The sequence below is a fragment of the Effusibacillus lacus genome (genome assembly GCF_002335525.1).
GTDB lineage: Bacteria > Bacillota > Bacilli > Tumebacillales > Effusibacillaceae > Effusibacillus > Effusibacillus lacus.
Genome location: NZ_BDUF01000018.1, coordinates 34,984 through 80,455, shown reverse-complemented (window position 1 = coordinate 80,455; position 45,472 = coordinate 34,984). Strand labels below are relative to the sequence as shown.

The 45,472-nt window shown below is 48.8% G+C and carries 45 protein-coding genes; 41 read left to right on the top strand and 4 right to left on the bottom strand.

Annotated features, from left to right (window positions below; genetic code table 11):
- Window positions 1-246 precede the first annotated feature (246 nt).
- The 8 genes from EFBL_RS04675 (at window position 247) to EFBL_RS04640 (ending at window position 6,103) form a co-directional block, all read left to right on the top strand.
- A complete protein-coding gene (locus EFBL_RS04675; protein WP_096180974.1) occupies window positions 247-546 on the top strand; it encodes an EthD family reductase in 300 nt (99 codons plus the stop codon).
- Window positions 547-579: 33 nt separating this feature from the next.
- Window positions 580-1,011, top strand: a complete 432-nt coding sequence (locus EFBL_RS04670; RefSeq protein ID WP_096180983.1) for a hotdog fold thioesterase — start codon at window positions 580-582, stop codon at window positions 1,009-1,011.
- Between the two features lie 62 nt (window positions 1,012-1,073).
- Window positions 1,074-1,463: a PaaI family thioesterase gene (locus EFBL_RS04665; protein WP_096180982.1), complete on the top strand. Its 390-nt coding sequence runs from the start codon at window positions 1,074-1,076 to the stop codon at window positions 1,461-1,463.
- A 32-nt stretch (window positions 1,464-1,495) separates the two neighbouring features.
- Entirely contained in the window at window positions 1,496-2,833 is a 1,338-nt protein-coding gene (gene paaK, locus EFBL_RS04660; RefSeq protein WP_096180973.1) for a phenylacetate--CoA ligase PaaK, read from the top strand.
- Between the two features lie 20 nt (window positions 2,834-2,853).
- The gene (locus EFBL_RS04655; protein ID WP_096180972.1) at window positions 2,854-3,627 is read left to right on the top strand and encodes an enoyl-CoA hydratase-related protein; all 774 of its coding nucleotides are present in this window, start codon (window positions 2,854-2,856) and stop codon (window positions 3,625-3,627) included.
- A 12-nt stretch (window positions 3,628-3,639) separates the two neighbouring features.
- The gene (locus EFBL_RS04650; protein WP_096180971.1) at window positions 3,640-4,416 is read left to right on the top strand and encodes an enoyl-CoA hydratase-related protein; all 777 of its coding nucleotides are present in this window, start codon (window positions 3,640-3,642) and stop codon (window positions 4,414-4,416) included.
- A gap of 24 nt (window positions 4,417-4,440) precedes the next feature.
- Window positions 4,441-5,640 (top strand): 3-oxoadipyl-CoA thiolase, encoded by a 1,200-nt coding sequence (pcaF, locus tag EFBL_RS04645; protein WP_096180970.1) that lies wholly within the window; start codon window positions 4,441-4,443, stop codon window positions 5,638-5,640.
- Window positions 5,641-5,683: 43 nt separating this feature from the next.
- On the top strand, window positions 5,684-6,103 hold the full coding sequence (locus tag EFBL_RS04640; RefSeq protein WP_096180981.1) for a thioesterase family protein: 420 nt from the start codon (window positions 5,684-5,686) through the stop codon (window positions 6,101-6,103).
- Here the strand turns inward: EFBL_RS04640 and EFBL_RS04635 are convergent.
- A complete protein-coding gene (locus EFBL_RS04635; protein WP_096180969.1) occupies window positions 6,100-6,363 on the bottom strand; it encodes a hypothetical protein in 264 nt (87 codons plus the stop codon). The genes EFBL_RS04640 and EFBL_RS04635 overlap by 4 nt on opposite strands.
- Before the next feature lie 240 nt (window positions 6,364-6,603).
- Between EFBL_RS04635 and paaX the strand changes: the two genes are divergently transcribed.
- The 23 genes from paaX (at window position 6,604) to sigK (ending at window position 29,150) form a co-directional block, all read left to right on the top strand.
- Window positions 6,604-7,434, top strand: coding sequence for a phenylacetic acid degradation operon negative regulatory protein PaaX (gene paaX / locus EFBL_RS04630; protein ID WP_096180968.1), 831 nt, complete (start codon window positions 6,604-6,606; stop codon window positions 7,432-7,434).
- Between the two features lie 106 nt (window positions 7,435-7,540).
- On the top strand, window positions 7,541-8,419 hold the full coding sequence (locus tag EFBL_RS04625) for a branched-chain amino acid ABC transporter permease (RefSeq protein WP_096180967.1): 879 nt from the start codon (window positions 7,541-7,543) through the stop codon (window positions 8,417-8,419).
- Window position 8,420: 1 nt separating this feature from the next.
- Window positions 8,421-9,440: a branched-chain amino acid ABC transporter permease gene (locus tag EFBL_RS04620; RefSeq protein ID WP_096180966.1), complete on the top strand. Its 1,020-nt coding sequence runs from the start codon at window positions 8,421-8,423 to the stop codon at window positions 9,438-9,440.
- Window positions 9,440-10,213 carry an ABC transporter ATP-binding protein gene (locus EFBL_RS04615; protein ID WP_096180980.1) on the top strand — a complete coding sequence of 258 codons (774 nt, stop codon included), beginning with the start codon at window positions 9,440-9,442 and terminating at the stop codon, window positions 10,211-10,213. Before EFBL_RS04620 ends, EFBL_RS04615 begins: the two co-directional genes overlap by 1 nt.
- 11 nt (window positions 10,214-10,224) lie before the next feature.
- Window positions 10,225-10,962 (top strand): ABC transporter ATP-binding protein, encoded by a 738-nt coding sequence (locus EFBL_RS04610; RefSeq protein ID WP_096180965.1) that lies wholly within the window; start codon window positions 10,225-10,227, stop codon window positions 10,960-10,962.
- A 37-nt stretch (window positions 10,963-10,999) separates the two neighbouring features.
- Window positions 11,000-12,169: an ABC transporter substrate-binding protein gene (locus EFBL_RS04605; protein WP_096180964.1), complete on the top strand. Its 1,170-nt coding sequence runs from the start codon at window positions 11,000-11,002 to the stop codon at window positions 12,167-12,169.
- A gap of 82 nt (window positions 12,170-12,251) precedes the next feature.
- Window positions 12,252-13,082: a methyl-accepting chemotaxis protein gene (locus EFBL_RS04600; protein ID WP_096180963.1), complete on the top strand. Its 831-nt coding sequence runs from the start codon at window positions 12,252-12,254 to the stop codon at window positions 13,080-13,082.
- Between the two features lie 139 nt (window positions 13,083-13,221).
- On the top strand, window positions 13,222-14,187 hold the full coding sequence (paaA, locus tag EFBL_RS04595) for a 1,2-phenylacetyl-CoA epoxidase subunit PaaA (RefSeq protein WP_096180962.1): 966 nt from the start codon (window positions 13,222-13,224) through the stop codon (window positions 14,185-14,187).
- Between the two features lie 12 nt (window positions 14,188-14,199).
- On the top strand, window positions 14,200-14,526 hold the full coding sequence (locus EFBL_RS04590; protein WP_096180961.1) for a 1,2-phenylacetyl-CoA epoxidase subunit B: 327 nt from the start codon (window positions 14,200-14,202) through the stop codon (window positions 14,524-14,526).
- Between the two features lie 16 nt (window positions 14,527-14,542).
- A complete protein-coding gene (paaC, locus tag EFBL_RS04585) occupies window positions 14,543-15,373 on the top strand; it encodes a 1,2-phenylacetyl-CoA epoxidase subunit PaaC (RefSeq protein WP_096180960.1) in 831 nt (276 codons plus the stop codon).
- 17 nt (window positions 15,374-15,390) lie between these two features.
- Complete coding sequence (gene paaD / locus EFBL_RS04580; RefSeq protein WP_096180959.1) at window positions 15,391-15,876, top strand: 1,2-phenylacetyl-CoA epoxidase subunit PaaD; 486 nt, start codon at window positions 15,391-15,393, stop codon at window positions 15,874-15,876.
- A 47-nt stretch (window positions 15,877-15,923) separates the two neighbouring features.
- A complete protein-coding gene (locus EFBL_RS04575) occupies window positions 15,924-17,366 on the top strand; it encodes an NAD-dependent succinate-semialdehyde dehydrogenase (protein WP_096180958.1) in 1,443 nt (480 codons plus the stop codon).
- A 150-nt stretch (window positions 17,367-17,516) separates the two neighbouring features.
- Window positions 17,517-17,855 (top strand): hypothetical protein, encoded by a 339-nt coding sequence (locus tag EFBL_RS04570; RefSeq protein WP_096180957.1) that lies wholly within the window; start codon window positions 17,517-17,519, stop codon window positions 17,853-17,855.
- A 596-nt stretch (window positions 17,856-18,451) separates the two neighbouring features.
- Complete coding sequence (locus tag EFBL_RS04565) at window positions 18,452-19,450, top strand: LacI family DNA-binding transcriptional regulator (protein WP_096180956.1); 999 nt, start codon at window positions 18,452-18,454, stop codon at window positions 19,448-19,450.
- Between the two features lie 129 nt (window positions 19,451-19,579).
- Window positions 19,580-20,854, top strand: a complete 1,275-nt coding sequence (locus EFBL_RS04560; RefSeq protein ID WP_165912630.1) for an ABC transporter substrate-binding protein — start codon at window positions 19,580-19,582, stop codon at window positions 20,852-20,854.
- Window positions 20,855-20,947: 93 nt separating this feature from the next.
- Window positions 20,948-21,823, top strand: a complete 876-nt coding sequence (locus tag EFBL_RS04555; RefSeq protein ID WP_096180954.1) for a branched-chain amino acid ABC transporter permease — start codon at window positions 20,948-20,950, stop codon at window positions 21,821-21,823.
- A gap of 25 nt (window positions 21,824-21,848) precedes the next feature.
- Window positions 21,849-22,865: a branched-chain amino acid ABC transporter permease gene (locus EFBL_RS04550; RefSeq protein ID WP_096180953.1), complete on the top strand. Its 1,017-nt coding sequence runs from the start codon at window positions 21,849-21,851 to the stop codon at window positions 22,863-22,865.
- Between the two features lie 32 nt (window positions 22,866-22,897).
- Window positions 22,898-23,620: an ABC transporter ATP-binding protein gene (locus EFBL_RS04545; RefSeq protein ID WP_096180952.1), complete on the top strand. Its 723-nt coding sequence runs from the start codon at window positions 22,898-22,900 to the stop codon at window positions 23,618-23,620.
- Window positions 23,610-24,317 carry an ABC transporter ATP-binding protein gene (locus EFBL_RS04540; RefSeq protein WP_096180951.1) on the top strand — a complete coding sequence of 236 codons (708 nt, stop codon included), beginning with the start codon at window positions 23,610-23,612 and terminating at the stop codon, window positions 24,315-24,317. The genes EFBL_RS04545 and EFBL_RS04540 overlap by 11 nt, the downstream gene beginning before the upstream one ends.
- 14 nt (window positions 24,318-24,331) lie before the next feature.
- Window positions 24,332-25,765, top strand: coding sequence for an aldehyde dehydrogenase family protein (locus tag EFBL_RS04535; protein ID WP_096180950.1), 1,434 nt, complete (start codon window positions 24,332-24,334; stop codon window positions 25,763-25,765).
- 13 nt (window positions 25,766-25,778) lie between these two features.
- Window positions 25,779-26,966: an iron-containing alcohol dehydrogenase gene (locus EFBL_RS04530; RefSeq protein ID WP_096180949.1), complete on the top strand. Its 1,188-nt coding sequence runs from the start codon at window positions 25,779-25,781 to the stop codon at window positions 26,964-26,966.
- Window positions 26,967-26,981: 15 nt separating this feature from the next.
- Window positions 26,982-28,142 carry an iron-containing alcohol dehydrogenase gene (locus EFBL_RS04525; protein ID WP_096180948.1) on the top strand — a complete coding sequence of 387 codons (1,161 nt, stop codon included), beginning with the start codon at window positions 26,982-26,984 and terminating at the stop codon, window positions 28,140-28,142.
- A gap of 306 nt (window positions 28,143-28,448) precedes the next feature.
- Window positions 28,449-29,150 carry an RNA polymerase sporulation sigma factor SigK gene (gene sigK, locus EFBL_RS04520; RefSeq protein ID WP_096180947.1) on the top strand — a complete coding sequence of 234 codons (702 nt, stop codon included), beginning with the start codon at window positions 28,449-28,451 and terminating at the stop codon, window positions 29,148-29,150.
- A 171-nt stretch (window positions 29,151-29,321) separates the two neighbouring features.
- Here sigK and EFBL_RS04515 read toward each other — a convergent pair whose 3' ends face one another.
- Window positions 29,322-30,158 carry a methyl-accepting chemotaxis protein gene (locus tag EFBL_RS04515; protein WP_096180946.1) on the bottom strand — a complete coding sequence of 279 codons (837 nt, stop codon included), beginning with the start codon at window positions 30,156-30,158 and terminating at the stop codon, window positions 29,322-29,324.
- A gap of 137 nt (window positions 30,159-30,295) precedes the next feature.
- Here EFBL_RS04515 and EFBL_RS04510 point away from each other — a divergent pair, with 137 nt between their 5' ends.
- The 7 genes from EFBL_RS04510 to EFBL_RS04480 all read left to right on the top strand — a co-directional run bounded on the left by EFBL_RS04510 (window position 30,296) and on the right by EFBL_RS04480 (window position 38,742).
- The gene (locus EFBL_RS04510; protein WP_231705683.1) at window positions 30,296-32,350 is read left to right on the top strand and encodes a sigma 54-interacting transcriptional regulator; all 2,055 of its coding nucleotides are present in this window, start codon (window positions 30,296-30,298) and stop codon (window positions 32,348-32,350) included.
- A gap of 251 nt (window positions 32,351-32,601) precedes the next feature.
- The gene (locus EFBL_RS04505; protein WP_096180945.1) at window positions 32,602-33,423 is read left to right on the top strand and encodes a carbon-nitrogen hydrolase family protein; all 822 of its coding nucleotides are present in this window, start codon (window positions 32,602-32,604) and stop codon (window positions 33,421-33,423) included.
- Between the two features lie 36 nt (window positions 33,424-33,459).
- The gene (locus tag EFBL_RS04500) at window positions 33,460-34,917 is read left to right on the top strand and encodes an NCS1 family transporter (RefSeq protein WP_096180944.1); all 1,458 of its coding nucleotides are present in this window, start codon (window positions 33,460-33,462) and stop codon (window positions 34,915-34,917) included.
- Between the two features lie 42 nt (window positions 34,918-34,959).
- A complete protein-coding gene (locus tag EFBL_RS04495; protein WP_096180943.1) occupies window positions 34,960-35,844 on the top strand; it encodes a polysaccharide deacetylase family protein in 885 nt (294 codons plus the stop codon).
- A gap of 82 nt (window positions 35,845-35,926) precedes the next feature.
- Window positions 35,927-36,268 (top strand): hypothetical protein, encoded by a 342-nt coding sequence (locus EFBL_RS04490; RefSeq protein WP_096180942.1) that lies wholly within the window; start codon window positions 35,927-35,929, stop codon window positions 36,266-36,268.
- Window positions 36,269-36,282: 14 nt separating this feature from the next.
- On the top strand, window positions 36,283-37,311 hold the full coding sequence (locus tag EFBL_RS04485; protein WP_096180941.1) for a CobW family GTP-binding protein: 1,029 nt from the start codon (window positions 36,283-36,285) through the stop codon (window positions 37,309-37,311).
- 18 nt (window positions 37,312-37,329) lie between these two features.
- Window positions 37,330-38,742: an amidase gene (locus EFBL_RS04480; RefSeq protein ID WP_096180940.1), complete on the top strand. Its 1,413-nt coding sequence runs from the start codon at window positions 37,330-37,332 to the stop codon at window positions 38,740-38,742.
- 65 nt (window positions 38,743-38,807) lie between these two features.
- Here the strand turns inward: EFBL_RS04480 and EFBL_RS04475 are convergent, their stop codons facing one another.
- Together EFBL_RS04475 and EFBL_RS04470 are read right to left on the bottom strand one after the other, a co-directional pair.
- Window positions 38,808-39,830, bottom strand: a complete 1,023-nt coding sequence (locus tag EFBL_RS04475) for an NADH:flavin oxidoreductase/NADH oxidase (protein WP_096180939.1) — start codon at window positions 39,828-39,830, stop codon at window positions 38,808-38,810.
- A 20-nt stretch (window positions 39,831-39,850) separates the two neighbouring features.
- Window positions 39,851-40,069 carry a hypothetical protein gene (locus EFBL_RS04470; protein ID WP_096180938.1) on the bottom strand — a complete coding sequence of 73 codons (219 nt, stop codon included), beginning with the start codon at window positions 40,067-40,069 and terminating at the stop codon, window positions 39,851-39,853.
- A gap of 148 nt (window positions 40,070-40,217) precedes the next feature.
- Here EFBL_RS04470 and ppx point away from each other — a divergent pair, with 148 nt between their 5' ends.
- The 3 genes from ppx (at window position 40,218) to EFBL_RS04455 (ending at window position 44,914) form a co-directional block, all read left to right on the top strand.
- The gene (gene ppx, locus EFBL_RS04465) at window positions 40,218-41,765 is read left to right on the top strand and encodes an exopolyphosphatase (protein ID WP_165912631.1); all 1,548 of its coding nucleotides are present in this window, start codon (window positions 40,218-40,220) and stop codon (window positions 41,763-41,765) included.
- Window positions 41,766-41,836: 71 nt separating this feature from the next.
- Complete coding sequence (locus tag EFBL_RS04460) at window positions 41,837-43,954, top strand: RNA degradosome polyphosphate kinase (RefSeq protein WP_096180978.1); 2,118 nt, start codon at window positions 41,837-41,839, stop codon at window positions 43,952-43,954.
- 18 nt (window positions 43,955-43,972) lie between these two features.
- Window positions 43,973-44,914: a zinc dependent phospholipase C family protein gene (locus EFBL_RS04455; protein ID WP_096180936.1), complete on the top strand. Its 942-nt coding sequence runs from the start codon at window positions 43,973-43,975 to the stop codon at window positions 44,912-44,914.
- Window positions 44,915-45,472 lie beyond the last annotated feature (558 nt).

Sequence of the window (45,472 nt, the reverse complement as noted above, 5' to 3'; positions counted from 1 at the left end):
AACCCACCAACCATTTATTAACAATGGGCTTAGGGGGCTTAGTTTGGTATTGCCTTTTTACGTGAGTCTGTGGCCTTTAATTTTCAGGATAGATTTTAAGTGCAGTTCAGAAATAACAGAAAAATATATTGACTCAAAAATGAATGTAATAATATACTGATATCAGCAACAACGTGAAAATAACGTTATATAAAATATTGTTATATAATGATACGTTTTTCACGTTGAAAAAAGGGAGGATTCCAATTGGTTAAGTTGGTGGCAATCTATCGGAAACCGGAAAATGTGAAAGAGTTTGATGAACATTACCACAATGTGCATGCTCCGCTTGCGGCAAAGATGCCGGGCCTTGTCAAGCTGGAAGTCAACAAAGTCTATGGAACTCCCATGGGAGAAAGCGATCTTCATTTGATTGCAGAAATGTACTTTGAAACCAAAGAAGCCCTGGCAAATGCGTTATCTTCTCCGGAAGGGCGGGCAGCCGGAAAAGATTTGATGGGATTTGCAGGGAAATTGGTGTCGATGCACTTTGCCGAAGCGTTGTAGGTGAGCGGAGTGAGAAATCAGCTTACTGACGGGATGATTCACAAAAAGTACTATGAACAGATCTGTGAGAAAGTAAAGCAGGATCCGTTCGGCCGGTTTCTAGGCATAAAACTGGTGGAAGTCGGAGCGGGAACCGCCACAGCCGAATTGGATGTAACGGCGGACATGCTGAACGCTCACGGAACGACCCATGGTGCCGTTGTTTTTGCTCTGGCGGACTTCGTTTTCGCCGTTGCCTCAAATTCCTACGGGAAAACGTCGGTAGCCCTCTCAATGAACATCGGGTATCTTGCGGCAAGTTATGAAGGGACCCGGTTACGGGCTACAGCGGTTGAAGAAAGCCGGACCAATCGGACTTCCTGGTACCGGATAAGGGTTGAGAGCGATCAGGGGACCGTTGCGATTCTGGATGCTTTGGCATATCGGAAGAACGAGTATTTTATCCCTATGGAACAACCTGAATGAAAACGCTTCCAGACAAGTTTACGGAAAGGGGGGATCCGGTGAAAGCTGCAGGCGGCAACGCGATCAGCACCGAATCAAAGAACCGGTTCAATCATTACCTGGGAATTGAGATCCAACATCTGGACGACCAAGGATGCAAAGCGGCTTTGAAGATTCGCCCGGATTTTTACAATAGCATCGACGGGGTGGTTCACGGCGGCGTCACCAGCACTTTGGCCGATGTGGCTATGGGGTATGCGGCTGCTCCCCATGTCGACGGTGTGCAGCAATGCGTAACGGTGGAAAGCAAGATCAGCTATCTTGCACCGGCGCGAGGAGACTTGTTGCTGGCAGAGTCCAAGGTGATCAAAAGGGGTTCAAAAATAATCGTCATGGAAGCCCGCATAACAACGGGAGACGGTGAACTGGTGGCGGTGGCGCTGGGCACTTACGCACGTGTAAAGCCTAAGTGAGTAACCTCGTTACAGATAGGGGGTAAAATCCGATGATTTTTAATCCCGGTATAGAAACCATCTCACGGGAAGAACTGCAAAAGATTCAACTTGAAAGACTGAAAGAGACGGTAAAGCGCTGCTATGAGAATGTTCCATTTCACAAACGGAATTTTGACAATGCGAGGGTTCAACCGCAGGATATCCGAAGTCTTGACGATTTGCAGCGCCTTCCTTTCATGAAGAAAACCGATTTGCGCGAGAACTACCCCTTCAATCTGTTTGCCGTTGACATGAAAGAGGTGGTTCGGATTCACGGATCCTCAGGCACAAAAGGGAAACCCACCGTTGTGGGATATACCAGAAAGGACATCGAGAACTGGTCCGAAATTGTTGCCAGAGCGATTTGCTGCGCAGGCGGACGGCCGGGAGACATCTTCCACAATGCTTACGGATACGGATTGTTCACCGGCGGTCTTGGATTGCACTACGGAATCGAATATATGGGAGCTGTGGCGGTTCCGGTTTCCGGCGGGAACACTCCTCGCCAGATCACCTTGATACAGGACTTCGAACCGCGTGGAATCTCCGCAACGCCTTCCTATGTGCTCAACATTGTGGAAGAGATGGAAAGAATGGGCTTGGATCCGAGATCCACCAGTCTGGAATATGGAATCTTCGGCGCCGAACCGTGGTCGGAAGAGATGCGGGAACAACTGGAAGGAAAGCTGGGAATCAAAGCGGTTGACATCTATGGGTTGAGTGAAGTGATGGGTCCGGGGGTCTCCATTGAATGTCACGAAGCGCAAGATGGACTGCATATTGCGGAAGATCACTTCCTGGCGGAGATTATTGATCCCAATACCGGTGAAGTTCTCCCTTATGGTGAGGAAGGGGAACTCGTCTTCACTTCTTTGACCAAAGAAGCATTTCCGGTTATCCGCTACCGTACAGGCGACATTGCTTCCCTGAATCCGGAAAAATGCAAATGTGGACGCACAACCATTCGAATGTCGCGGATCAAAGGCCGCGTGGATGACATGTTGATTATTCGCGGCGTGAATGTATTCCCGACAGAGATTGAGTCTGTTCTTTTTGGCTTCAGACAATTGGCTCCCCACTATCAGGTTGTGATTGAACGTGAGGGGGCGCTGGACCGGTTTGAAGTCCATTGCGAGCTGGCCCAGGAGTATATGCTCAAGATCGGAGACCTTGAAAACAGCAGAGATGTTGCCGGTTTGCTGAAGGAAATCGGTCATGCCATGAAGAATGCGCTTGGCGTGTCAGTGATGGTAAAAGTTCACAAACCCAATTCGATCCCCCGCAGCGAAGGAAAAGCGATTCGGATTGTGGACAAAAGAAACAAAGTGGTGACCGGCAAACAGTCCTGAGGCGAAAGAGAGGAACTAGGATGGTCTACGAATTTATCAAAGTTTCGATAGATCAAGCTGTGGGGATCATTACGCTGAATCGCCCGGAGGTTCTGAACGCTCTTAACCTGAAGATGGTGGATGAAATTGTCGCCGAGTTGGAGCGGATGGACCGGGATGACAAGATTCGGGCCATTGTCATCACCGGGAACGACGCAGCATTTGCTGCCGGGGCGGATATCGCGGAAATGGCTGACGAAGCTGCCATCCCCATGTTGATAAAAGATCAGTTTGCGGTGTGGGACCGGATTGCCAAAGTTTCGAAACCGATCATTGCGGCGGTCAGTGGATTTGTACTCGGCGGCGGCTGCGAATTGATGATGAATTGCGATATTGTCATTGCCTCGGAAACCGCAAGGATAGGTCAACCGGAGGTCAAACTGGGAATCATGCCCGGAGCGGGGGGCACCCAACGTTTGACCAAAGCGGTGGGAAAAGTAAAGGCGATGGAGATGTTGATGACAGGGGAACCGATTCCTGCGGAAGAAGCGTTGAGGCACGGTCTCATCAACAAACTGGTTCCGGTCGAGGCGTATCTGCAAGAAGCGGTCAAACTGGCCAAGCAAATTGCCAAACAGCCGCCGGTGGCAGTCCGCCTGATCAAGAAGTCGGTCCTGAAGGCTATCGACACACCTTTGAATGAAGGGTTGGACTATGAACGCAACAGCTTCTATCTGTTGTTTGCAAGCGATGATAAGGCCGAAGGCATGAGAGCGTTTGGCGAGAAACGAAAACCGAATTTTGCGGGGCGATAGGGGATGGTTGGAATGTTCGGGACAATTGTCTATGAAGTTGAAGACAGCATTGCCAGAATTACGCTAAACCGCCCGGATAAGTTTAATGCTTTTACCGAACAAATGCATAAGGAAATGATCGAAGCTTTCAAACGGGCCGACAAGGACCCCGGGGTTCGCTGCATCGTGTTGACGGGTGCCGGCAAAGCGTTTAACGCTGGGCAGGATCTTGGCGATGTTCAGGGACAGGATATTGACTTCGGAGAATTTTTGCGAAAACGCTACAATCCGCTGATTACTCAAATGCGAAAGACCGAGAAGCCAATCCTGGCAGCAGTCAATGGAGTGGCCGCCGGGGCCGGCATGAGCCTGGCATTGGCTTGCGATATCCGGCTCGCTTCCGAGAAAGCGTCATTTGTGAATGTATTTGTGAGCATCGGGTTGGTTCCCGATTCCGGCGGGTGTTACTTCCTGCCAAGAATTGTGGGGATTGGGAAAGCATTGGAACTGGCCATGACCGGGGACAAAGTAACGGCCGAAGAAGCGTACCGCATCGGGTTGGTCTCGAAAGTGTATCCGGCCGAAACATTTGAAGCGGATACCATGGAATACGCCCGCAAACTGGCCAAACTGCCGACCAAAGCAATCGGTTTGATCAAACGCTCAATGTACAAAGGGCTTCACATGACTTTGGAAGAAACCCTGGAATATGAAGCGTTGGTTCAGGAAATTGCGGGGAGTACGGAAGACCATAAGGAAGGCGTAGCTGCCTTCTTTGAGAAAAGAACGCCTGTTTTCAAGGGGAAATAGGCTGTACGCAGGGGAGGGAGCCAAGTGAGAACACCGGTCATCATTGATGCTGTGCGAACGCCGATTGGGCGGTACGGCGGAGCGTTAAAAGATGTCCGTCCTGACGATTTGGGAGCCGTAGTCATCCGCAAACTTATGGAAAGAAATCCGTTTGACGCCGACCTAATTGATGACGTGATCTTCGGATGCGCCAATCAGGCCGGTGAAGACAACCGGGATGTGGCGAGAATGTCCGTCTTGTTGGCGGGTCTTCCGGTGACTGTTCCCGGAGTGACCGTCAATCGGCTTTGCGGCTCCGGTCTTGAGGCAGTGAATCAATGTGCCAATGCAATCGAAGCAGGACGGGGACAAGTGTACATCGCCGGCGGTACGGAAAGTATGACAAGGGCCCCCTTTGTAATGTTGAAATCCGACAGTTCATTCCCTCGCGGGAATCAGCAGATGTTTGACACCACGATCGGTTGGCGATTCGTCAATCCGAAACTGGCAGACAGGTACTACCCCTACAGCATGGGCGAGACTGCCGAAAATGTGGCCGAGCAGTATGGCATCAGCCGGGAAGACCAGGATACATTCGCGCTGATGAGTCAGCAGAAATATGCGAAAGCCTTGGCGGAAGGCAAATTCAACGACGAAATGGTTCCGGTTGAAATCCCGGGTCGCAAAGGTGAGATCACAATCTTTGATCGGGATGAGCATCCTCGTCCTGATACAACCCTGGAACAGTTGGCCAGGCTCAAACCCGCTTTCCGTAAAGGGGGAACGGTAACCGCCGGTAACTCATCGGGTGTGAATGATGGTGCGGCTGCCCTGTTGCTCATGGAGCAGGAGACGGCAGTGCGGCTGGGTTTCAAACCAAGAGCCCGCGTAGTGGCTTCAGCGGTTGCGGGTGTTGACCCATCCGTCATGGGAATCGGACCAGTGCCTGCTGCACGAAAAGTATTGAAGCAAGCGGATTTAAGACTCGAGGACATGGATCTGATCGAAATCAATGAAGCGTTTGCAGCTCAAGCATTGGCCTGCGCCCGTGAGTTGAATGTAGATCCCCAACGTTTAAATGTAAACGGAGGGGCGATTGCTATCGGCCATCCGCTAGGATGCAGCGGAGCCCGAATTCTTGCCACTTTGCTGAATGAAATGGAACGACGAAACGTCCGCTACGGCTTGGCCGCCATGTGTATAGGCGTCGGACAGGGAATTGCCACGATTATCGAACGCTGCTGATCTGAACGTACTCATCGAAACGGTTTGGAAGGAGGCGTTTTCCATAAAATCGGGCCTGCTGCCGGGAGTTGTAACGGAATTCACAGTTACTGTAACGGAAGATATGCGTCCATCCTTTGACGGCCAGGTGATTCACGATGTGATGTCCACCGTGTCCATGATCCATTTCATGGAACTGGCGGGTCGAAAAATCATCCTCCCTTTCCTGGAAGAGGGGGAAGAAGGGGCGGGATTCGCCATCGACGTAAGACATGTGGGGCCGGCCGTGGTAGGGCAGGAGGTGACTTTTCGCGCAATCTGCACGGAGGTAACCTCAAAACGGGTAGTCTGTGGCGTCCTGGCCGGGACGAAATGGAATCTGGTCGGCAAAGGGTCTTTCACGCAGGCGATCTTTCAAAAGCGGGACATGATCCAACGTATTGAAGAATTGCAAAACAGGCTGAAAGCGGAAAACGTTCCTTAGCTGTTCATGATTCTGGAGAGAAACAATTCGATTTCCTTTGCCGTATAGAATTGTCCCTGATCTCCTTCGTCAGCAAGGACCAAAGACGGAGGCATCGAATACAACTCGGCGTCTTCCGGGGAATACATGACCAGTTGCACCATCTGGCCATTGGGAAAGTGCCAGGTTACCAGTTCATAATTCTTTCCGGCGCTGTTTTCCACGTGGATGATGTGTTCTGAGAAGGGATAGTTTTGTTCAGCTTTTGCAATCAGCTTCATTGAATTTGCCACCTCGCTTTTCTTGTCGGAAATATAACGATTTTTGATTTATACGTTACAATAACATTATATAAAAAATTGGATCCAAATATAAACACAATTCCGGAATATTATTTCGAACATTTTATGAATATCTATAATGTTTCTCGTTCACTCCGTTTTACAGCTGATATATTTTTGCTGTTATAATAACTGGTACTGACACAATAAGTTTTCAGACCTGAAATGGAGTGAATCGATTTGAAACCGCAATCTCTTCTTTTCACCATATACGGCGAGTATGTACGCCACCATGGAGGTGAAATCTGGGTAGGCAGCTTAACCCGTTTGATGGGTGAGTTTGGAATGTCGGAACAGGCGGTGCGTGTCGCCATCTCAAGGATTGTCAGCCAGGGATGGCTGAAAGCGAGGAAAATCGGCAACCGGTCCTACTATTCCATGACTCCCCGAGGGAAGAAGCGTTTGGATGAGGCAGGTGCCCGGATTTACAAGCAGACATCAGCCGAATGGAATGGCAAATGGTGTATCGCAACCTATAACATCCCGGAAAAGAAACGGGCGATTCGCGATCAACTGCGAAAAGAACTTTCCTGGATGGGATTCGGGATGCTGGCCAACAGTACCTGGATCAGCCCGCATGATTTGGCTGAACGCGTGAAGGAAATTGCCGAGTCCTACAATATTTCCGATCATGTTGAGATTTTCACCTCGGAATATATGGGGATCGGCACAGACAAGCAACTTGTGGAGAAATGCTGGAATCTTGATGAGATCAACGACGCTTACCGGAAATTTATCCGTCAGTACCAGCCGCAATATGAAAAGCTTCGGGAGCAAATCATCCGGAACCAGGAGATTTCGGACAGCAAGTGCTTTGTAGAAAAGACAGAACTGGTGCACGAATACCGCAAGTTTCTGTTTATTGACCCCAGTCTGCCGGATGAGTTGCTGCCCGATTTTTGGGTGGGGCGAGAGGCAGACCAATTGTTCCGTGATTATTACTCGTTGCTCGATCCGGGTGCGGTCCGGTTTTTCCTGAGTGTATTTGAAACCGCTCCGAACAAGAAATAGGCAATTTACAGAATCGAGTGGGAGGTCGATCCTTATCGAGTCCCTTACGGCCTCCTTCCCATTTTTTCAAACCGGACAATTTAAAACAGATGAGGAGGGGGCTATAATGACGGAATTTTTCCAATATATAGTCAATGGTTTCGTTGTTGGCGGGGTTTATGCCATCGTGGCTGTGGGCTTTGTAACCATTTACAACGTCAGCAGGGTGATCAATTTGGCGCAGGGTGAGTTTCTGATGCTGGGCAGCATGCTGACCGTTTCCTTCATAAGCATGCAGGTTCCTTACGGGGTCGCCATGCTTCTCGCCATCCTGATGGTAACGGGGCTTGGCATTCTGATGCAGAAATATGTTGTCGGGGTGGCCAGGCAAGCGACACCTTTAAGTCTTATTATCCTTACCATCGGCGTATCGATATTGATTCGGGGCATCGCCAGTCAGATCTGGGGCAAGGACTCTTACAGCCTGGAACCGTTAACCGGGAATGAACCCCTGGCGATAGGCGGAGTCAGCATTGCCCGGCAAAGTGTCTGGATTGTGCTCTCCGTACTGGTCATTCTTATCTTCCTCTGGTATCTGATGGAGAAAACGATGATCGGCAAAAAAATCAAAGCTTGTTCCGTCAATCCGTTAGCTGCCAGATTAATGGGAGTGAGCCCCCCCAGGATGACAATGCTTGCATTTGCCATCAGCGCAGCGACGGGTGCGTTGGCTGGGATTGTGATCGCGCCCCTGAGTGTCACCTCCTATGATGCTGGCATTTTGTTGGGCATCAAAGGGTTCTCGGCTGCGATATTTGGCGGATTGGGAAGCCCGATTGGAGCGACGGTGGCCGGATTGCTCTTGGGATTAATGGAATCTCTTGGTGCGGGACTGATCAGTTCGGGGGTAAAAGATGCCATTGCCTTCCTGGTGCTGATTGCCGTTTTGTTGATCAGGCCAACAGGACTGTTTGGGGAACGGAACGTAGGGAAAGGAGGCCTGTAGTATGCCGGGAAGAGTCAAAACATTTAGAAAAGATCTTCTTGCTTATCTCCTGATTGTGGTTCTGTTCCCATTCTTGCTGTCGGACGATTATTACCATTCAGTGGGGGTAATCGTCGGTTTGCACGCGATCGTTGCCATTGGACTGGGGCTCGTTATGGGCTTGGCTGGCCAGATCTCACTGGGGCAAGCGGGATTCTGGGGAATCGGGGCTTACACTTCGGCTGTTTTGTCTGCAAAATATGGGATCTCTCCAGTACTGGGGATCCTGGCGGGAGCGATTGTCCCCGGAATCGTCGCTTTCTTCGTTGCGCGGGCAATTGCCGGATTGCAAGGGTATTATCTGGCAATGGCCACACTGGCCTTCGGGTATATCGTGCAAATCGGAATCACGGAGTGGGAATCGGTTACGGGCGGTGCCAACGGAATGATCAGCATCCCGTCGCTGGATGTCTTCGGGATTGGTACCAGCGAAGTCAGCATGTACTACCTGGTATGGGGTGTCGTTACACTCGTTCTGCTGTTTTCCCTTAACATTATGAACTCACGTGTGGGCCGTGCATACCGTGCCATTCACAAAAGTGAAATTGCCGCCACTTCGATGGGGATCCACGTTGCTCATTTCAAACTGGGTGCCTTTGTAGCAAGCGGAATGTTTGCCGGTATTTCGGGTGCTCTATATGCCCACTACATGGGAATACTTGACCCGCAACCATTCGGACTGCACGAATCCATCAAATTTCTGACGATGGTGGTGATCGGAGGGATGAGCAGTATCTGGGGAGCCTTGATCGGCGCTGTGATTATCAATGCCATCAGTGAGGTGTTGCTTGTCTTGAGCGAGCATTTCCCATGGCTGAAAGGTGATATTGACACCATCGTATTCGGTGCCATTCTGGTCGCGATCATCATGTTTATGCCGGAAGGATTGGTTCCCCGTTTGCGGTCTTGGGCCAAGAAGCCCAAAAGCAGCGTGCGGGCGGCAAACCGGTCTGAAAAAGCGGAAATGGAGACGGTGGCATGATGGACAAATTGCTGGATATCAGACAGATTTCAAAGGTCTTTGGGGGGGTTCAGGCGGTTCGGGATGTGAAGTTTCATGTGAACACCGGTGAAATTGTAGCTTTGATCGGCCCAAACGGGGCTGGCAAGAGTACCGTATTGAATATGGTATCCGGTGTATTCCCGCCTTCCGGTGGTGAAATTCGCTATCGTGACATATCTCTGACTGCTCTGAAGGGGTATCAGTATGCAGGCCTGGGAATCTCCCGGACCTTCCAGAATCTTCAGGTGTTCGATGATATGACGGTTCTGGAAAACGTAATGGTTGGCTTCCATTCGGGAACTAAGTCCGGTTTGCTTGCATGCGGGACCAGATTGGGAAGGGCTCGCATCGAGGAAAAGGGAATGCGGGATCAGTCCCATCAATTGTTGGAGATCGTTGGAATTGCCGAAATGGCTGAACAGACGGCCGGCAGCCTTCCTTACGGCAAGCTCAGGTTGTTGGAAATTGCCAGAGCGATGGCGGTTGCACCGAAATTGTTATTGCTTGACGAACCGGCAGCCGGTCTGAATCATACGGAAACGGCTGACTTAAGCCGATTGTTCAAGCAAATCCAATCGGGCGGGACAGCGATTTTGCTGGTGGAACATGATATGGACATGGTAATGAACGTGGCGGACAGAATTGTGGTGCTTGATCAGGGAGAAAAAATTGCGGAAGGCACACCTGACGAGATTCAGCAGAATCCAAAAGTGATAGCCGCCTATTTGGGACAAGAAGAGGCAGTGGTATAGGGGGTGAGCCAATGGCAAAGACAATCTTGAAGGTTCAGGATCTGTTCGCCCGTTACGGACCGGTTCGGGTTCTGCATGGCATCAACCTTCGAGTATCAGAAGGAGAAATTGTGTGTCTTCTGGGAGCCAACGGAGCAGGCAAAACCACATTATTGAACTGCATCTGCGGCCTGCATCCAGCAAAAGAGGGACACGTGGAATTCTGCGAGGAAGATATTACGCTCGTTCCGGCGGAAACAGTGGTCAGGAAAGGGATGGCTCATGTTCCGGAGCGCAGGCAGATTTTCTCGACGTTGTCGGTCGAGGACAATCTATGGTTGGGCGCATCCCATCGACTGCGAGAGGCGGGCAAACCCGCTATCTTGAAGGAAATCGACCAGATCTATGAACGTTTTCCAATCCTGCGCGACCGGAAACGACAAATGGGTGGAACACTGTCAGGCGGACAGCAACAGATGCTGGCGATCGGGCGTGCGTTGCTGTCCAGACCGAAGCTTCTGTTGCTGGATGAACCGTCACTTGGATTGGCGCCGTTAATTGCCAAGGAAATCCTCCAGATCGTCCGGGAGATCCGGGACAAATGGGGAACCACCGTATTGTTGGTGGAACAGAATGCCATTGCGGCCTTGGCGGTTTCGGATCGGGCCTATGTTCTGCACACCGGTGCCATGATGCTGGAAGGCACCGCCAGAGAGATTGCAAACGATCCGCGCGTTCAATCGGCATATTTGGGAAAAGCCCATGCTTAAGGAGTTATTGAGATCATCATTCAAGGGGGTTTTATCTATGAAAGGACAAACAAAAAAATGGTTGACCGGATTAATCGCATCGTCACTGCTTGTACTGACCGCTTGCTCGGGAGGAGGCCAACCCGCCGCCAAGCAAAGCAAGGATCCCATTAAGGTAGGAGCCGTATTTTCCATGACGGGTCCCAACAGCCCGCTGGGAGTACCTGAAAAACAGTCTGTGGAAGTGTTGCTGAAAAAAATCAACGAAGGCGGAGGCGTGAACGGCCGCCCTCTGGAAATCGTTTTTGAAGACGACAAGTCTGACAATACGGAGGCTGTTAAGGCTATCAAAAAGTTGATTTCCAAAGACAAGGTGATCGCCGTACTCGGTTCGTCGGGCAGCGGGCCATCCCTTGGCATGGCGGAAGTCGCCACTGCGGAAAAAATACCGATGATCTCCATGGCGGCAGCCAACCAGATCACCGATCCGGTCCGTCCGGGCATCTTCAAAACCCCCCACACGGACATTCACGCAACAAAACGGATCTACAAATATCTCAAAGAAAAAGGAATTACGAAAATAGGAATCCTGTATGACAGCAATCCTTATGGCAGTGGTTTTGCCGAGCAGTTGAAAAAATTCGCCCCTGAATATGGCATCTCGATTGTGGCGGATGAAAAATACGGCACGAAAGACACCTCCATGAGCACCCAGTTGACCAAAATGAAATCGACGGATGCAAAGGCGATTCTCATTGCCGGAACCAATCCCGGTCCTGCCACTATCGTAAAGGAAGCAAAACAACTGGGAATCAGCATACCGATCATCAGCAGCCACGGCAGTGCGAACAGCAAGTTCATCGAACTGGCAGGGGATTCGGCAAATGGCGTATTGCTGGTTGCGGGCAAACTTCTCATTCCTGATCTGGTTGCCGACAACGATCCACAGGCAGCGGTCATCAAAGAGTTTGTCAAACTGTATAAAGCTGCGTACAACAGCACCCCGGACGGGTTTGCCGGATATGCTTACGACGGTTTGAACATTCTGGTCGAGGGTTTGAAGGCAGCAGGCGGAGATCCCGCCAAGCTGGCGCAATCTTTAGAAAATGTGAAAATTGTCGGGGTTACCGGAGAATTCAAGTTCAGTTCAACGGATCATAACGGTTTGACGGAGGACAGCATGATTATGGTGGAAGTCAAGAACGGAAAGTTTGAACCGGTGAAATAAGGAATCCCAAGGAGCGCAATTTGAGCTGACAGGGAGCATTGGCTCCCTGTTTGCATGTCGATCTGAAAGGATGTGGGCAAGATTGTCGGAGATTCTAAAGAGTCTGTTACAGGTAGCGCCCATATTAAATAAGGGGCTGATCACCGATTGCATGATCGGGATCACGGATATGGAGAAATTCCTGGCTTATTATCCGGCCAAAACACTCAATCTCGAGATAAAGCCGGGGGACCCCTTACGACCGGGGAGCATCAACCATACTGCGCTTCATGAGAAACGAAAAGTGATCCGGGTGGTGCCGAGGGAAGTCTACGGAGTTCCATATATTGCCGCAGGGTTTCCCATCGCTGACAACGGGGAGGTAGTGGGGTGCCTGTCAACCGGAATGTCAACCGACCGTGAAGACCGAATCCGCCAAATGGCAGAAGAACTTGCGGAGGCTGTCGGCAATATTGCGGGAAACGCTGAGATCCTTGCCAAAAGTTCTTCTGAGTTGGCTGCTGTAAGCCAGGAAGTAAATGCATCCGCCACTCAGGTGCAAACCGGAATCGACGAAACCTCAAGAATGAGCGAATCAATCAAAAATATTGCCACGAAAATCAATATTCTTGGCCTCAACGCATCCATTGAATCGGCCCGTGCCGGTGTACATGGACGGGGATTCTCAATCGTTGCCGAAGAAATCCGCCGGTTGTCCGATTCAACAGCGATAACCACCAAGAATATTACAAAGCAATTGGAAGAGATGAACCAACAGATTTCCGTTGTGGTGAAGGAAATGGAAAGGACTTTGAATTTCACCGTCCAACAGGCGACGGGTGTCCAGGAACTGACATCGGTCATTCAATTGCTGAAGAACATGACAATGGAATTGAGCGAAATGGCAAGAATGAATGTTCAGACAGACCAGTAACAACTAAGGAGAAAGAGAAATAATATAACAAAAAAATCTAAAAATTCTTATTGAATGTTATATTACGATATGATAATATATCGTTAGATAAACGTTATATAATCAAAGTGAAATTATAAGGCATGAGGGGAGGATTCGTATGAGCAATCAAGTTGTGTTGGAAAAGGATCAGGAGAGCGAGAAGCTCCAGCAGTTCCTGGAACGGATTGAACGGGGGGAGAAGATCGAGGCGGATGACTGGATGCCGGATGATTATCGCAAACAGTTGATAAAGCTGATTGCGATGCACGGCATTAGCGAAATCATGGGGGCGCTGCCGGAAAAGGAATGGGTGCCAAAGGCTCCGACTTTGCATCGCAAGTTGGCCATCATGGCCAAAGTGCAGGATGAAATGGGACACGGACAACTGCTTCTCCGTGTCGCTGAAGATCTGGCGGCTCCGCTTGGCAAGACACGGGAAGATTTTATTAACGACCTGTTCAATGGCGATTTGAAATTCCATAATGTATTCCATATGCCGGCTCCCGAATGGTCGGATGCCGGGGTGATCGGATGGCTTGTGGACGGGGCTGCGATTGTGACCCAGACCATGCTGCTGGAGACTTCCTATGCACCTTACCAGCGTGTGCTGCAGCGGATCACCGCAGAGGAAAAATTTCACATGCAGCACGGAGAGAGCATCGTGCTGGCACTGGCCGAAGGGACGAAAGAACAGCGGCGAATGCTGCAGGATGCGCTTACCCGCTGGTGGCCTTCACTGGTGATGTTCTTTGGTCCTCCTGAGGACAAAATGGCCAGCAACCAGAACATCAATCTAAAATACAAGATCCGCACCAAGACCAACGAAGAGCTGCGTCAAATATTCTTCAGTAAATACATTCCGCATATTTGGCACATCGGTTTGACGATTCCTGATGAAACTCTCCGTTATGACGAGGCGGAAGGACGCTGGGTCTACCAGCAGCCGGACTGGAATGAACTGAAGCGGATCATTCGGGGCCAGGGTCCGAAAACACAAGAAAGATTGAAATTGCGCAAAGTGTCTTATGACGACAACAAATGGGTCAGAGACGCTTTGCTGCACAATCAACGGACAGCCGGGTAAGGGGGAAACAAAATGGCGGACAATAAAGACTTTGCGGTCTTTGAGGTGTTTAGTCAGAAGACTCCAACCAGCCAGTTTGTTCAGCAGTACAGTTTGCTTGCACCCAATCATGAAGTGGCTTTGGCAATGGCGAGGGAGAATTTCCTGCGCCGGGATACATGCTACAACATTATGGTCGTAAAACGGGAAGACATGCATGTGCTGCCGTCAGAAGAACGCTGGGCGCTGGAACGGATGGACAACAAAGACTACCGCACGACCAAGGGGTATGCGGAATTGCAGGCAAGATGGCGCCATCACAAAGAACAATACGAAAAGAAACAAGCTGCAAACAAGTAGGAAGGAGGGGCTGCAGATGACTGCGAACCGTTTGGAAACCGTTGAACAAGCGAAGGCGAATCCGGAATACAGGACCGCGCTGACAGAACTGCTCTATCAGCTTGCTGACGACGATTTGGTATTGAGTTTTCGGGGATCCGAGTGGTTAGGGCTGGCTCCCCATGTGGAAGAGGATGTGGCGTTCTCTTCGATCACACAGGATACCATGGGGCACGCCGCCGCTTTTTACGGATTATTGGAAGGACTTGGGGAAGGAAAAGCCGATGATCTTGCCCATCTGCGCGAAGCGAACCGGCTTCGCAACGCCATTCTGGTTGAGCGCCCGAACGGGACCGGACATTATCTGAATAACCCCCGGTACGATTGGGGCTATACGGTTGTACGGCAATATGTCTATGAAATCTTCAAGCAGGAGCGGCTTGAATCGCTGACCCGCTCCTCGTTTGCACCTCTTGCCCAATTGGCAAGAAAAATGAGGCCGGAACAGCGTTATCACCTGCTGCACTGGCAAACCTGGTTCTCTCAGTTGGCCAACAGCACCGAAGAAGCTCGCCAGCGCATAATGGCAGGAGTGGAAAGAGTTTGGACCGACGCGGGGGGACTGTTTGATCTGGGGCCCTATGGCCAAGCAATTGTCAATTTTGGTCTGATTGAAGACGGGGCCTTGCTGGCGGAACGTTGGACGGAAAAGGTCAAACGGGCGTTTGAGGCAAACTCTGTTCCATGGCCGGGGAATCCGCAGCAGGGCCAACTTAATGGACGGGCGGGACAACACACGGATGATCTGAAATCCGCACTGGCGGAGCTGGCCGAAGTATATCGCCTGGCTCCGGCCGCAAATTGGTAACAAAAGGGGGCCTGAAAATGACAACTGTTGTTGGGACGATTGAGGGGGAAGTGTGGAAACAGCTTGAAAACGTAAAGGACCCTGAAATCCCGAGCATCAGCGTAGTGGAAATGGGCATGATTCATCGCGTGCTCGTTGAGGAAAGCCATGTTGTCATTGAATTCATGCCGACATTTGTCGGGTGCCCCGCGTTAAAGATCATTGAACAAAACATTGTCGATCAGTTGTCCGCCCTGCCTGGCGTGACCAACGTGCAGGTGGAACTCGTCTTTGAACCGGCTTGGACTTCCGAGCGGATTAGCGAAACGGGCCGGGAAAAGCTGAGGCAGTTTGGAATCGCGCCGCCGCCCGGCAAACCGGAGGATCATTGGGAAATTGCCTGTCCTTATTGCGGATCGAGAGATACGACGCTGGACAACTTGTTCGGTCCTGCAGCATGTCGGAGTATTGCCTATTGCAGAGATTGCAGGAATCCGTTTGAGGCATTGAAACCGATCTACTGAACAGCATCGTAAACTGTCAAGATTCCTTATATATCAGGGGTGTATACATGACGGATCAGAAATCGATGTTCATAAACGGGGAATGGATAGCTGCAGAAAGCGGGGAAACGCTTGAAATAACCAACCCGGCAACGGGTGAAAGTGTGGGAGTTGTCAGCTACGGTGACGGTCGTGAAGCGGCGAAGGCTATCGACGCGGCACATGAAGCGTTCAAAAGCTGGTCCAAATTGACCGCCCGAGAGCGTTCCAGATATTTGTATAATCTATATGAACTGGTTCGAAATTCCCGGGACGAGTTGGCCGGCATCATCTCGGCAGAGATGGGCAAACCTCTGCGCGAAGCGAAGGGAGAGGTGCTGGGAGCGGCAGACAACTTCATGTGGTATGCGGAAGAGGCCAAACGGGTATATGGGGATACGGTTCCCACTTCGGTCCCCAACAAACGAATCCTGGTGATCCATCAGCCGGTCGGTGTGGTGGCTGCCATAACACCCTGGAATTTTCCGGTTAACATGGTGGCCCGAAAGATCGCCCCCGCTTTGGCTGCCGGGTGTACCGTGGTTTTGAAACCTGCGGAATGCACACCCTTAAGCTCCATTCGTTTGTTCGAATTGATTGAACAGGCCGGTTTTCCGAAGGGTGTGGTGAACCTGGTAGTGGGCAAACCGGAGCTTGTCGGCCAGGAGTTCATCAACAATCCGAAAGTAAGAAAAATCGCCTTTACCGGATCCACCCGTGTCGGGAAACTGCTGATGGAAGGGGCAGCCAGGCAGGTCAAGCGGGTAAGTCTGGAATTGGGGGGACACGCTCCGTTTATCGTGTTTGAGGATGCGAATCTTGACGCGGCTGTGGAAGGGTTGTTCGAGAGCAAATACCGCAATGCGGGACAAATGTGCATATGCACGAACCGTCTGTATGTGCAGGAGTCCGTTCTTGACTCCTTCAGCGAAAAGCTGATCGAGCGTTTGAAGAAGACGAAAGTGGGAGACGGAAGAAACAAAGATACGGAAATCGGTCCGTTGATTAACGAACAGGCCCTCAGGAAAGTGTTGGATCATATAGAAGATGCAAAAGCCAAAGGGGCAAGTGTTCTTTATGGTGGAAACCGGTTGACCGACGGGGAGTACAGCAAAGGATTCTTTATCCAGCCAACTGTGATTTCCGGCGTGACGAAAGATATGAAAATTTCCTGCGAAGAAACTTTTGGTCCGGTGGTGCCAGTCATTCCATTCAAGGAGGAAGCGGATGTTGTAGAAATGGCCAATGACACGACTTACGGTTTGGCCTCATACGTATACACCGAAAACAACAGCCGCTGTTTCCGTATGGCGGAAGCCTTGGAGTACGGTATTGTCGGAATCAATGACGGTTCCCCAACCCAGACCCAGGCTCCGTTCGGCGGTTTCAAGGAAAGCGGAATCGGACGCGAAGGCGGTTATTACGCAATGGAAGGTTTTCTGGAAACCAAGTTTGTTTCGTTCGGACTTTGACTATATCACGAGCAGACTGTGGCAAGAGGTTCTCTTGCGCAGTCTTTTTTTGTGACAAAAATATGTGACAGTTGCCTACTGTCATTTGCCGCGACAAACTTACAGGCATTTACATAGGGTATTTTATCAAATCCGGAAAGGAGGGGAACAATGGCACATCCTTTATACCATAAATGTCTTGGTTTAGTGAACAAACCCGTGACGGTTCATCTTGTTGACGGAAAGAGGTATTACGGCCTCATCCAGCAGGTTACCCAGGACGGGATTTATTTCATGCCGATGACAAATCCCCGTTATGCATCAGCTGCAAATAAGAATCTGAAGGTAAGTACGGCTGACAATAAAGAAGTTCGAGATCCGGAAGCAAGAGAAGTTTACTTTGCACCTTTTTCACCTTTCTTTTTTCCCTTTGGATTATTGGCAGGATTCACTTTGGGGTTTGCAGTCGGAGCCCTTGCCAGGCCGTTCCCGAATTATCCGTATTACTGATAGGGCAGACGTCAATTTCTTGACAATTGGACTCCTGTACGTTTCAGAAACTTCATTGTGCACGTTTTATGAAGTATCTGATTAAAAGGGGGGAAGACCATGGACGGGTGTTTCGGCATCTATACTCGTTGGGCGGTAGTGTTCCTGATCATTTTCGTACTCTTCTTCCTGCTTGTTCCAGGGTATACGACTGTATAGTAATACCGTACCTGTGTGCTAGAAGAGAAGGGGTAACAAAAACAAGACTGTGTAAAGGGGCTCTCGTACACAGTCTTGTTTTTTTTATTGCAAGGCAGTGAGATCCTCCAAAGTCCATCCCTCTATCCCATATAATTGTTTTGAAGAGTCCAAACGTTGTATCTTCCACAAGGAGGACAAACCATGCATAGAACAATAGCGACTCCACGGGTATCAGAAACTGACGGAGCAGGACACATCAACAACAACGACAGATAATATTCGAATTATTCACCGTATTTTTTGTTTTTGGCAACTTCATAATATATCTATTGACAAGATATAGACAAAAAGTTGTATACTAGAAGCAGCATTTGAATACGTATTCATAACCGTGTGGTAGGGAGTAGGTATGGGCCTTGGTATCTTCAAAAGATGTGGCAAAAATGGCCGGTGTTTCTCAATCTACGGTTTCACGGGTGCTTAATAACCCTGCAAGTGTCAAACCGGTAACTAGGAATAAAGTTCTGAATGCGATGAAGGAGTTAAGCTATCATCCGAATTTGATTGCTCGAAGTCTTGTGACTAACAGTACGCGAACGATAGCTTTAATTACGGGTACTCTTTACAATGGTTTTTTTGTCGAAACAACGAATTCCATTATTAATCTGGCAACCAGCCGTGGTTTCAAGACATTAGTCTACTTTGAAGGCGCGATGAAATTACGGGATGTGTTTGATTCTCTCAGGGGGCAAAAAGTGGATGGCATCCTGTTGTCATCAATTACACTTGATGACCCCATGTTTGAGGAAATCAAGAGATCGCAAATTCCCTACATGATGTTTAACAGGCGACCGCGGGATGGCGGAAACTATGTTGTGCTCGACAATTTATTGGCGGGTGAAATCATAACTCGTCATCTCCTGGATCTCGGGCACCAAAGAATTGCTTACATTTCGGGGGAAACCAATGTTTCTACTTTCTTTGAACGCAAGCTTGGTGTACAAAAAGCTCTAAGTGAAGCGGGGACTTCTTTGCAGCCGGAATTATTCCACGTGATTGATACAAATCCCACTGATGTGGAAAAGGTAACGCTCAAATTAATGCATATGAGCCAACCGCCTACAGCAATATTATGTGCAACGGACGCGATGGCTTTTGCTTGTATGGATGCAATTCTGTCGTTAGGTCTCCGGATTCCCGACGATGTCAGTCTCGCAGGGATTGACGATATAAGTATGGCTTCCCATCATGCCATTCAATTAACCAGCGTAGGTCATCATAAGTTTCGAATGGGCGAGATCGCTGCGGAGAATCTGATTGAGATGATTGAGCATGGATTTTCACCAGACCACCCGAGACAGATTGTGCTTCAACCGGAGTTGGTTATTCGAAAAACAACTGGTCGTAAGAAGTGATTCAAATTGAATGCACCGAAAGCGGATACATTGGTTTCTTTGAATCTGTCTTGAATACGTATTCAGAATACGCTTTCAAGATAGGTCATGAAACATAGATTACTCATCAGGATAAGGGGGTTTTTTCACTTGAAGAGAGGTTTTTTTAAGAAATCACTGTCTTTGCTTGCGGCTGGTTCGCTCCTGTCCCTTGGTTTGATAGGGTGCGGGAATCAAACCTCAAGTTCCGGCCAGGGAACCGGAAATTCCGACATTATCAAAATCGGTGCAATTCTGCCGCTTAGCGGTGGCGCAGCGCCACTTGGTGAAATGAGTAAGCGTGCAATGGAGTTGGCGGTTGAAGAAATTAACGCTAAAGGCGGCATAAAGTCATTAAATGGCGCCAAACTTCAACTCGTGTTTGCTGACAGCCAGGGAAAACCGCAGGTGGGGGTTTCAGAAGCGGAGCGCTTGCTTACTCAAGAGAAAGTTACACTTCTTACCGGTTCATACCAATCGGGTGTAACCCTGCCAGCTTCAGAAGTGGCTGAACGTTACAAGAAAGTTTGGTTTGCATCGGTTCCTTCCGACGACTCGATCACTTCCCGCGGATTTAAATATGTATTTCGTCTTGCAGATACATCGGCAATGCGGGTAGACTCACAAGTGAAGTTTTTGGAAGATTTGAAGAAGCGGTTCAGTTCAGAAATTAAAACTGCAGCCCTTGTGTATGAAAATACATCGTATGGTCAAAGTGTGGCCAAGGCCTGGAAGGAAAAACTTCCGAAAGCCGGATATCAGATTGTACTGGATGAAGCTTATGACAAGGGAGCTTCCGATTTAACTCCTGTGGTGAACAAAGTTAAGTCTGCCAGCCCTGATGTGGTATTGCTCACTTCCTATGTTGCGGATGCAACCTTGTTGGTTAAAGGATTCCATCAACAAAAAGTAACACCCAAAGCATTCATTGGAACATCCGGCGGCTATGCTGATCCAGAGTTCATCAAAAATGCGGGAGAAGCTGCTCTCAACATATTTGACGTCGCAGCATGGGAAGTGGATGTGAATCGTCCTTTCTCCAAGGAAACTGACAAAAAATTCTTTGAGAAACACAAGGTCCATATGAACGGGGAAGCTGTCAAAGAATATGCGGGTATCTATGTAATTGCAGATGCATTGGAACGTGCCAAGTCTACAGATTCCGAGAAACTTCGCGAAGCACTTGCATCAACGAATATTACCGAGGGCCCGACCCAAATGTATACCAATAAGATTCATTTCGATAAAACCGGAACCTTGCCGGATCCAGGGCTTGTCATGGTACAGTTCCAAAAAGTTGACGGTAAAGTGGAACGTGTAACAGTCTGGCCAAAAGAAGATGCACGTTCCGGGTCAAAAATTGTGTTTCCTTATCAAGCTCAGTAATGAGTGAAGTTGGGCGGGAGACCCCCCGCCTTTTCTTATTAATCAAGTGTAAACCAGCCAATACTCCATTCGGAAACAGGAGGGATTTCAATCATGTTCTCGGCGCTGGTTCAAGGCATTTTAATGGGTTCCGTCTATGGGTTAATCGCTCTGGGGCTTACCCTGATATTCGGAATTATGCGGGTAATTAATTTTGCTCATGGGGCCTTCTTGATGGTTGCGATGTTCTTGTCTTTCTATAGCGTTACAAAGCTGGGTCTTCATCCCTATTTGACACTTATTACGGTAGTGCCTGCGATGTTCTTGATCGGGTATGGCACCAACAAATTTTTAATTCAACCGGTATTAAAAAAGGAAGCGGACGTTCGGGAACCAATCGGTGCCCTGCTCCTGACCGCTGGTTTGATGATAATCCTTGAAAACGGTTTTCTGGGTGTCTTCGGGGCGGATTATAAAATGGTTCAAACCGATTTTGCAAATAAATCCTTACAGCTTGGATCAATCATAATCACCCTTCCCAAACTCTATGCTTTTGTTTTGGCTGTTGTTGTTACGATCCTGTTCTATCTGTTCCTGCAAAAAACGGAAATTGGCCGAAAAATACGTGCTGTCGGTCAAGATCGAAATGCAGCCCGTTTGATGGGAATCAACGTGGAAAAAACATTCAGCATTGCATTCGGGATGGGCCTGGCTCTATTGGGTACGGCGGGTGTCGCTCTTTTACCGTTTTATAATCTTCACCCCAGTATTGGAAACGTATTTGGAACCACAGCCTTTGTAACCGTTGTGCTCGGAGGACTGGGCAGCATTCCCGGGGCCATTGTGGGAGGACTTCTGATAGGGATTGTAGAATCGGTCTCCTCTTTGTTCGTTCAATACACACTTTCCCCGATGATTGTGTTGTATGCTTTCTTATTGTTTCTCTTTTTCCGGCCTTCGGGGTTATTCGGTTCACCGCATGATTGGTAAATAAAGGACAAAAGGAGTGAGGAACATGAAACGGTATCTGCCGGTATTGATACTACTGACTGCCATGTCCCTGCTGCCCATTTTTGCAAGCAACCCCTATATTCTCCACAGTTTGATCATGATATTGTTTTACGCCTATTTGGCGACCAGCTGGAACATTGTCGGGGGATTCGCAGGCCAGCTTTCACTGGGACATTCCGCATTTATGGCGGTTGGGGGTTACACATCAACACTTCTTTTCATTTATTTGGACCTTAGCCCCTGGATTGGCATGTTTGTCGGGGGATTGGCGGCTGCACTTGTTGCAGTATTCATTGGAATACCAAGTTTCCGTCTGCGAGGAGCTTACTATTCCATTGCAACCATAGCGTTTGCGGAAGGACTTTCGGTCATTTTGGAAACGGTCAAGGAAATTGGTCCCGTTCATCTTGGAGCGGCAGAAGGCATCATGGTTCCGTTGAAGGTGGATGCTGGATTTTTTGATTTCCAATTTTTATCCAAGGTTCCCTATTACTATATCATTCTAGTGTTCTTGTCGATAGTGATACTGGTTTCCTGGTACATTGAACGGTCTAAATTGGGCTTTTATCTAACCGCATTGCGGGAAGATGAGGAAGCCGCAAAAGCGCTTGGAATTCATACGCAACGAGTGAAGCTGGTTGCGGCGGGGATAAGTGCATTCTTTACCGCAATCGGAGGGACATTTTTCGCTCAATTGATTCGTTATCTGGAACCGGCAACGATTGCAGGGTTTGACCTCTCCGCACAAATGGTTTTCCTGGCAATTGTGGGTGGACTTGGAACTGTCTTCGGCCCTTTTGTAGGTGCCATCCTGTTGACAACTGTCGGAGAAATTACTCGCGTAAGTTTCGGGGATGCAATTCCGGGTATGCATCTGGTTCTCTACGGCATAGCAGTTGCATTGGTGATGCTTTATTGCCCCAAAGGAATCCTGGACCCGTTGCAAAAATTGTTCCGTTTCGGTTTCTCGAAAAAAAATGGAGTGCCTTTTAATCCGGAAGCGGGAAAAGACCTGGCCTGATTTGTACTCCAAGGGAAGGAGAGTTTTGTGTAATGTCCCTGTTAGAAATCAATAATTTAAACAAAAAATTTGGTGGACTGACTGTCACCAAAGATTTTACCATCACTGTCAAACAAGGTCAGATTTTTGGTGTTATCGGTCCCAACGGTGCGGGCAAATCGTCACTGTTTAATCAAATCTCAGGTTATATCAAACCTGATTCCGGGAGAATTATTTTCAACGGCAAAGAAATTACCGGCCTGCCTCCTTACATTCTGTGTAAAGAAGGTATTGGACGCACGTTTCAGATAGTAAAACCGTTCGGTTCCAAAACAGTACTATACAATGTTGCCGTTGGGGCTTTTGCAAGGACTTCGAGCCGTACGGAAGCTCTGAAAAGAGCCAAACAAGTTGTTGAGCAGGTTGGGCTTGGCACGCGAATGGATGTACTGGCGAAAAACCTTACAATTGTGGACCGCAAACGTCTTGAACTGGCCAAGGCATTGGCCACTCAGCCAAAACTTTTATTACTGGATGAAATACTGGCAGGACTTACACCAAGTGAAGTCGATGAGGCTGTGGAATTAATCCGAAGCATTCGGGATTCCGGGGTTACGATTGTTATGATTGAGCATGTTATGAGGGCAGTTATGGCACTGTGCGAGCATGTAGTTGTTATCAACTACGGTGAAAAAATTGCCGAAGGGACACCGGAAGAAGTAACAAAGAATCCGGACGTAATCTCGGCTTATTTGGGTGATGAACATGCTTCTTAAAGTAGAAAATCTAAGTGTCCACTATGACGGCATGCAAGCGCTGGGCGGTGTCAGTCTCGAAGTGCACGAAGGTGAAACCGTCAGCATTGTTGGTTCAAACGGTGCCGGAAAAAGCACTCTGATCAACTCCATCTCAGGGACTCGCAAGCTTTCTGGCGGAAAAATCTTCTTTGAAGGGAAAGATATTACAGCTATACCTGCACATGAACGGGTTCCAATGGGAATTGTACAGGTGCCGGAAGGGAGACGTCTTTTTCCGCTTATGTCTGTGGAAGAGAATCTTTTACTGGGATCGGTTCATAAGGAAGCCAAAAAATATCGAAATGAAACTTTGCAAGAGGTTTATCAATTACTCCCTCGTCTGGAAGAACGCAAAAATCAGGTTGCCAAGACACTGTCCGGCGGTGAACAGCAAATGGTTGCAATCGGCCGGGCACTTATGAGCCGTCCCAAGTTGCTCATGTTCGACGAACCATCATTGGGCCTGTCCCCTCTGCTTGTGAAGAATTTGTTTGCTCTTATCCAGCAAATCAGTCAGCGTGGGATCACAATTATGTTGGTTGAACAAAACGTCAAACAGACCTTACAGATTGTGGATCGCAGTTACGTTCTGGAAAACGGTTTGATCACGATCGAAGGAACAGGCCGTGACTTGCTCAACGATTCTCACGTCAAAAAAGCATTTCTAGGAATGTAAAGGAGGATTCATATATGATTCATACGGGTTCTTTGATCGCTGGAGAATTATTGCTCGGCAGTGGTCGTGTTACCCATGAAGTTCGCAGTCCGTTTAACGGGGAACTGGTTGGCAAAATTGACATGGCAACTCTGAAAGATCTTGATCAGGCAATTGAAACAGCTCATCGTATTTTCCATCAAACAATGAAAAAGCTCCCTGCCCATCGCCGGGCAGAAATTCTTCGGAAAGCGGCAGACTTATTAGAAGCGAATACCGATGAATTTGCGAAAATCCTCGCTCTTGAAGCGGGAAAACCAATTCGGGACGGAAGGGCTGAAGTCGGGCGAGCGGTACAAGTAATTCGCTTTGCTGCGGATGAAACAAAGAAAATCGAGGGTGAACTGGTGCCGATGGACGGCGCCATCGGTGGCGAAAACCGGATCGGAATGGTGCGCCGTGTACCGATAGGAGTAATCGGAGCCATTACTCCCTTTAACTTTCCCCTGAACCTGGTGCTGCACAAAGTTGCACCAGCCATCGCAGCCGGAAATACAGTTGTATTAAAGCCTGCAGAGAAAACGCCCCTCACTTCGGTGATGTTGGCCAAGGTGTTCGAGGATGCGGGACTTCCGTCAGGTGCTTTAAACATTGTAATGGGCGCAGGGGCTCAAGTGGGAGAACCTTTGGTAACCGATCCGCGCATCAGCAAAATCACCTTTACCGGCAGTGCCGCGGTTGGTCTTCGGATACGCCAATTGGCAGGATTGAAGAAGGTTACATTGGAGTTAGGCTCAAATTCTCCCAACATTGTCTTCGATGACGCGAACCTTGATGCGGCAGCAACGAGTTTGGTACGGGGAGCCTTTGCCTTTGCAGGTCAGGTCTGTATCTCGGCGCAGCGGATCTATGTCCAAAAAAGTGTTTACCAATCCTTCATAGACAAGTATTTGCCGCTTGTTAAGAAGCTGGTCCTCGGAGATCCTATGCAAGAAACTACGGATCTTGGCCCGATGATCACGGAGGCTGCTGCCATACGTGCCGAACAATGGGTACAGGAAGCACAATCACAGGGGGCAACCGTATTAACGGGCGGCAATCGTCAGGGATCATTGTTTGAACCGACGGTTCTTGTTAATGTCACCCCTGACATGAAGGTTGTTTGCCAAGAGGTGTTTGCGCCGATTGTGTCTGTTATTCCCTTTGAAACGGAAGACGAGGCAATCCGACTGGCAAACGACTCCAATTACGGTCTGCAGGCGGGAGTGTTTACCAATGACATCAACCGTGCATTTCGTTTGGCAGATGAATTGGAGACAGGCGGAGTATGGATCAATGAAATTTCCGCTTACCGCCAGGACAATTATCCTTACGGCGGTGTCAAGCTCAGTGGTGTAGGAAAAGAGGGAGTCAAGTACGCCATCGAGGATATGACCGAACTTAAATTTATCGGAATTAAGTTGGCTTAGGGAGGAATCAGACATGAGTTTGTCATTTTTCCGCACACCGGGTGCTTTGCTCACCGGAACGGGTTCTGTGGCACAAATCGGGGCGGAAGCGAAAAAGCTTGGAGCATCCAGGGTGCTTGTTATTACGGACAGAATTATTCAACAAACGGGGCTTCTTTCCAAAGTGACGGAACCGTTAAATGTTGCGGGGGTGGAATATGATGTCATTGATGAGGTTGTGCCCGAGCCCCCATTTGAAAACTTGGAACAGATTGCTTCGAAAATGGAAGGCCAAGGTTTCGATGGATTGATTGGAATTGGCGGTGGAAGTGTCCTGGATGTTACCAAAGTTTTGGCCGTAATGATGACGAATCCCGGCGACGTTCGTGAATTGGTGGGAATCGAAAAAGTGAAACATCCTGGTGTTCCCTTCATACTTGTACCAACCACGTCCGGAACCGGTTCTGAAGTAACTTACAATGCAATTTTTACAGATACGCGCGACATGGTCAAAAAAGGAATCGTTAGTCCGTATTTGCTTCCGTCGGTTGCTATTGTGGACGCGGAATTGACCTTAACCGTTCCTCCTTCCGTGACCTCTGCAACCGGAATGGATGCGCTTGTCCACGCTGTTGAATCTTATACTGCAATCAAATCCAATGAGCTGACGGATGGAATTGCATTGCAAGCAATCAAGTTGATCTCTCGTTCTCTGCGTAAGGCGGTATACAATGGGAGAGACATAAAAGCCCGGGAAGATATGGCGATGGGCAGCTTGCTTGCGGGTATATCTCTTGGAAACGCGGGTGTGGGGGCAGTTCATGCCCTGGCATACCCTCTTGGTGGAAAGTTTAAGGTTCCTCATGGTGTTGCCAATTCACTTTTGCTGCCCTTTGTCATGAAATACAATGTGGTGGCCAATCTGGAAAAATTTGCAGAAGTGGCAAAGGCCATGGGGGAATGTGTTGAGGGACTCTCCCTGCGCGAAGCTGCTGACCGTGCAGTTGCTGCTATGGCCAGATTGTCTGCAGATGTGGGGATTCCTTCCAGCATCAAAGATGTCGGGGTTACGGCAGCTGACATTCCTGCTCTTGCTGAAGAAGCAAGCAAGATCGACAGGTTATTGAACAACAATCCGCGTTGGCTGACTGTAAAGGAAATTGAACAAATCTATCGTGAGGCTTACGGGGCGGTGGAATCTCCCGCGAATGTATCAGTCTAGAAAGAGGGGGAGAGTATGCACAAATTCGTATCGCCGGTAACACTGTGGTTTGGTGAAGGCTCGATTCAAATCCTGATCGATGAATGCAAGCGTTTTGCTGCGAAAAAAGTCATTTTATTTGCCGACCCCGGAGTGATTCAGGCCGGTTTGGCAGCACGGGTGGAGGAAGTATTACAAAGTGGCGGAATCGAATACTCCGTTTACGATCAGATTGTCCCGGAACCTCCTTTGGCTGTTGCTGACCAAGCTGTTCAAGCGGTACGTGCCAGCGGAGCGGACATGGTGGTAGCCATCGGCGGAGGGAGCGCCTTGGATCTGGCAAAAGCAGCAGCGACAGTAGCGGAAAATGAGGGCAGCATCCCGGACTATCTGAATCTGACAGGAACCAGAAAGCTTGCCAGAAAGGGCTTGCCCAAAATCCTGATTCCCACTACATCCGGGACGGGCAGCGAAGTTACCGATATAGCGGTTTTTTCACTGGAAACCACCAAAGATGTGATTACCAATCCTTATTTGCTGGCCGATGCAGCCATTGTCGATCCCGAGCTGACCTGCAGTTTGCCGCCAAGAGCTACTGCGGCTACCGGTATGGACGCGTTCACTCATGCGGTCGAAGCCTATATTTCTGTGAATGCAACAACTCTTACGGATTCCCTGGCTTTGGAGGCGGTTAAATTAATAAGCGGCAACCTGCGCACAGCTGTCTGGCACGGAACGAATCGCGAAGCCCGCAAAAACATGGCCTGGGGAAGCGTGATAGCGGGCATGGCTTTCTACAATGCCGGAGTATCGGGTGTTCATGCGCTGGCCTATCCGATTGGCGGATTGTTTCATGTTTCGCATGGGGAATCCAACTCTGTTCTTCTTCCCTATGTGTTTGATTTTATCTGGCCGTCCTGCATGGAAAAAGTGGCGCGCATTGGTCAGGCAATGGGCGTGTGCACCCCGAGAATGACTGTTCGTGAAGCAGCATTGGCAACCATTCAGGGAATGAGGGATCTGGTTGCGGACGTGGGTCTGCCATCTACACTGGATGCCTATGGAATTGGGGAAGGAGATCTGGATCTGCTGGCAAATGATGCAATCAAACAAACGCGCTTACTTGCCAGAAGTCCGAAACCTTATCGGGTGGAAGATATCCGCCGGATCTATCGGAATGCCCTAAGCGGAAATTGAACGGAACACAAAGAAAACCCTCACCGCCTTCTTTTGAAAGGGGTGAGGGTTTATAAGTTAGCATGCAAGAAATTGAGAAATCAGAACACTCGCTTCACAGCGGTAATCCGTTTGCCCCAGTAGGAGTTCTTGCCGACCGAAAGGTAGGCAACTTCCCCTTTTCCTCCACCGCACGAGTTGTTATAACTTGCACGTCCTTTTTTGCACAGACAGGCACAGGAGCCCAGACTCCCACATATAGTGTTACACAGGCGGCGTACACACGTGGTTTGTACCAAAACTTTTGTGGGAGGTGACCGACATCCAATGCCTGGAATCCTGGCAACTGTAGCTTGGCTGATCCGGGAAGTCGCGCTGTTTATTTCTTATATCAAGAACAATGCGTTCCCGCAACCGCTGTCGGAGCAAGATGAGGAGAAGTACCTGAAACTGATGGCTGCCGGTGACGAAAACGCCCGCAATGTACTGATTGAGCATAACCTTCGCCTGGTTGCCCATATTGTAAAGAAATTTGAAAACACCGGTGAGGACAACGAAGACCTGATTTCCATCGGAACCATTGGTTTGATTAAAGCAATCGAAAGCTTTCAGCCTGACAAAGGCACCAAGCTGGCCACCTATGCTGCACGTTGTATAGAAAACGAGATTCTCATGCATTTGCGTTCCCTGAAGAAGACACGAAAAGACGTTTCCTTGCACGATCCGATCGGGACCGACAAAGAGGGCAACGAAATAACGTTAATTGATGTCCTGGGAACCGAGTCTGATGAGGTGATCGATAAGGTACAGTTAAAGATGGAAAAGGCGAAGATTTACTCGCGGCTGGAATTTCTGGACGAGCGGGAACAAGAAGTGATCCGCGGAAGGTTCGGACTGCCGGATGGGGAAGAGAAGACCCAGCGGGAGATTGCGGAGGAGTTGGGGATTTCAAGGTCGTATGTTTCCAGGATTGAGAAGCGGGCTTTGACGAAGCTGTTGCATGAGTTTCGGCCGAAGAATCGGGAGTGAGAAGTGGGGCGGGTCAGGAACACAAACTGAAAAGTTCTGTTCTGGTATTGGGAAAACTCAAGAGTTTTGGCTCCTTGGGTTTTTCTGTTTAACTCAGGTTTGACAAGGCGCATTAAGGAACAGCCCTAAACCATTGAGGTTCAGGGCATCGGCAGACGACGGTATGCGGAGCTACTCTTTGCCGCCCAATTGGGCCATTTCGGACAAGGTCGTTGCCATGCCGGTCAGTTCTTGCATCAATCCCGACAAATCGGACAAATGATTGCTTAACACCTCCGACGATTGGTAAATCACTGCGTTGGATTCGATCAATTCCTGCACCGATGACTGAATGTTTTGCAGCTGGGCACTGATGTTCTTGGCGGAATTGCTTGATGTTTCAGCGAGTTTTCGGATTTCGTCGGCAACGACAGCAAATCCTTTTCCATGCTGACCGGCCCGCGCAGCTTCGATCGAAGCGTTCAGGCCAAGAATATTGGTTTTGCTTGCAACCTCTTGCACCATTTTGATGATCTGGTCGATATCATAAACTGTCTGTCTGACCGTATTGATTCTTTCCAGCATTTGTTCGTTATGCTTGAAAAGCGACTCAGAAGATGCAGCCGATGACTGGATGCTTGCGGAAAATTGCTGCATTGAGGCCGAAAGCCGTTCCGCCATCTGCAGCATGTTTTCTCTCTTGTCAATGGAAGTGATGGTTGTTACGCAGCCAATTACTTGTTCACCATCAAAAATCGGATAGCCGAGAGCTATATAAGGAACTCCATGGACTTCTCTTCCCACCGTTCGCATAATTTTTTGTCCGCTTTTGATCACCTGGTAGCTGACACTTCCCTCTTTCAGAAGATCTCCTTCCCTAATTCCAAGATCAATCGTGCGGCCGGGAACATATTTTATGATCCTTTCCCGATCCTGAATGGATATGGAAATGTCCTCCACCGAAATGTCGTTTAGCAAATGAGCAATATCAACAAACTTTTGCAAAATGCTATGGCCATTATGGTTCATCCATATCTCCTCCTTACCACTTTCTTACAAGCAAGAAATGTGCCAAAATGTTTTGTCTAAAAACTATCGACAAAAGGAATATCGATATAATATTCTGAAAATGCACGAATATCCATCTTACCAAACGAGGTGGGCACATGGAGATAAAGAACTTGCTGAACACCGATTACAGGATTGTCACAAGGATGGAATGGAAGAACACCGATATACGGAAACAGTGTCTGGAAGAGGGAATTGTCTTTGTCACGGACGGAAAAAAACGCATTCTCGGAATGATGGCCGATTGTGATCAGGACGAGCCGATTCCGGTAGGAGAAGCTTCCCTACTGGCAATTGAGCAGGATAACCTGTCGTGGGACAGTTATTCCATTTGGCTTGTAATAGATGAAATAGGGGATCCCTTGGGGTGGATTGGCCGTGAAGTCATCTACCGACATCTCTATCATTCTTACAAACAAAAGAAAAACTATTATGAATCCATCCTCGCTTCATTACCTTTTCGAATTACGGTGTTTGACAAGGATTGCCGCATCCGCTATGCAAACAAACAGGAATTGGAAGCCCAGGGCGTTCTTCTGGATCAAATTGTAGACAAACCAATGAAAAGCATGGACAAAGACGCTTCGGTTGACCGGGTCTTGACCAGCACAGATACGAAGCCGGTTGTAAGAGTGACGGAAGATAAAAAAGGTATCTATACATTAACCAATGTGTTGGATGGAGGTGTTTCCATCGGGGCAATCAAAATCTATTGGGAAGCGGCAGAAATCGAAAAAATCGCGATGAATCTCGATTCGTACGTCAATTTGGTGCAGGATTTGAAAGCTGTATTTGATTCAAGCTACGATGTAATTTACGTTTCTGACGGTCAAGGAATGACATTGCGGGTCAGTTCCGCAGCCGAAAGGCTCTGGGGATATAAAGAAGAAGAACTGGTGGGACAGACTGTTTATGAACTGGAGAAAAAAGGGGTGTTCAAGCCATCCATAACCCGGCTTGTGCTGGAGAAAAAAGAAAAAGTCCAGGCGATTCAGACCACCAAAACGGGAAGACGATTGAAGGTTGTTGGAACTCCAATCAAGGACGAAGACGGAAACATCATTCGCGTGATCAATACATCCCGTGACATTACCGAAGAAAGCAGACTGCAGTCGGAATTGGAAGAAACCAAGCAAATCATGCAAGGATACAAGCGGGAACTGGAGCAGTTGAAACAACGCACCTTGCAAGATGGGCAGCTGATCGTCAAAAGCCAACTTATGAAGAATGTGATAGCTTTGGCGGAAAAAGTGGCCGATTTTGATTCAACCGTGCTGATTCTTGGTGAGTCGGGTGTGGGAAAAGAAATAATTGCCTCCCATATTTACCAAAACAGCCCAAGGAAAGACAAACCGTTTATTAAGGTCAATTGCGGTGCAATCCCGGAAAATCTGCTGGAATCGGAACTGTTCGGATATGATAAAGGAGCTTTCACCGGTGCTTCCAAAGATGGAAAAATGGGTTTATTTGAATTGGCCCACGATGGAACATTGTTTTTGGACGAAATTGGTGAAATTCCATTAGCCCTGCAAGTGAAGCTGCTGCGTGTTTTGCAGGAAAAAGAGTTTGTCCGGGTGGGAGGAACCAGGTCCGTCCAAGTCAATGTCAGGATTATTGCTGCAACGAATCGCAACCTGGAAGAGGAAGTCAGAAAAAATGCCTTTCGGGAAGATTTGTATTACAGGTTGAACGTAGTTCCCATCCGTATCCCTCCCTTACGGGAAAGACAGGAAGATATACTACCTTTGGCGGTTCACTTTTTGGAGAAATGCAATAAGCAATTTAACACCAATAAATCTTTTTCCAGAGAAACGGCGGAATTGTTGCAAGCTTACAAATGGCCGGGCAATGTCCGGGAATTGCAGAACATTATCGAGCGGCTGGTGGTCACCACGGAACAAAAAGTGATCGAAGTCCATCATCTACCCGACGCTCTCTTGCAAACCCAAACCGTGGCATCAGGAGTCAGCGTTTCCAATATCATTCCTTTGCAACAGGCAATTGAACTTGTGGAGAGGCAGTTATTGACCATGGCAAAGGAACGGTACAACACCACCACCAAAATTGCCGAAGTATTGGGTGTGAATCAATCGACAATCAGCCGCAAGTTAAACAAACTGGGGTTATCTGACGATCTATGCAAAAACGCATAAATTCTATGCGTTTGAGCATAAATGTTCTGTATATTGATGCAATTGAATTTGCTTGAACAAATTGTGACCTGCGGCAATTGGATATATGCAATGATGCATAAATTTTTCGGGGAGAATATTCTGGGTGGATGCTGCCTAAATTGTTCCTTTGCAGTATTCATTGGTTTCGGGTGGATGATCCACCCGTTTTTTTTTGTTGGCATGAAGTTTGCTATTTCAGAAAATATGAATCTGCTATAAGGAGGGTAGAGATGTCAGGCATACACACACCAATAGTTGCAGCCGTTCAAATGAATTGTGTTCTTGGGGACAAAACGGAAAATCTCAAAAAGGCATTGTTCCTGATTGAGGATGCAGTCCAACAAGGCGCAAAGCTGATAGTTCTGCCGGAATTGTTTAACACTGGATACCGGGTGGAAGAGAGGGACCCGGAGTTGGCAGAACCAATCCCTGGCCCTACAACCCAATGGATGTCCAGACTCAGTCAGAAGCATCATGTTTATTTGATTGGATGCATATTGGAAAAAAGCGTTATCAGCGGGCTTGTATACGATACTGCAGTGGTTGTCGGTCCTCATGGTCTTGTCGGATTTTACAGAAAAGTTCATCTTTGGGACACCGAAAACACCCGCTTTGCCAAAGGAGAAGAATTTCCTGTGTTCGACTTGGGATTCGCCCGATTGGGAGTACAAATTTGTTATGAAATCGGATTCCCGGAGGGGTCACGTATCCTGGCTTTGAACGGGGCTGACATTGTGGTGTATCCGTCTGCTTTCGGGCAGGCAAGACGCTATGCATGGGACTTGGCTACTCGGTCTAGAGCGTTGGAAAACGGCGTATTTGTGATCGCTTCCAATCGAACCGGAATAGAAAAGGGGGAAACAGCTTTTGGCGGAGGAAGCCGAATTGTGAATCCGCAGGGAATGGTACTAAGGGAGGCGCTTTCGGAGGATGAGGCACTTGTTGCTGAAATCGATCTTTCTTTGGTCGAAACACAACGCAGGACAATTCCCTATCTGCGGGATCTAAACAAAAGCATCATTTTGAAGAGCCTTTCGAATAATCCGGGTTAAGTCCGGACTCCCAAACAATAGGCAGGAGGTATTTGCATGGATCATGCGAAGAAAAATCACTTGGTTTCCCGGGACATTGTTCCCGTGCTTGGAAAAGATCGGGTGATCAGCGGATTTGGCTTCTTTAACATCTGGGTAGGCATGGCGGTTATTATCGCCACGTTTATGATTGGGGGAAACGGCATTGACTCCATGTCAATTTGGGGAGTAGCGACCGCAATTCTTGTGGCCAACCTGGTAATCGCCCTGATCGGCAGTTTAAGCGGCGACATCGGAATCGAACACGGGTTGTCTTTTGCAGCATATATGCGAGCGCCATTTGGAACAGTCGGCGTCCATCTTCCTGCGGTAAGCCGGGGAATTGTAGCAGCCATTTGGTTTGGCATCCAAACCTACCTGGGAGCCTTGGCCATTAATGCACTGGTTGCCAAGATGACCGGATTCGACTCATGGTTTACCTGGTACGTGATTTTTGCTGTTGTTCAAATTGTCAATACGGCAATGGGGATCAAAGCGATTGACCGGTTTGCCATAGTGGCGGCTCCTTCCATTATCGTGATCTCTTTCTGGATCCTGTTCAAGATGACTGGAATGGCGGAAGTGAAGGGGATAGACGTATGGACCTATGAAGGAACCAAAAACACAACAAGCTGGTTCCTGGTCATGGTGGCCAATATGGGATTCTGGTCGGCTCTTGCCGTTGATATACCAAACATTACGCGTTACATTAAAACCACCAAAGGGGAAAAAAGCTGGATCAAAAGAAATTGGAACAGCTTCTGGCCACATGTGACCGCACTGCCTTTGGTGCAAACCTTTATGGGAATTATTGGTGCGGTCAGCATACTTGGAACAGGCAATTGGAATCCGATCGAAGTCATTCAGGGAACGGCTACCGGTTGGGCGTACTTTGTGCTTCTGATCATGGTAGTACTGGCCCAATGGTCCACAAATACTGCGGCGAATCTGATCCCTGCCTCCCTGACTTTCGTAAATGCCGGAGCTGGCATCAGGATGTCGATGGTTACGGGCATTGTATTGGCGGGTATTGTTGGAACAGTCGTTCAACCATGGGCCATTCTGAATCAATTGTTTACTTATCTCGGGTATTACGGTGCAATCTTGTCCGCTGTAGCCGGAATCATTATTTGCGATTATTATGTGCTTCGCAAGCGACGTCTGAATGTAAAAGATTTGTTTGAGGAAGAAGGACAATTCAAATACGATGGTGGAATCAACTGGGCGGGCATGTTGGCCTGGTTCATTGGCGGCGGACTGGCACTCTATTTTATGGAGTATATGTATCTGGTTGGTTTCCCGGTAGGATTCATTGCCTACTATGTGTTGATGAAGGGATGGTACTTGCGTAAGCATCCACAAATGGAGATTGAATCCAATTATTCGGAGGATTACCTTGGTACCACAGCAGGCCGTGATTGGGAGATTCCGTTTGAAGACGGAATTGGAACCCCTGCAAAAAGTGTGGCTTCTTAAGATTGTAATTAAAAATATATTGGTAAAGGAGAAGGAGTTAATATGGCAAAGAAAGAGATTTTTGTAGCTTTCGGGATTGACGTGGATGCGGTTGCCGGGTGGCTGGGTTCCTATGGTGGTGAAGATTCCCCCGATGACATTTCCCGGGGCCTTTTTGCGGGAGAAGTTGGAACTCCGCGCCTTCTCAAGTTGTTTGATAAGTATAATCTGAAGACAACCTGGTTCATTCCCGGACACTCGATTGAGACGTTTCCGGAGCAGACCCGGATGGTAGTGGCGTCCGGACATGAAATCGGTATTCATGGATATTCACACGAAAACCCGATTGCCATGACCCCGAAACAGGAAGAGGATGTTCTGCTCAAATGTATTGATCTGGTAGAGAAAGTTTCAGGCAAGCGTCCAACCGGTTATGTGGCTCCATGGTGGGAGTTCTCCAATGTAACAAATGAACTTCTTTTAAAGCATGGAATAAAATATGATCACAGCCTGATGCACAACGATTTCCATCCTTACTATGTGCGAGTTGGCGACAGCTGGACAAACATTGATTATGAAAAATCGGCACATGAATGGATGAAACCTTTGGTTCGCGGAAAAGAAACGGACCTGATCGAAATTCCCGCCAACTGGTATCTGGATGATCTGCCCCCGATGATGTTTATCAAGAAGTCACCTAACAGTCACGGTTTTGTGAATCCGCGTGACATTGAACAAATGTGGCGTGACCAGTTTGACTGGGTATATCGGGAATACGACTATGCGGTGTTTGCCATGACAATCCATCCGGATGTGAGCGGCAGACCCCAGGTGCTCCTGATGCTTGAACGCCTGATTGAATACATCAATGGTCACGAAGGGATTCGCTGGGCAACATTTGACGAGATTGCCGACGATTTCAAGCAGCGAAATCCGCGAAACAAATAATGGGACCCAAACGGCTGCAGGCCGACGCGATCAGTCGGCCTGTACCTGTTTATTTTAACTGATCAGGAAGGGGGGCCAGGCAATGTGTGTGTTGTGCGGGGAATCCGTAATGAAAATTCATTGGACAGACAGGAAGCAAGGCCATGACGGGTCAAATCCAATTGCTGTGGCAGGTGGACAACAAAGAGCGCGGCAGAGGGACCGCCTGCACAGAATCAGATTGACAAACCGGATTCTGCGTTATTATAGTCTGTCAGTGGAAGATTGGAGCGGCAGCAAGTTTATTCTTCGAGACAAAAAAGGCAGATCCGCAGTCATTCAGGATTTGGGTGAATTGTGGCCAGCTGCGGAAAAAATGGCCGGTCGGCCGCTCAATCCCCTGGATCCTTCCTTTCTCTCGTATCTCGCTTCGAACAAAACATAACGGAGACAATAACTATGCATTACGGATCGAACAAAAGACCTGTAACTGTTATTACCGGTTTTCTTGGCAGCGGCAAGACCACCTTGCTCAACAGTCTGCTTCCTGAGCCCACACTGGTTCATACGGCTGTTTTGGTAAATGAGTATGGAAAGGTCGGACTTGACCACCATCTGCTTCGACAAGTGGAAGAACAGACCATACTGTTAGGAGGAGGCTGTCTTTGCTGCACGGTCAGGGATGATCTGGTCAAAGTTTTAAGAGACCTGTTGAATCAGGATCAGCAGGGGGTCATTCCTGTTTTTGACCGGATTATGATCGAATCAAGCGGGCTTGCCGATCCGGCTCCGATTTTGTTTACGATTCTTTCTGATCCGGTTCTTCAACATCATTTTTCTATTGATCTGGTCATCGTGACGGTCGATTCGGTAAACGGCCACCTGCATCTGGATCGCCAACCCGAATCCCTCAAACAGGTTTCAATAGCCGACAAGATCCTTTTGACAAAGACGGATTTGGCTTCGCCTGAAACTATAGACAGTCTCAAAATGCGACTCCGTACGCTTAATCCTTCAGCTGAGATATTGGAAGTGATTTCGGGCAAAGTGCAACCATCTGTCCTGTTTCGGCCGAATCCGGCAGGGGCGGGAAACGGCAACCCGTTGGATGGCAGAGCCAAACGGCCTTATACCGAACAATCACATGCACCGGGAACCCGTTCCATTTCGCTTACCTTTGACCATCCTCTTGATTGGACCGCCTTCGGCCTGTGGCTCAGCATGTTGCTGCATGCGCGTGGTGAAGACGTACTTCGCGTCAAGGGACTGCTGGATGTGGGCGAGGAAGGGCCGGTCGTACTTAACGGGGTGCAGCATATCATACATCCTCCCCAACACCTCAAAGATTGGCCCGATCAGGATCACCGTTCCCATCTTGTATTTATCATGAGGGATATCGATCCTACGGAAATCATGAATTCGTTGTCTGCATTTCAAAACTTTCTGGGTGCCCAGCCAGTATTGTTGGAAACCAACATGAGTTTGTGACAGTGAGGAGAAATCAGAATGTCTAGCGCTTTGCATTACAATTTGGCAACTCTGGCGGAGGCAATCCGGAACAAACAACTGTCTCCCGTTGAAATAACAAAAGACTTGCTTGCTCGAATTGCCCTGTTAAATCCGAAACTGAACGCGTTTATCACGATATTGGCGGAAGATGCGCTGGCAGATGCTGCTCAAGCGGAACAGGAAATTATGGCCGGAAACCTGAAAGGGCCTCTTCATGGTGTTCCCATCGGGTTAAAGGACCTGATCTATACCAAAGGGATACGAACTACCATGGGGTCGGAGATGTTCAAGGATTTTGCGCCCGATTATGATGCTGCTGTCGTGGAACGATTAAGGGCTTCCGGCTCTATCCTGATCGGCAAGCTGAACACTCATCAATTCGCCTATGGTCCAACGGGAGACCGTTCCTATTTCGGACCTTCCAGAAATCCTTATGACACCTCCCGGATTACCGGCGGGTCAAGCAGCGGTTCGGGGGTTGCTGTTGCAACAGCAATGTGTTACGGAGCTTTGGGGACGGATACAGGCGGATCGATTCGGATTCCCGCCGCTTGCTGCGGGATTGTGGGAATGAAGCCGACCTTTGGACGTATCAGCAAATTTGGGGTTTTTCCCCTGGGCTATACGCTCGATCATGTGGGTCCCATGACAAGAACTGTGCTGGATAATGCACTCATGCTTAATGTTTTGGCAGGTTTTGACTCAAGAGACCCCTATTCCATCCGGCAGGAAACGGAAGATTTCACACGTTATGTCGGACAGGGAATCAAGGGCAGTCGGATTGGGGTTCCTTCCAATTATTACTTTGACAATGTGGAAGAGGAAGTCGCTGAAAAAGTTTGGTCGGCACTCGAAATCTTCCGCAGTCTGGGCGCGGAAATCCGAAACGTGGAAATCCCCGACATGAAGGAAATTGTCAATGCTCAACATGTGACACTGAAGAGTGAAGCATACGCCGTTCATGAGGAAAAACTGCGCGACCCTGCGGCAAAATGGGATCAGGAAGTGAAAGAACGCCTGTGCACCGGTGCGGAAACCAAAGCATACGAGTATGTCCAGGCGCAGCAGGTCAAACATACTGCGATTCAGGCATTTGAAGGCGTTTTAAAGGAAGTGGATATACTCGCGGCTCCCACCCTTCCCATTCTGCCGGTTGAAATTGAACAGCGGAAAGTGACGGTTGGCGGTGTATCGGAACACGTACGGACTGCACTAACCCGATTGACAGGCCCGACGAATTTTAACGGATTTCCCAGTCTGTCCGTTCCGTGCGGATTCTCCCAATCCGGTCTGCCAATCGGCCTTCAATTGATCGGGTGTCCCCATACGGAAGCAACACTCTATCGCTTTGGCTACGCTTTTGAGCAAGCAGCGTGCATTCCAACAGTCAAGTACAACATCCCAATTTGATTTTATTAATGAGTATACAGGTAGCTTTTTGCAAAAGGTTGAACGGATTTCCGTTCAACCTTTTCTCAGAATGCCCGAACATATTGCTGGGGCACTTCCGGTTTGTGGCCGACAGCCACACCGGCGTGAAGGGCCCAATAGGGGTTACGCAGCATTCCGCGACCTATTGCGACCAGATCAGCGTCCTGGTTGCCGATGACCGATTCTGCCAACGCAGGATCTTCCAGTTTGCCGACCGCAATGACCGGCACTTGGAGGGCCTCCTTGATGGCACGAGCAAAGGGGATCTGATACCCGGGGTTGGCGCCTGGCCGTCCGCCCGAACCGATTGGACCTTCACCGCCGGATGTGATATGGAATAGATCCACTCCGGCCTGCTGGTACCTTTTGCACAGTTCGATGCTGTAATCGAGACCGTAGCCGTTTTCCACATATTCAATTGCCGAGATGCGCATGATCAAAGGAGTGTTGGACGGCAGTTCACTCTTGGCAGCCTCAATTACTTCGACCCCAAACTTGGTCATATCTTTTCCATACTCATCAGTCCGTTTGTTGGTCAAAGGGGAGTGGAACTGATGGATCAAATATCCGTGTGCTCCGTGAATTTCCACTGTATCGACGCCAGCCTGCACCGCCCGTCTGACACCGTCCCTGAATTTTTCAACCATTTGCTTGACTTCATCCGTTGTCAGTGCTCTCGGGGTTTTTGATTTGTCGTCAAAGGCAATCGGGGAGGGAGCCACTGGAACGGCGGCATCCTGCGCCTTGCGTCCGGCATGGCCAATCTGGATGGCCACTTTGGCTCCGTATGTATGGCAACCTTCGATGATCCGGGCAAATGCCGGGATATGGTCATCCGACCAGATTCCCAAATCATAGTCGCTGATCCGGCCATCCGGCTCCACATCCGTCATTTCCATAATGATCAAGCCGGTACCGCCAACTGCCCTGCTGATATAGTGTACATAATGCCATTCGTTTGGTATGCCGTTTTTTGCCTGGACTGAATATTGGCACATGGGAGGCATTACAATCCGGTTTTTCAGTTCAAGATTTTTCAAGGTAAAAGAACTAAACAGGTGAGGCATTCTCCATGGCTCCTTTCGCTTTACTCCGCTTCACGGATTAGATCGTTGATTTTGTCTTGGTATTTGTGGAGTTTCTTCAGATGATGAAACAACTCGTTCAACTGTTCCTGATTGAACTTGTCCTGATCCAAAAGTGCAGCCAACTTTGTTCCAAATTCCAGGGCCAGAAAGGGCTGAAGTTTTCCCTTTAGATCCTCGAGAGTATGGTCGATGGTGCACTCCTTTTTTTCTTCGTTCATGCTGGCAACCTCCCGTAAAAACAATCACATGCCCTATAATTGTAACCTTTTGCCGCCCAAAAATGAACAGGTCAGTATGGACACGGTTTCCTACTGTATAATAATGGGTAAGAAACAGCAAAAAGAGAGAAAAAGCAGGGGAGTGGACATGGGGACTTTCATTGGAATCATTGACCTGGGTTCGAACACCGCCCGGCTGGTTGTGTACTACAAGGACGAACAAGGAAGCTTCTATGAGTTCGACAATATCAAGCGGGTTTTGCGCCTGAGCAACCATTTGCAGCCCAATGGGTTGATCAGCGAAACCGGTTTTCAAGAGACAATGGATTGCATGCGCCAATTCAAAGAATTATGCGATGCCAGACAGGTGAGCGAAGTAATAGGGGTGGCGACAGCTGCTGTCCGCCAGGCAAGTAACGGGCAGGAGTTGCTGGCTGCCATTCACAGGAATACAGGGATTCCATTTCGTTTGTTGACTGGGGAGGAAGAAGCTTATTACGGGTATTTGGCTGTGGTCAACAGCATGAACGTAAGTGACGGAATCTCTGTTGACCTGGGGGGCGGAAGCACTGAGGTGACCCTGATTCGGGATCGGAAGCTGCAGGAGAGCCACAGCTTTCCCTTTGGCATTGTTACATTGACCAAACGTTTCCTCCAAAGGGAGATCCCAACGGATCAAGAGATCGTCCATCTAAAGCAGTTTCTGCAACAGCAGTTCTCGTCACGACCTTGGCTTTTCAATCAGAAATTCCCCCTGATAGCCATGGGGGGAACGGCCCGGAATCTGGGAAAGATTCATCAGCAACAGATTCACTACCCAATGGCCAGCCTGCACCACTATTTGCTGGATGACCAAAGTGTGGATCGAATTTTTCAATGGATACGCAAGCTTTCCCTGGAACAACGGAAAGAAGTCAACGGTCTGTCCAAAGACAGGGCGGATGTGATTATTGCGGGTATTGCAGTCTTCCAAACCCTTATGGAATGGATCGGAACCAAGCAATTGATTGTCAGCAACAAAGGACTGCGGGATGGGGTGTTGTACGAGAAAGTTCTCCCGCTCCAAAACATATCCTGTACTGACGATATTATCCGGATAAGCACAGAACAATTTATGAACCGCTACCAAGTTCCAAAGGGACATGCACAACATGTGAAAAATTTGGCCTGTACGCTGTTTGATGAACTGAAAGACCTGCAGATCCTCAATCTGGGAGCAAACGAGCGCAAGCTCCTGGAGATAGCCGCCTTATTGCACGATGTGGGAAGATCCATCAATGTGTATGAGGCTTCCCAACATACGTTTTATTTGTTATCGAATGTTTTGCTGTTGGGATTGACCCACAAACAGCGAATCCTGATCGCCATGACGGCATCTTACAAAAACAACAAACAATTGCAGCAGCAACAGTCCCGGTATGCAGGAATTGTCGACAAATCGGACAAAGAGATGGTGGAAAAACTGGGGCATTTGGTGCTTCTTGCCCGCATTCTGGATCGTTCCATGTCGCAGCAGATCCGGAGTATCCGCCTCTTGGAGAAGAAGAAGAACATCGTCATCGAATGTACAAGCATCAAGGAAAACCTGTTGGAATACGCCCTTCTGGAAGACATCCTGAAGAGGGTTTCAAAAGTATTTACCCGTTCTTTTTCTTTTGTTGTGAAAACACCGACTGCCACTTTTACGAATTCTTAATATATTATTGTTAAAATGGATATCGACGCGTTTTGACAAATTCTAGCAGGAAAAAGGTTGGATTCCCAATGATGAAGTTCGACTTGCCGGATTATTACATTAACCGCGAATTGAGTTGGCTTTCTTTCAACGAACGGGTATTGGAAGAGGCTGATGATTCGGCGAACCCCCTGTTTGAAAGATTAAAATTCCTGGCCATCACCAGTTCCAATCTGGACGAATTTTTCATGGTGCGCGTGGCGGGGCTTAAAGACCAGGTGAAAGTCGGGTTTACCAAACCGGACAACAAGTCGGGCATGACCCCAAAAGAACAGTTGATGGCCATTTCCGAGAGATCTCATGAGATGATCCGCCGGATGTTCCAAATTCTGAAAGAATCGATTACCCCTGATCTGGAAAAAGAGGGAATCCGCTTCCTGAAAGGCAGCGACCTGAATGAGAAGCAGTTGAGATTCCTGAACGATTATTATCATCATCATGTCTACCCGGTGCTTACGCCAATGGCTGTTGATGCAAGCCATCCTTTTCCGATGCTTCTGAACAAGACATTGAATTTGGCAGTGCTGCTTGAGAGCGAGTTGGATGGGGAGGAAGAGCCGCTGTTTGCGGTTGTTCAGGTGCCCTCCATCTTTCCCCGATTCGTTCAACTCCCGGCTGGAGAGGGGGAGGCCCATTTTATCCTGTTGGAAGAAGTTATCCGTATGCACATCAACAGCCTGTTTCAGGGCTTTAAGATCGTGGAGGTCTCCCCTTTCCGCATCATTCGGAATGCGGACCTGACCATTCACGAAGAGGAGACGGAAGACTTGCTGGAGGCTATTGAACAGGAACTGAAACGCAGAAAAATGGGAGCAGCCGTCCGCCTTGGCATGGATATCTCCATGAGCAAGTATCTGAAAGACACGCTAAAGGACTGGCTGGAATTGGAGGAATGGGACGTCTATGCGGTGGAAGGACCGCTGGATCTGTCGTTCTTTTTCAGTTTTTATTCGCTTGCCGGTTATGAACACTTGAAGTTTGTGCCGAACAAGCCGCAAATGCCGAAGGAACTGGCGGATGAAGACCAGCTCTTTGAAGTGATCGCCCAAAAAGATATCCTGCTTCATCACCCTTACGATTCCTTTGATCCGGTGGTTCATTTTGTCGAGAAGGCGGCCGATGACCCGCAGGTATTGGCCATCAAACAAACACTGTACCGGGTGAGCGGCGACTCCCCGATTGTGAACGCGCTTGTGAGAGCGGCCGAGAACGGCAAGCAGGTGACCGTGCTGTTGGAGTTGAAGGCCCGCTTTGACGAAGAGAACAATATCGTTTGGGCAAAGAAACTGGAAAAAGCCGGCTGTCATGTAATTTATGGACTTGTGGGGTTAAAGACCCACAGCAAAATCACGCTGGTCGTACGCGCTGAGCAAAACGGCATTCGCCGTTACCTGCACCTTAGCACCGGCAATTACAATGACACTACGGCCCGTTTTTATACCGACCTGGGCATGTTTACGGCCAGAGAGGAATTCGGGGTGGACGCGAGCGCGTTCTTCAATTATCTGTCCGGCTACTCCTCCACACCGGACTGGAACGTCTTCGGGACTGCCCCTGATGGGATGCGGGAGAAGTTTTTGCGCTTAATCGACACGGAGATACAGCATAAAGAGGCAGGCAAACCTGCCCGGATCACAGCCAAAATGAACTCGCTCACCGACAAGGATCTGATTGAAGCGTTGTACCGGGCCTCGTGTGCCGGAGTCGAAATCGACCTGATCATCCGTGGCATCTGCTGCTTACGGCCGGGCATCCCCGGCGTCAGTGAAAATATCCGTGTAATCAGCATTGTCGGCAGGTACCTGGAACACAGCCGGATCTATTATTTTGAGAATGGCGGGGAGGCGCAGATCTTCTTGTCAAGCGCTGACTGGATGACCCGTAACATGATGGCCCGCGTGGAATTGATGTTCCCGGTTGTACAGGAGGATCTCAAAGATCGCATAAAGCATATTTTGGACGTCATGTTGAGAGACAATGTAAAAGCTCGCATGCTTCGCCCGGACGGTGTATACGAGCGGGTTCGGACCGGCGAGGAAGCGCTGGAAAGCCAGATGTTTTTCTATGAGGAAGCCTGCCGGCAAGCGGAGACGGACTCTTCTTTATTGACCAGGCGGTTGCAGCCGATCGTGAATGCGCCGGAGAAGTAAGCGGAGCGGAGGAAATCCATGCCCAACATCTGGACTCATCTCATCTTCGGACAAGAGGTTTTGCGTCGTATCGGACGGACTGATCTGCTGAAGCCTGAAACCACAAACGTATTCAATCTGGGCTGCCAGGGACCTGATTTTTTGTTCTACCACAACTTCTTGCCGTGGCAGACGGACACACGGGCCAATGTCATGGGCGAGTTAATTCACCATAAGCATTGCGGCCCTTTCCTGGTGGAAATGGTGCTGCAAATGCGTGGGAGACAGCTGCATGATCCGACCGTGATTTATGTATTGGGTTTTCTGACCCATCATGTTCTTGACCGCAATATGCACCCCTATATCCATTACAAATCCGGCTACAAGAAATGGAACCACCAGCGGTATGAAGTAATTCTGGACACCATTATGGCGGAGAAATTTCTGGGGCTTGCCACTTGGAACACACCTGTCTGGAAGCAGTTCTATATAGGGGATGACTTCCCGGAGGGTGTGGTCGACATGTTCCGGAAGGCGGCCATCAAGTTTTTTCCCGAACAGGCGAACCGCATGCAGGACGGTGACTGGAGTCAGGCTTATCGTGACATGGTCAGGACTCAGCAAATTTTTCACGATCCTTATGGAATCAAGCGCCTAATCACATTTGGCAAGATTGAACCTATGGTATACAAGCGTAAGAACCCCCCACGCGACTATCTGAACGAGAACCATGCAGAGTGGCATCACCCGGCGATTCCTGAAGAAACATCAAACAGCAGCGTCTGGGATCTTTGGGAGCAAGCATTGGCGGATGGGGAAACAGTACTGCGGGCAGCGGTGGAATTCCTCGAACTATCCCTCCAAGGCACCGAAACGTCCGGTGAGAATCTATTAGTAGAGAAAATTGGCAACCTGTCTTATGATACGGGCAAACCTTGTGGCAGCCATCTGGAGCTGCGGTATGCCGATCCAATTGTCTAAGCAAGGACTGTTCAATGCATTTGTTGAGCCTCCTCCTTTCTTGTAACCAAAGGTTACGTCAAGGTGTCAGATAAATACCCTCGATGAGGAGATAACGATACCCAGTGCCGCTAATCATCCTCGGTTGAGGAGATAACGGTACCCAGTACCGCTAATCATCTTCGGTTGAGGAGATAACGGTACCCAGTACCGCTAATCATCTTCGGCTATCGAGATAACGGTACCCAGTGCCGCTAATCATCTTCGGTTGAGGAGATAACGGTACCCAGTACCGCTAATCATCTTCGGCTATCGAGATAACGGTACCCAGTGCCGCTAATCATCCTCGGTTGAGGAGATAACGGTACCCAGTACCGCTAATCATCTTCGGCTATCGAGATAACGGCACCCAGTGCCGCTGAGCATCCCCGGCTGTGAAGATAACGGCACCCAGTGCCGTTATTTCATGGCAATCGGCTGCTGTTTTCCAAATAAGAGGTTCCAAGGTTCTTATTTGATCACATTTATGTTCCCCGGTAGTACCTAACCCTCAAATAGATACCCGAAAATCCTCTATTC

Bases quoted from the DNA above. Each gene is read 5' to 3' on its own strand.
- EFBL_RS04605 (WP_096180964.1), top strand. From the start codon at position 11,000: ATGAAAGGACAAACAAAAAAATGGTTGACCGGATTAATCGCATCGTCA.
- EFBL_RS04620 (WP_096180966.1), top strand. From the start codon at position 8,421: ATGCCGGGAAGAGTCAAAACATTTAGAAAAGATCTTCTTGCTTATCTC.
- EFBL_RS04535 (WP_096180950.1), top strand. From the start codon at position 24,332: ATGATTCATACGGGTTCTTTGATCGCTGGAGAATTATTGCTCGGCAGT.
- paaD (WP_096180959.1), top strand. From the start codon at position 15,391: ATGACAACTGTTGTTGGGACGATTGAGGGGGAAGTGTGGAAACAGCTT.
- EFBL_RS04570 (WP_096180957.1), top strand. From the start codon at position 17,517: ATGGCACATCCTTTATACCATAAATGTCTTGGTTTAGTGAACAAACCC.
- paaK (WP_096180973.1), top strand. From the start codon at position 1,496: ATGATTTTTAATCCCGGTATAGAAACCATCTCACGGGAAGAACTGCAA.
- paaC (WP_096180960.1), top strand. From the start codon at position 14,543: ATGACTGCGAACCGTTTGGAAACCGTTGAACAAGCGAAGGCGAATCCG.
- sigK (WP_096180947.1), top strand. From the start codon at position 28,449: ATGCCTGGAATCCTGGCAACTGTAGCTTGGCTGATCCGGGAAGTCGCG.
- EFBL_RS04455 (WP_096180936.1), top strand. From the start codon at position 43,973: ATGCCCAACATCTGGACTCATCTCATCTTCGGACAAGAGGTTTTGCGT.
- EFBL_RS04515 (WP_096180946.1), bottom strand. From the start codon at position 30,158: ATGAACCATAATGGCCATAGCATTTTGCAAAAGTTTGTTGATATTGCT.
- paaA (WP_096180962.1), top strand. From the start codon at position 13,222: ATGAGCAATCAAGTTGTGTTGGAAAAGGATCAGGAGAGCGAGAAGCTC.
- EFBL_RS04615 (WP_096180980.1), top strand. From the start codon at position 9,440: ATGGACAAATTGCTGGATATCAGACAGATTTCAAAGGTCTTTGGGGGG.
- EFBL_RS04625 (WP_096180967.1), top strand. From the start codon at position 7,541: ATGACGGAATTTTTCCAATATATAGTCAATGGTTTCGTTGTTGGCGGG.
- ppx (WP_165912631.1), top strand. From the start codon at position 40,218: ATGGGGACTTTCATTGGAATCATTGACCTGGGTTCGAACACCGCCCGG.
- EFBL_RS04525 (WP_096180948.1), top strand. From the start codon at position 26,982: ATGCACAAATTCGTATCGCCGGTAACACTGTGGTTTGGTGAAGGCTCG.
- EFBL_RS04505 (WP_096180945.1), top strand. From the start codon at position 32,602: ATGTCAGGCATACACACACCAATAGTTGCAGCCGTTCAAATGAATTGT.
- EFBL_RS04590 (WP_096180961.1), top strand. From the start codon at position 14,200: ATGGCGGACAATAAAGACTTTGCGGTCTTTGAGGTGTTTAGTCAGAAG.
- EFBL_RS04545 (WP_096180952.1), top strand. From the start codon at position 22,898: ATGTCCCTGTTAGAAATCAATAATTTAAACAAAAAATTTGGTGGACTG.
- EFBL_RS04485 (WP_096180941.1), top strand. From the start codon at position 36,283: ATGCATTACGGATCGAACAAAAGACCTGTAACTGTTATTACCGGTTTT.
- EFBL_RS04575 (WP_096180958.1), top strand. From the start codon at position 15,924: ATGACGGATCAGAAATCGATGTTCATAAACGGGGAATGGATAGCTGCA.
- EFBL_RS04480 (WP_096180940.1), top strand. From the start codon at position 37,330: ATGTCTAGCGCTTTGCATTACAATTTGGCAACTCTGGCGGAGGCAATC.
- EFBL_RS04495 (WP_096180943.1), top strand. From the start codon at position 34,960: ATGGCAAAGAAAGAGATTTTTGTAGCTTTCGGGATTGACGTGGATGCG.
- EFBL_RS04655 (WP_096180972.1), top strand. From the start codon at position 2,854: ATGGTCTACGAATTTATCAAAGTTTCGATAGATCAAGCTGTGGGGATC.
- EFBL_RS04530 (WP_096180949.1), top strand. From the start codon at position 25,779: ATGAGTTTGTCATTTTTCCGCACACCGGGTGCTTTGCTCACCGGAACG.
- EFBL_RS04555 (WP_096180954.1), top strand. From the start codon at position 20,948: ATGTTCTCGGCGCTGGTTCAAGGCATTTTAATGGGTTCCGTCTATGGG.
- EFBL_RS04550 (WP_096180953.1), top strand. From the start codon at position 21,849: ATGAAACGGTATCTGCCGGTATTGATACTACTGACTGCCATGTCCCTG.
- EFBL_RS04510 (WP_231705683.1), top strand. From the start codon at position 30,296: ATGGAGATAAAGAACTTGCTGAACACCGATTACAGGATTGTCACAAGG.
- EFBL_RS04490 (WP_096180942.1), top strand. From the start codon at position 35,927: ATGTGTGTGTTGTGCGGGGAATCCGTAATGAAAATTCATTGGACAGAC.
- EFBL_RS04670 (WP_096180983.1), top strand. From the start codon at position 580: ATGATTCACAAAAAGTACTATGAACAGATCTGTGAGAAAGTAAAGCAG.
- EFBL_RS04500 (WP_096180944.1), top strand. From the start codon at position 33,460: ATGGATCATGCGAAGAAAAATCACTTGGTTTCCCGGGACATTGTTCCC.
- EFBL_RS04475 (WP_096180939.1), bottom strand. From the start codon at position 39,830: ATGCCTCACCTGTTTAGTTCTTTTACCTTGAAAAATCTTGAACTGAAA.
- EFBL_RS04635 (WP_096180969.1), bottom strand. From the start codon at position 6,363: ATGAAGCTGATTGCAAAAGCTGAACAAAACTATCCCTTCTCAGAACAC.
- EFBL_RS04470 (WP_096180938.1), bottom strand. From the start codon at position 40,069: ATGAACGAAGAAAAAAAGGAGTGCACCATCGACCATACTCTCGAGGAT.
- EFBL_RS04650 (WP_096180971.1), top strand. From the start codon at position 3,640: ATGTTCGGGACAATTGTCTATGAAGTTGAAGACAGCATTGCCAGAATT.
- EFBL_RS04610 (WP_096180965.1), top strand. From the start codon at position 10,225: ATGGCAAAGACAATCTTGAAGGTTCAGGATCTGTTCGCCCGTTACGGA.
- EFBL_RS04460 (WP_096180978.1), top strand. From the start codon at position 41,837: ATGAAGTTCGACTTGCCGGATTATTACATTAACCGCGAATTGAGTTGG.
- EFBL_RS04540 (WP_096180951.1), top strand. From the start codon at position 23,610: ATGCTTCTTAAAGTAGAAAATCTAAGTGTCCACTATGACGGCATGCAA.